The 42,860-nt window shown below is 38.8% G+C and carries 44 protein-coding genes and 5 pseudogenes; 13 read left to right on the forward strand and 36 right to left on the reverse strand.

Features of this window, described 5'->3' with window-relative positions; all coding sequences use genetic code 11:
• Positions 1 to 276, forward strand: a pseudogene (istB, locus tag L634_RS0114735) (IS21-like element IS643 family helper ATPase IstB); the annotation flags it as partial.
• Here istB and L634_RS34940 read toward each other — a convergent pair.
• The 13 genes and pseudogenes from L634_RS34940 to L634_RS31185 all read right to left on the reverse strand — a co-directional run bounded on the left by L634_RS34940 (position 203) and on the right by L634_RS31185 (position 10,296).
• Complete coding sequence (locus tag L634_RS34940; protein WP_084028911.1) at positions 203 to 523, reverse strand: YitT family protein; 321 nt, start codon at positions 521 to 523, stop codon at positions 203 to 205. The pseudogene istB and the gene L634_RS34940 overlap by 74 nt on opposite strands.
• A gap of 458 nt (positions 524 to 981) precedes the next feature.
• Positions 982 to 1,185, reverse strand: a pseudogene (locus L634_RS32755) (nitroreductase family protein); the annotation flags it as partial.
• Between the two features lie 241 nt (positions 1,186 to 1,426).
• A complete protein-coding gene (gene wrbA, locus L634_RS0114745) occupies positions 1,427 to 2,038 on the reverse strand; it encodes an NAD(P)H:quinone oxidoreductase (protein WP_026583111.1) in 612 nt (203 codons plus the stop codon).
• A gap of 285 nt (positions 2,039 to 2,323) precedes the next feature.
• The gene (locus tag L634_RS0114750; protein WP_026583112.1) at positions 2,324 to 2,743 is read right to left on the reverse strand and encodes a DoxX family protein; all 420 of its coding nucleotides are present in this window, start codon (positions 2,741 to 2,743) and stop codon (positions 2,324 to 2,326) included.
• A 42-nt stretch (positions 2,744 to 2,785) separates the two neighbouring features.
• A pseudogene (locus L634_RS31180) lies at positions 2,786 to 3,392 on the reverse strand (alpha/beta hydrolase).
• Positions 3,393 to 3,402: 10 nt separating this feature from the next.
• Positions 3,403 to 4,338: a ring-cleaving dioxygenase gene (locus L634_RS0114760; protein WP_034262734.1), complete on the reverse strand. Its 936-nt coding sequence runs from the start codon at positions 4,336 to 4,338 to the stop codon at positions 3,403 to 3,405.
• A 31-nt stretch (positions 4,339 to 4,369) separates the two neighbouring features.
• The gene (locus L634_RS0114765) at positions 4,370 to 4,978 is read right to left on the reverse strand and encodes a flavin reductase family protein (RefSeq protein ID WP_026583114.1); all 609 of its coding nucleotides are present in this window, start codon (positions 4,976 to 4,978) and stop codon (positions 4,370 to 4,372) included.
• A gap of 23 nt (positions 4,979 to 5,001) precedes the next feature.
• A complete protein-coding gene (locus L634_RS0114770; protein ID WP_026583115.1) occupies positions 5,002 to 5,940 on the reverse strand; it encodes a ring-cleaving dioxygenase in 939 nt (312 codons plus the stop codon).
• Between the two features lie 319 nt (positions 5,941 to 6,259).
• Entirely contained in the window at positions 6,260 to 6,658 is a 399-nt protein-coding gene (locus L634_RS0114780; protein ID WP_026583116.1) for a DoxX family protein, read from the reverse strand.
• 57 nt (positions 6,659 to 6,715) lie between these two features.
• Complete coding sequence (locus tag L634_RS0114785; protein ID WP_026583117.1) at positions 6,716 to 7,132, reverse strand: MarR family winged helix-turn-helix transcriptional regulator; 417 nt, start codon at positions 7,130 to 7,132, stop codon at positions 6,716 to 6,718.
• 150 nt (positions 7,133 to 7,282) lie between these two features.
• A complete protein-coding gene (locus L634_RS0114795; RefSeq protein WP_026583118.1) occupies positions 7,283 to 7,519 on the reverse strand; it encodes a DUF896 domain-containing protein in 237 nt (78 codons plus the stop codon).
• A gap of 267 nt (positions 7,520 to 7,786) precedes the next feature.
• Positions 7,787 to 9,388, reverse strand: coding sequence for an ABC transporter permease (locus L634_RS0114800; protein WP_026583119.1), 1,602 nt, complete (start codon positions 9,386 to 9,388; stop codon positions 7,787 to 7,789).
• Positions 9,388 to 10,296: pseudogene (locus L634_RS31185) on the reverse strand (ABC transporter ATP-binding protein). The gene L634_RS0114800 and the pseudogene L634_RS31185 overlap by 1 nt, the downstream one beginning before the upstream one ends.
• 153 nt (positions 10,297 to 10,449) lie before the next feature.
• Here L634_RS31185 and L634_RS31190 point away from each other — a divergent pair.
• Positions 10,450 to 11,052 (forward strand): TetR/AcrR family transcriptional regulator, encoded by a 603-nt coding sequence (locus tag L634_RS31190; RefSeq protein ID WP_051428339.1) that lies wholly within the window; start codon positions 10,450 to 10,452, stop codon positions 11,050 to 11,052.
• Between the two features lie 235 nt (positions 11,053 to 11,287).
• Here the strand turns inward: L634_RS31190 and L634_RS0114815 are convergent, their stop codons facing one another.
• From L634_RS0114815 to spxA, 3 genes are all read right to left on the reverse strand, one after another.
• A complete protein-coding gene (locus L634_RS0114815; RefSeq protein WP_026583120.1) occupies positions 11,288 to 11,623 on the reverse strand; it encodes an IDEAL domain-containing protein in 336 nt (111 codons plus the stop codon).
• 88 nt (positions 11,624 to 11,711) lie between these two features.
• A complete protein-coding gene (locus tag L634_RS0114820) occupies positions 11,712 to 12,137 on the reverse strand; it encodes an RrF2 family transcriptional regulator (protein ID WP_026583121.1) in 426 nt (141 codons plus the stop codon).
• A gap of 114 nt (positions 12,138 to 12,251) precedes the next feature.
• On the reverse strand, positions 12,252 to 12,647 hold the full coding sequence (gene spxA, locus L634_RS0114825) for a transcriptional regulator SpxA (RefSeq protein WP_026583122.1): 396 nt from the start codon (positions 12,645 to 12,647) through the stop codon (positions 12,252 to 12,254).
• Between the two features lie 465 nt (positions 12,648 to 13,112).
• Between spxA and L634_RS0114830 the strand changes: the two genes are divergently transcribed.
• Positions 13,113 to 14,543 carry an aminotransferase-like domain-containing protein gene (locus L634_RS0114830; protein WP_026583123.1) on the forward strand — a complete coding sequence of 477 codons (1,431 nt, stop codon included), beginning with the start codon at positions 13,113 to 13,115 and terminating at the stop codon, positions 14,541 to 14,543.
• Between the two features lie 85 nt (positions 14,544 to 14,628).
• Here the strand turns inward: L634_RS0114830 and L634_RS0114835 are convergent, their stop codons facing one another.
• Together L634_RS0114835 and L634_RS0114845 are read right to left on the reverse strand one after the other, a co-directional pair.
• On the reverse strand, positions 14,629 to 15,072 hold the full coding sequence (locus L634_RS0114835; protein ID WP_026583124.1) for a YfmQ family protein: 444 nt from the start codon (positions 15,070 to 15,072) through the stop codon (positions 14,629 to 14,631).
• A gap of 624 nt (positions 15,073 to 15,696) precedes the next feature.
• The gene (locus L634_RS0114845; protein WP_026583125.1) at positions 15,697 to 16,317 is read right to left on the reverse strand and encodes a YitT family protein; all 621 of its coding nucleotides are present in this window, start codon (positions 16,315 to 16,317) and stop codon (positions 15,697 to 15,699) included.
• Positions 16,318 to 16,608: 291 nt separating this feature from the next.
• On the opposite strand from L634_RS0114845, the gene L634_RS0114850 reads away from it, so the two are divergent.
• On the forward strand, positions 16,609 to 17,268 hold the full coding sequence (locus L634_RS0114850) for a 2OG-Fe(II) oxygenase (RefSeq protein WP_084028912.1): 660 nt from the start codon (positions 16,609 to 16,611) through the stop codon (positions 17,266 to 17,268).
• A gap of 42 nt (positions 17,269 to 17,310) precedes the next feature.
• On the opposite strand, the gene L634_RS34665 is transcribed toward L634_RS0114850, so the two are convergent.
• On the reverse strand, positions 17,311 to 17,442 hold the full coding sequence (locus tag L634_RS34665) for a hypothetical protein (RefSeq protein WP_269521550.1): 132 nt from the start codon (positions 17,440 to 17,442) through the stop codon (positions 17,311 to 17,313).
• A gap of 182 nt (positions 17,443 to 17,624) precedes the next feature.
• Here L634_RS34665 and rpsN point away from each other — a divergent pair, with 182 nt between their 5' ends.
• Positions 17,625 to 17,831, forward strand: coding sequence for a hypothetical protein (gene rpsN, locus L634_RS0114860; protein ID WP_026583127.1), 207 nt, complete (start codon positions 17,625 to 17,627; stop codon positions 17,829 to 17,831).
• A gap of 302 nt (positions 17,832 to 18,133) precedes the next feature.
• On the opposite strand, the gene L634_RS0114865 is transcribed toward rpsN, so the two are convergent.
• The 8 genes from L634_RS0114865 to L634_RS0114895 form a co-directional block, all read right to left on the reverse strand.
• Positions 18,134 to 18,313: a DUF2187 family protein gene (locus L634_RS0114865; protein WP_026583128.1), complete on the reverse strand. Its 180-nt coding sequence runs from the start codon at positions 18,311 to 18,313 to the stop codon at positions 18,134 to 18,136.
• A gap of 421 nt (positions 18,314 to 18,734) precedes the next feature.
• Positions 18,735 to 20,222 (reverse strand): flavin monoamine oxidase family protein, encoded by a 1,488-nt coding sequence (locus tag L634_RS0114870; protein ID WP_026583129.1) that lies wholly within the window; start codon positions 20,220 to 20,222, stop codon positions 18,735 to 18,737.
• Between the two features lie 88 nt (positions 20,223 to 20,310).
• Positions 20,311 to 20,436 (reverse strand): hypothetical protein, encoded by a 126-nt coding sequence (locus L634_RS34670; RefSeq protein WP_269521551.1) that lies wholly within the window; start codon positions 20,434 to 20,436, stop codon positions 20,311 to 20,313.
• A 493-nt stretch (positions 20,437 to 20,929) separates the two neighbouring features.
• Entirely contained in the window at positions 20,930 to 21,130 is a 201-nt protein-coding gene (locus L634_RS34350) for a hypothetical protein (protein ID WP_232233772.1), read from the reverse strand.
• Positions 21,131 to 21,748: 618 nt separating this feature from the next.
• Entirely contained in the window at positions 21,749 to 22,726 is a 978-nt protein-coding gene (locus L634_RS0114880; RefSeq protein ID WP_026583130.1) for a carbohydrate kinase family protein, read from the reverse strand.
• 10 nt (positions 22,727 to 22,736) lie between these two features.
• Positions 22,737 to 24,227, reverse strand: coding sequence for a glycoside hydrolase family 32 protein (locus L634_RS0114885; protein WP_026583131.1), 1,491 nt, complete (start codon positions 24,225 to 24,227; stop codon positions 22,737 to 22,739).
• Between the two features lie 54 nt (positions 24,228 to 24,281).
• A complete protein-coding gene (locus tag L634_RS0114890) occupies positions 24,282 to 25,718 on the reverse strand; it encodes a PTS transporter subunit EIIC (protein ID WP_051428340.1) in 1,437 nt (478 codons plus the stop codon).
• Between the two features lie 242 nt (positions 25,719 to 25,960).
• Positions 25,961 to 26,950: a LacI family DNA-binding transcriptional regulator gene (locus L634_RS0114895; protein WP_026583133.1), complete on the reverse strand. Its 990-nt coding sequence runs from the start codon at positions 26,948 to 26,950 to the stop codon at positions 25,961 to 25,963.
• Between the two features lie 806 nt (positions 26,951 to 27,756).
• Between L634_RS0114895 and L634_RS0114900 the strand changes: the two genes are divergently transcribed.
• On the forward strand, positions 27,757 to 28,836 hold the full coding sequence (locus L634_RS0114900) for an inorganic phosphate transporter (RefSeq protein ID WP_026583134.1): 1,080 nt from the start codon (positions 27,757 to 27,759) through the stop codon (positions 28,834 to 28,836).
• A gap of 193 nt (positions 28,837 to 29,029) precedes the next feature.
• Here L634_RS0114900 and L634_RS0114905 read toward each other — a convergent pair whose 3' ends face one another.
• Positions 29,030 to 29,791: an SDR family oxidoreductase gene (locus L634_RS0114905; protein ID WP_026583135.1), complete on the reverse strand. Its 762-nt coding sequence runs from the start codon at positions 29,789 to 29,791 to the stop codon at positions 29,030 to 29,032.
• A gap of 178 nt (positions 29,792 to 29,969) precedes the next feature.
• Here L634_RS0114905 and L634_RS0114910 point away from each other — a divergent pair, with 178 nt between their 5' ends.
• Entirely contained in the window at positions 29,970 to 30,587 is a 618-nt protein-coding gene (locus L634_RS0114910) for a TetR/AcrR family transcriptional regulator (RefSeq protein WP_026583136.1), read from the forward strand.
• Positions 30,588 to 30,779: 192 nt separating this feature from the next.
• Entirely contained in the window at positions 30,780 to 31,733 is a 954-nt protein-coding gene (locus tag L634_RS0114915) for an alpha/beta hydrolase (RefSeq protein WP_026583137.1), read from the forward strand.
• A gap of 420 nt (positions 31,734 to 32,153) precedes the next feature.
• Here L634_RS0114915 and L634_RS0114925 read toward each other — a convergent pair whose 3' ends face one another.
• On the reverse strand, positions 32,154 to 33,590 hold the full coding sequence (locus tag L634_RS0114925; protein WP_026583138.1) for a glycoside hydrolase family 1 protein: 1,437 nt from the start codon (positions 33,588 to 33,590) through the stop codon (positions 32,154 to 32,156).
• Between the two features lie 386 nt (positions 33,591 to 33,976).
• Between L634_RS0114925 and L634_RS0114930 the strand changes: the two genes are divergently transcribed.
• Together L634_RS0114930 and L634_RS0114935 are read left to right on the forward strand one after the other, a co-directional pair.
• A complete protein-coding gene (locus L634_RS0114930; protein WP_026583139.1) occupies positions 33,977 to 34,717 on the forward strand; it encodes a MurR/RpiR family transcriptional regulator in 741 nt (246 codons plus the stop codon).
• Positions 34,718 to 35,312: 595 nt separating this feature from the next.
• Positions 35,313 to 36,548: a Bcr/CflA family efflux MFS transporter gene (locus L634_RS0114935; protein ID WP_026583140.1), complete on the forward strand. Its 1,236-nt coding sequence runs from the start codon at positions 35,313 to 35,315 to the stop codon at positions 36,546 to 36,548.
• A 22-nt stretch (positions 36,549 to 36,570) separates the two neighbouring features.
• Here the strand turns inward: L634_RS0114935 and L634_RS0114940 are convergent, their stop codons facing one another.
• The 5 genes from L634_RS0114940 to L634_RS0114970 all read right to left on the reverse strand — a co-directional run bounded on the left by L634_RS0114940 (position 36,571) and on the right by L634_RS0114970 (position 40,189).
• Entirely contained in the window at positions 36,571 to 36,915 is a 345-nt protein-coding gene (locus tag L634_RS0114940; protein WP_026583141.1) for a hypothetical protein, read from the reverse strand.
• A gap of 120 nt (positions 36,916 to 37,035) precedes the next feature.
• Positions 37,036 to 37,602, reverse strand: a complete 567-nt coding sequence (locus L634_RS0114945) for a GNAT family N-acetyltransferase (RefSeq protein WP_026583142.1) — start codon at positions 37,600 to 37,602, stop codon at positions 37,036 to 37,038.
• Positions 37,603 to 38,111: 509 nt separating this feature from the next.
• Positions 38,112 to 38,621, reverse strand: coding sequence for a hypothetical protein (locus L634_RS0114960; RefSeq protein ID WP_026583143.1), 510 nt, complete (start codon positions 38,619 to 38,621; stop codon positions 38,112 to 38,114).
• Positions 38,618 to 39,091, reverse strand: coding sequence for a hypothetical protein (locus L634_RS0114965; protein WP_026583144.1), 474 nt, complete (start codon positions 39,089 to 39,091; stop codon positions 38,618 to 38,620). Before L634_RS0114965 ends, L634_RS0114960 begins: the two co-directional genes overlap by 4 nt.
• A 135-nt stretch (positions 39,092 to 39,226) precedes the next feature.
• Complete coding sequence (locus L634_RS0114970; protein ID WP_026583145.1) at positions 39,227 to 40,189, reverse strand: LacI family DNA-binding transcriptional regulator; 963 nt, start codon at positions 40,187 to 40,189, stop codon at positions 39,227 to 39,229.
• An 88-nt stretch (positions 40,190 to 40,277) separates the two neighbouring features.
• Here L634_RS0114970 and L634_RS33440 point away from each other — a divergent pair, with 88 nt between their 5' ends.
• A complete protein-coding gene (locus L634_RS33440) occupies positions 40,278 to 40,454 on the forward strand; it encodes a hypothetical protein (RefSeq protein WP_157452409.1) in 177 nt (58 codons plus the stop codon).
• A 138-nt stretch (positions 40,455 to 40,592) separates the two neighbouring features.
• Positions 40,593 to 40,835 (forward strand): DUF2164 domain-containing protein, encoded by a 243-nt coding sequence (locus L634_RS0114980; protein ID WP_026583146.1) that lies wholly within the window; start codon positions 40,593 to 40,595, stop codon positions 40,833 to 40,835.
• 195 nt (positions 40,836 to 41,030) lie between these two features.
• Here the strand turns inward: L634_RS0114980 and L634_RS0114985 are convergent, their stop codons facing one another.
• Positions 41,031 to 41,474, reverse strand: coding sequence for an ArsI/CadI family heavy metal resistance metalloenzyme (locus L634_RS0114985; RefSeq protein WP_026583147.1), 444 nt, complete (start codon positions 41,472 to 41,474; stop codon positions 41,031 to 41,033).
• A gap of 488 nt (positions 41,475 to 41,962) precedes the next feature.
• On the opposite strand from L634_RS0114985, the gene L634_RS0114995 reads away from it, so the two are divergent.
• Entirely contained in the window at positions 41,963 to 42,148 is a 186-nt protein-coding gene (locus L634_RS0114995) for a hypothetical protein (protein WP_026583148.1), read from the forward strand.
• A 422-nt stretch (positions 42,149 to 42,570) separates the two neighbouring features.
• Here the strand turns inward: L634_RS0114995 and L634_RS34355 are convergent.
• Positions 42,571 to 42,860 (reverse strand): annotated as a pseudogene (locus tag L634_RS34355) (hypothetical protein); the annotation flags it as partial.

The following is a 42,860-nucleotide window of genomic DNA, read 5'->3' on the forward strand; positions in this document are numbered from 1 at the left end:
GACCTTGTGATTATCGATGATTTAATGTATATGGCCATGGACCAGAGAGAAGCAAACTTATTCTTTCACTTGATTAATCATTTGTACGAACGAAGTTCGATCATCCTGACTTCAAATAAAAGTCCAGATGAGTGGGGTAATTTAATTGGGGACCAAGGGATTACAACAGCTATTTTAGATCGCTTACTTCATCGTGTGGAAGTCATCCATGGAGGTGAAAACGAGGAAAGTCATCGCATGAAAAACCGGAAAAGCATTTTTTCAGCAGAAGTGTAAAAAGGAAACGAGCAAAAAGTGTAAAATTCAACTTGACGTCTACAACAAATGCCCCTACTAAAGCGTACAATGCTTTTTCAGGTGAAAAAATGAGTGCTCCTGCAATCATAACAGTTGCATCCATAAACATAATCGATGTACTGTATTTTACTGATTTTATCTTTTGTAAAATCTGAGCAATTAAGGTGAAGCCACCAGTATTCCCACCAGCTCGAAAAACTACCCCTAAGCCAATTCCTACTCCCAATCCGGTGTTTCCTGGATAAAATGGGCCCGGTTTATTTTCCCATTACTGTTGATTTGGGTTATCCTGGGTGCAATTTTCCTTGTAATCGGTGTGTTGATGAATTGGGGACCTTTTTAAAATTGAAATACAGTATTCGCTTGATTTAAGTCAACAAGATCTATCTCGATTTAAATTTAGCTAGAAGTTCTTGGGCAATTATAAATAAAGCCAGTTGATCTAGTGTTCTTTTATACTTTTAAAGAACACATTTTTTGAATTAGTATTTATGAAAAGCACAGGTATTGTAAGAAAGTTAGACGACATTGGCAGGATCGTTATTCCTATGTAAATCACTAAAAAACATCCGTTCGAAACGAACGGATGTTTTTATGCAATAAAAGGACTTGTCTTTAAATCAGTAAGAGTAATTCAATTATTGTTATTAGAAAGCGCAGGGTAGCTCTTCACCCCCACTTAAATTATTTATAAGACTTCACACGATCTTCAAGTGGTTGGAATTCTTTTTCGCCCGGTTGAGCAGTTGGATTTCCGAATGACATTTGCGCGATCAATTTCCAGTTGGCTGGGATATCCCATTCCCTTTTCACTTCTTCATCAATTAGTTTATAGTGCTGCAATGAGGCACCTAATCCTTCAGCCTCTAAACCGGCCCATACTACTAACTACCTGTTCCTCCTAGAGGTTCATTTTATCTCTAGTTAAAATATCTCGAATTAAGATTAATTATCTGCAAAAAAGATTTAATGTCAATTAGTTAACTTTAACTTATAAAACAATCAGTTCGTTTGATTGATTGGATGATTTTTTTCCGAATCCATCATGATCCGAAAGGTCAGGAATATTCTCTTTTGTTAACTAATTATTAAAGAGCGAATCAAAATTTTTGATTCGCTCACAAATTTTTTATTGATTTGCTTTCTTTACCCACTCAGCAACTGTTACTGTACGTTTCGCTTGATGTTTTACAGCTGCTTGAACATCTTCAATCATTTTTCCATCTTGTCCAACCGTAACACTTGTTCCATATGGGTTACCTCCGGCTCCAAAAATAACCGGATCTGTATAGCCTGGAGTGGCGATAATCGCGCCCCAATGCATCATGGAAGTATATAGGGATAAGAGTGTGGCTTCCTGTCCGCCATGCGGGTTCTGTGCAGATGTCATGGCACTTACGACTTTGTTGACGGTTTTACCAGTCGCCCATAATCCGCCTTGGATATCTAGGAATTGCTTCATTTGTGAAGGCATGTTCCCAAATCGGGTAGGAACGCTAAAGATAATTGCGTCTGCCCATTCAATATCATCTCCTGTTGCTACTGGTACGTCTTTTGTTGCTTCTACAGTTGATTTCCACACTTCATTTCTCTCGATGATGGATTCTGGTGCTAATTCTTCTACCTTTAATACTTTTACTTCAGCACCCGCTTCTTTTGCTCCTTCTTCTGCCCATTTTGCCAGCTGATAGTTTGTTCCACCCATGCTGTAAAAAATGACTGCCAAATTAACATTTTCCATTCTTTTTGTCTCCTTTATAGATGAATTTCCAAATAATTTGGATAGAAAACCCATTTTCATATACCTCTTTTCTTTTGGCTTTATTCTAATAAATTGCTGCTTACTTATAAATTCAGCCCGTTGATTTTCGCGGAGAGAATGAGAGCACCCTCGGTTAAGCCTGTGGGACTCCCACTTCCCTCTCTTCTGAGCAGGAGTCAATAGCCCTCCGCTGCAATCAACTCAGGGGGTTAAACTTAGTTAACCGTTAAAATCAACAAACTTTACGAAAACAGCTTTTTTTAATTATGCAGCTTTTGAAACTTGTGAATCATTTTTAAAAATCAATGGGTCAACAGATAAAAATTTACTTCCATTGATTGCAAGATAAATGGCCATTGCTAAAAAGGCCAGATCCAGCTCGTAACCTGCCATTTGGCCATTTCCTAACAAGCCAGCTGCCATTTTTACCTTTAATGTCGCTCCAATCATGATAATGCCAATTAATGCGGACACAATTCTTGTTCCCAATCCAATAATCAAAGCAATGCCGCCAACTAATTCAATTCCAGCTACGGCAAAGGCCATAAATCCTGGCAAGCCAATACTTTCAAACCATCCAACAATATTCTCTATTCCACCTTGGAATTTTACTAAACCGTGAATAAAAAATATAATACCTAAGGTTAAACGTAAAACAAGTGCTCCTAACTCTGCTTTAAACATAATAAACTTAATCCCCCAAAAATATTCTTTAATTTGATTAAACTATAATTTTCCATACCAATTGGCAGCAGCTTCGACCTCTGTAGCGGTAAGTTGATGCCCCCTATTTTCCCAATGGAGTTCAACGTTTGCATTAGCCTTTTCCAGCATAGACTGTAATTCCATCGATTCCATAGGCGAACAGATTGGATCATTTTTTCCTGCTGCAATGAAAACAGATTTTCCAGTCAAATTTGGAAGTTCAATTCCTTTTCTTGGCACCATTGGATGATGAAGAATGGCCGCCTTCAATGCATCTTGATAATGGAACAATAAACTGGCTGCTATATTCGCACCATTTGAGTACCCGATGGCAATAATATGATCTCTGTCAAATCCATACTTTTCAGCGGATTCATCAAGGAATTCATTCAATTCTTTTGTACGGAATAGTAGATCTTCCTCATCAAACACACCTTCAGCTAATCTGCGAAAGAAACGGGGCATGCCATTTTCAAGAACATTTCCCCTGACACTTAAAATGGAAGGCTTCATCGTCGATTCTTCCTGCAAGGGGCAGCAAATCTAATTCATTGCCTCCAGTTCCGTGCAGCAGTAACAATGTTGGTTTTGATGGGTTTTTCCCTTTTTGAAATATGTGCTTCATCATTTACCTCCTTTTATTTAGGGACCTCTACAGCAGGTAAGGTCTCTTCCAATTCTTCCCTCTTTGATTCCAGCCAAGAAGGTAACATAAGCCTGCTGCCAAGTTCCTTTAGTGGCTCGTCAACCGTAAATCCTGGAGGGTCTGTCGCGATTTCGAATAAAATGCCGCCTTCTTCATGAAAGTAAAGTGCTTTGAAGTAATTTCGATCCAGAATTTCAGTTGGATAATAGCCCTTCTCCTGAAGAAGGTTTCTCCACCTTATATGGTCCTCTTCATCTTTCGCTCTCCAGGCAATATGATGAACTGTACCAGCCCCCATCAATCCTCGAACAGAGGGGGTAAGTTTTATATCGATTGTATTTCCAAGTTCGGCTTCTGATTTAAATCTTAAGAATCCTTCTTCTTGGCCGAGGCATTCCAGCCCTAATACATTCTCAAGTACTTCAGCCGTTTTATTTGGCTTTGAAGAAATCAGGGTTGCTCCTCCAAATCCTTTAATGGCAACCTCTGGATGAATGTCTTTCAAAGTCCATGTATTCAAAGGCCCCTTAGACCGCTCTACCAGTTCGATTTCAAGACCGTCTGGATCCTGGAATTGCAAGTAGGTTTCACCGTAGCGGACTGTTTGTATAAACTTAACTCCAAATTTACTCAAACGATTTTTCCAAAAATCAATTGATTGATCAGGGATCACATAACTGGTCACCCCGACCTGACCCGTTCCAATCCGCCCTTTTAACTGATTCTCCCATGGGAAGAAGGTCATAACAGTCCCGGGATCACCATTTTCATTTCCGAAATAAAGATGATAGACTTCCGGCCGGTCAAAATTAATTGTTTTTTTTACTAGCCTAAGTCCCAGTACCCCTGCATAAAAGTCGATATTTCGCTGGGCGTCGTTTACCATGGCCGTAATGTGATGGATACCTGAAGTGATTTGCAAATTCATCCCCTCCACTTCTTTAAGAGTGACTTAGATTCTACTTGGGTCTTTCAATAGAAAACATTTCGCCAATCTTTGCATAATGGATGCCCGCCAAACGGCTCACTGCAGCGAGCCCCCTTGGATCAATTCTTCCCTTTTCATAGATGTTTTCATCAATATGAAATTGAACAACTTTTCCAATGATAAGATCACAGCCAGGAGTATCCGTGCCCCCTAACGATAGCGCATGTTCCAAGGTACACTCCAGTCGGATTTTCGCCTCCATCACTCCGGGCACGGAAATTTTCGTACTTTTAGCCAAAGTTAATTTTGCTAATTCTATTTCACTTTGATCAGGAGGCAGAGCTGCTGCTGTCATATTTATTTTTTCTACATTCTCCTCATCGACAATATGAACAACAAATTCCTCTGTACTGATAATATTTCTGGCGGTATCCTTCTGTGTTCCTTCATTTCTTTGAATTGCCAAGGATATCATCGGGGGATTTGATGTCACGATATTGAAATAACTGAATGGAGCCCCATTCAAAACACCGTCTTTTGAGATAGTTGTTACAAAAGCAATGGGCCTTGGTATAATGCTTCCTATTAAAAATTTGTAATTTTCTCTTTCACTATTGTCGATTGGGTCAATTGAAAGCATAGCGGGCATCACCTCTTTTAAATTCAATCCATTTCTCTGACTGTAATCGGAAGCAGAACATTTTCTATCTTATCCCTTTGTGGCTCATATTGTTCAGGCAGCATTAATCTCCCGCCCATCGTTTCCTGGGATTCATCATGGGCAAACCCTGGAGGATCTGTAGCAATTTCAAATAAAATTTCTCCATGTTCCCTAAAATAGATAGCATTAAAGTAGTTTCGGTCTTGAACTGGTGTAACCCCATATCCATTATCTGCAACATATTTTTGCCAATCCAATTGATCTTGATCATCAATAGCCCTCCAGGCAATATGATGGACGGTTCCAACACCCATTCGCCCCCGTCCAATTGGGGTTAATTTAAGATCGATGATATTTCCAATATCGGCAGAAGAACGGTAACGGATAAAATCTCCTTCCTGACCTGCAACTTCAAGTCCCATAATATTTTCCAGCAGATCAGCAGTCTTTGCTGGCTGAGTTGATAAGAGAGTTGCTCCACCGAATCCTTTTATAGCTGTTTCAGGAGTAACCTCTCCGAAAGTCCAGGTATTTACTTCCCCTTCTTCTCTTTCAACAATCTCCAAATGAAGTCCATGAGGATCATCAAATTCCAAATATTGCTCTCCGAAACGTTCCATTTTCGTATAAGGAACTTTAAATTTTTCAAGCCTTTCTTCCCAAAACTTCATGGCACCTGTCGGAACGACATACGAAGTAACTCCTACCTGGCCATCGCCAATAACCCCTTGACGGGCACCTGCCCAAGGAAAGAAAGTAATGATTGTTCCTGGCTTGCCGCCCTCATTACCAAAGTAAAGGTGATAAGTGCCTGGGTCATCAAAGTTGACTGTTTGTTTGACTAAGCGTAATCCTAAAACTCCTGCATAAAAATCTACATTTTCTTGAGGATGACCTACAATTGCAGTTATATGATGAATCCCCATTGTTTTTTTACCCATTTTTTCCACACTCCTTTTATAATTTGATTGATTATTTTCTGTAACCCCATTGACGTACTAATGAAAGCCATGTCATTTCTGTTTGCCATTTTTACTTTTCCCCTGGACATCTTCATTACACTTAATACTTATAGTGAAAATTTTAAAGCCATTAGTTCTTTAGAGGTTAGACCAATCACGAGAATTCGGGCCCTCAGCTTTTGGTTCTTTTTTATAGGCTCTGTTAAATTTGCCTGTTGATTTAAACTTAGTTAGCCACCAGGAAGGCAACAAACTTTACGAAATAGATTAATTTAAAGAAGTTTTAATTCGAGATAAATTAGAATAAAAAGAAATCTATTGCATATCGACCTGGACCGGTTAAAGCAATACCAAGTGCTGCAGCGATTAAAGTTAAGTTATATTCATACCCATTAGATGTTGCCCATAAACCATTTGGACCATGCACCTTTACGATTGCCATTACCATTGTTCCTGCAATCATTAATGCTGCGAGTGGTGTTAAAAGTCCTACAGCAAACAATATTCCCCCGATTAGTTCCGCTAATCCTGCGAAAAGGGCCATAGTCACGCCCGGCTTCATCCCAATAGATTCAAACCAGCCTCCGGTTCCTTTTAATCCATGACCTCCGAACCAGCCAAACAATTTTTGAGCACCGTGGCCAATGAATAATACCCCAATTACCAGTCTTATAATTAATAAACCTAAATCCAACATTTTTTAATCCTCCTACATTTATTTATCTCGAATTCGAGATATTATACAAAAAAATTTTTAGCTTCTTACCTTATCCAAAAGTGTAACCAATAACTCTGTTTCCTCAGTGTTTAAAGAACTAAACATGTCATCAACTATCTCCTGATGTTCTGGCATTATTTTCCCCATCAATTCATTACCTGCATCTGTTAAACTGACGTGTATAACTCTGCGGTCATCCGGACATGCACTTCTTTCTAAAAAACCTTTCTGTTCTAATTTATCTATAACATATGTCATCGATCCACTGGAAATCAGGACTTTCTGGCTTATTTGATGAATGTTTTGTTTCCCTTTATAATAAAGAACTTCCAGAACAGAAAACTCTGTAATACTAAGGTTATATTTTATCATCTCCAGCTTTATTCTCTCGTGTATAGCCTTGGAGGTTTGCATTAACATTAAAAAAGGAGCATTTGTACATTTTCTGTTCATTTCCTTCACCTCCTCCGAATTTACCTTTAATTAAAATATCTTAAATTCAAGATAAATAATAAAACATGATTACTTCTTTGTCAATAGCTTTTTTTCTCTCTTTTGAGTTTGGTTTTGTACCTGCTTCCTGATTGCTTAGATTAACATTATTCACCATATTTGTTTCATTCTATTCTTTGCTTGGGCTTTCTTTAATTTATTTGGAGTTACATCATCTCCTTTAGGATCAACGATGGTTGTGTTTAATAGCAACTCTTCCATAGATCCGCGAAATTCTTGAATGTATTTTGTGCGCAAATTGGCTATTTCAGCATTTTCATTTTGAGTTAATCCCTCGGTCCTTCTTTTAAGTGCAAGTTCATTTATTCTTTTTAAAATTTCATGCATTAGACTTACTCCTTTCCAGTAAATAATTCGCAAGATTATATCTCGAATTTAATTATCTTGAATTAAAGATAATATACTTTATTAGATTTGTCAACACACTACTTAGAATGTATATCAATGTTAGTCAATCCCCGTACTACTTTATATGTGTCTCACAATATTTTTAATACCCTTGATATAAAAAGAAAATAGCGTGTTATAAAATACACGCCATTTCTGATATCATTTAAGCCACCGATATCAAGCCTTTTGCCTCAATAAGCTTTATTAATTTTCTATATCTCTTTTTTTAAAGCCTAAAACCCCTAATAGAATCAGTGCTGTAGCGGTAATTCCCAATACGATTAACGGCATAATCGAAAATTCCTCTACAGGGGCCTGTGGAACATGACCATAAGGCGAAAGGTTGCCGATCCATTCAGAGAATTGAAATAAACCGCCGAAATACAAGACAACAAACGAATAAAAAATGTAAAGCCAGACTAAGGCTGACAGCTTTGGCAAATACCCAATAAGAAAGACAGCTGAACCAATCATGACGAGCATCGCAGGGTAATACGAAAGTGCTGCTCCATAAATCATGCCAAATGACAATCCTTCCTCAATTGCGGCCGTTCCGGCAGACCATAGACCAACTGCAGCAAAAGAAATCATGAAAAACCCGTTGATCACTGCAATAACTAAGTAACTGCCTAATAATTGAGTTCGTGAGACGGCCCTTCCCAGGAGGTGAGTGATTCGCTCTTTTTTCTCCTCTCCGCGCAGCTTGTTCATGGACATAACAGGAGGAACCGTTGCCAATAATGAGATGACAATCATCAGCATCGGAATAAATTGCTCCGTCAATGTCAGTCCCTCTTCGGGACGAAGAAGCTGTTTTATCATTTCGTTATTAGAAAAAAAGGACTCCAAATCTCCTAAAATGGAACCATAAGATGCTCCCAACACATACATACCAATCGCCCATGCAATGGTTCCAGTCTTTTGCAGCCTCATTGCAAGACCTAAAGGACTTTGGAGAAAACTAGATGCATATCTTCTCCCAGGCTTTGATGGAAGGAACCCGCTTTCTAAGTCACGAATCGCATTTAGATAATTGGCTAAAGCATAAAGGAGAACAGAAACTGCAATCATAAGTACAATCGGCAGCCAATTATTCGCAGAATAAGCCTCTGCCTTTGTCACCCACCCAAAAGGAGAAAGCCAAGAAAGAGATTCATCTGTAGTATCTGTAATGGCCCGAAAGAGGTAAGAGATCAGCAATACAGCAATGGAATAGCCAACTGTTCCACGGGAAGTTTCCGTTAGCTGTGCAAAGACTGCTGTGACACCCGCAAAAAATAGACCCGCTGCACCTAATGCTGCACCATAAAGAAGCGATCCCTCCAGATTCATGCTCTCTAACCCAAGAGCATAGAGTCCAAAGCCATTTATTAATGCTAAAGCAGCACATGTACCAATAATCACAATTAAGGTTGAATTTAAATAGGAAAGCCGCCCGGTTGGCAAGGACCTAATCAATTCCAGACGTCCTTCTTCCTCATCTCCTCTTGTGTGCCGGCTGACGAGCAAAATACTCATTAGCCCCACAACAGCTGCAGTCATTAGCAGCATTTGATGGGCAGTCATTGCTCCGAGGGTATAATGATCTAAATCACCAGGTCCAACCATGGCTGTCATTGCCGGATTGGCCATAGTTTGAGCCATCACATCACGTTCCTGCTGAGAACCATACATTTCACTAAATGCTATAGGAACAGCAAGTGTAAAAAAAGTCAGGCCCAATACCCATAGAGGAATTCGAATTCGATCAAGCCTTAGAATAAATAAAGAAAGGTTGGCCGCATTGGCCATTAATTTGCCAGCCATCATTTCTTACCTCCCGCTCCTGTATCCTCTGATCCTTCATAATGGCGCATAAATAAATCTTCTAATGTTGGCGGCGAACTTTCAAACTTTAAGATTCCAAATTGGCTGATATGTTTAATTACATCATCTATTTGCTCTGAATCCACTTGGAATGAAAGTCCCTGTTCATTTTTGTGGAGATCATAAATGCCTTTTAATTCATTTAGCCCTGCAACTGGCTGTTTCGTATCAACGAGCATTTGCGTCCGTGTTAAATGGCGCAGCTCGTTTAATGTTCCAGTTTCCATAATGATTCCTTGGCGGATAATGCTGACCCGGTCACACAGCTTTTCTACCTCAGACAAAATATGACTGGAAAGCAATACACTTTTCCCTTGTTTCTTGACCTCCATCACACATTCCTAAAATACTTTTTCCATTAACGGATCAAGGCCGGATGTAGGTTCATCCAATATATATAGGTCCGCATCAGATGAAAAAGCAGCAGCTAAGGCAACCTTTTGCCGGTTTCCTTTGGAATAGGTTCTGCATTTCTTGGTTGGATCCAAATCAAATTTATGAATGAGCTCCTCCCGTTTGGCTTTGTTTTTTGTTCCATTAAGCTTTAAAAATAAATCGATTACCTCACCGCCAGTTAAGTTGGGCCATAAATTAACATCACCGGGAACATAGGCCACATTCTTGTGGATCTCCACAGCATCACTCCAGGCATTTTTTTCAAAAATCTTGACCTCTCCGCCTGTCGCCTTCAAAATCCCCAGCAATACTTTTATAGTAGTTGATTTACCGGCGCCGTTTGGGCCAATAAACCCTAAGACTTCCCCTTTCGATACTTCCAGATTAATCCCTTTCAAAATTTGAGCTTTCCCAAACTTTTTCGTTAAATTCTTTACCTGTATCACTGACACGCCTTTCCCCTCCTAAAAATGAATTTAATGAATGATTTTTATATATTTTATTCATAATATAAACCTATGCCATCTTTCCGTCAATATGTTTTGAATAAATGCATTTGAATTTATTCAAAACATATTTTATGATTTAAAATAGAGGTGAGTTTATTGGACGGGTATCAGCGACGTACAGAGAAGAAAAAAGAACAAATTCAAAATGCAGCAATGGAGCTATTTAAAGACCTTGGCATTGAAAAAGTAAGCCTTGCTGAAATTGCCAGAAAAGCCAAAGTATCTCCTGTTACCATATATAATCATTTTGGGACGAAAGATGAATTAGTAAAGAACGTCATTCATACTTTTCTTCTTAGGGAATGGGATAGCAGATTAGAAACAGTCCAGCGTGATGATTTATCATTTCCTGAAAAGGTTGAGAAGCTCATCCTGGATACGGCAAATGTTAGCGGCATAAATTCTGATTTCCTTAATAAATTGCTTGAGGGAAATCCTGAGCTGGAGGAGCTTATCCAGGATTTCTATAAAGAGCGAATGAAATACATTATTTCTTTTTTCGAAGAAGGAAAACAGAAAGGATATATTGATTCCGATATCTCAACAGAATCGATTATTGTTTATCTTAATTTAATTCAAAATGCAGCAAAGGATTTCCATTTTTATAATGAAAGAAGCAAAAATTCAAAATTAGGAGAAGATTTATCTAAACTCTTTTTTTATGGGTTTTTAAAAAAGCCAAGCAGCGGGGATCAATAAATTTGAAAGATTGCCTGCACCTCTTATTAGAAGTGCTAAGAATAAAGTCTTATTAACAAAAAAACCGGCCTTTCAATGTGGAAAAGGTCGGTTGTATATATGATTATAAATACTTTTGTCAATTCTGGTGTAAAATGGGATAAATTCATTGCTTGCAATTTTCAGTGTGCTTCCGGTAAGTCGCATTGATTAGTAAATTTCAGCCACTTATTTCATATCAGCATAAGAACTTTAATTAGTATGCATCATTTACGAGTTCCCTCATTGAGTTTAATTTAGAAGTCAGCTCCAAAAACCATTCCTCATCCCCTGTAGATAGTGCCAGATCAATTAGAAAATGAATCTGCTCCTTATTTGCCACTTTGGCAGCAGGCATTTTTTTAATCTGTTTGCTTAGCACAACCATGGATTTGCCTTCAATGGATTTATTATCACTTGAAATTACTTTTGCTTTTACTATGCCTTTTGAATTATCAAGGGTTTCAATATAGCCGATTATGAGTTCGCCATTCCGGGATTTCCCCTTGATCCAATCACCTATTTGCAGAATGTAATCATTGTTAGAGCTCATATTTTTCACCCTTCCTAATTAATTTTATTTTATTACTGGTATAGCATAACTGTAACATGTTTTATTGCATTTTTATTTTAATGGAAAGCTACGCCTTCCTGCATTTATCTTTATTGATATGATCGACAATATCTTTAATGGTATAGTGCTTTAAATATTCACCCAGATGTTCTTCAGCACCCAGGAAAATGTCAAAAAGGACTCTTTGCATATTCGCCCCTACAAGGCAAGCTTCATTTGAATCAGGGCACTTCGGCTGCAATGCACCTTCAGAGGTGATCTTATAGATATCCCAAAGATTTACATCACTTAGATCCCGGGCAAAAATAAATCCGCCGCCCATGCCTTCTTTTGATTTGATAAATCCATTTCTTTTTAACAAACTCAGGACTTTACGAATGCGGACTGGATGTACCCCTGCACTTTCTGATATAGCATCGCTTGTAGACATGCGGTCCAGCTGGAGCGCGAGATAAGTTAAACTGTGAATGGCAAGAGTAAAGTCACTGTTCATGGCCAGCCTCCTAGAAGTACTTTTCGCTTTAATAAACCTTTTTCAACGTACTGTAATACTAAATGTTACAGATTGGGATGTCAAGAATATAGAACTTTGAACAAACAGTAAATCCTAATTGGCCGCTTTTTGCCCTTCATTATAAGAGAATGTACGAAGCTTTCGTGGAAGGAAACTGCGAATTTCATCCTCATTATAGCCAACCTGCAATCTCTTTTCATCCTGGACAATTGGCCTCCGAAGCATTTGCGGGTTTTCCATTATTATTTTATACAATTCCTTAAGCGGCAATGTTTCAATATCTATATTTAACGCTTTAAAGGCTTTTGACTTTGTTGAAATAATCTCCTCTGTACCCGTTTCCGTCAGGCGGAGAATAGATTTAATTTCCTCGACTGTAAGCGGGTCTGTTACGATGTTTCTTTCAATATAATCAATTTGATGTTCTTCCAGCCAAGCCCTTGCTTTTCGGCAGGAGCCGCAGCTTGAAGTTAAATACAAAGTTACCATTTTTAACACTCCTTTGTTTTATCCATAATTCGTAACTGTGAAAATAAAAATTACAGTTGAGTTATTGTTTATACTTAATGTTCCTTTTTGTTTATTACTAACCGTACTGTAATATTAATCATTACAGTTGAAGAAGTCAACAAAAATTTTTATTAACTATCTGTTTTCTTATAAATAGGCTGTTTTCGTAGGGTTTGAGCTTTTCGGGTGGAAAACTAAGTTAAATCACTAGGCAAAATTTAAAAGATAACACAACAATCTATGAGAAAGGAGCCTGTAAATAGGATAAAAAATAGAGCTTAGTTTATCATTAACAAGCGGTTTGGCCCTATTTCCCCCTATTTTTATAAAAAAATTAAAAAATCCAATGAACATATGCCAACAGAAAAATCACTAAAATAGATTATTTCATGAAAATGCTATAATAATTAAGAAGGCCAAATTTTATCATAGAGGATGTTTCAATTGAATTGGAGACCTGACAGAAAATCGAAAATACCGATTTATAAGCAGCTTGCCATGTATATTGAAAATGGGATTGCGGATGGCACTTTTCCCCCTGACAAACCGCTTCCATCCGAGAGAGGATTGGCAAAGCAATATGAAATAAACCGAAGTACGGCTGTTGCAGCGTATGATGAACTGGAGTCCAATGGAATCATCAATCGCAATCGGGGAAGCGGGACAACGATTAGCAAAGATATTTGGGGGATGGCTAAAAAACGGATCCCCAGCTGGAACCGTTATATTGAAGCGGGTTCCTTTTTGCCCAATTTGCCTGTTACACAAAGAATACATAAAGAACTGGCTGAGGCGAACCTAATCAATTTAGCCAGCGGGGAATTGTCACAGGATCTATTTCCAATGGATTCCCTTAGAGAAATAACATCAAACAGATCCTTTATTGGCCCTTTGGGATATGATCATCCCCAAGGAAATGAAATCCTTAGAAAAACCCTTGCTGACCATGTAAAAAAATTCAGAGCCATTGAGACTGACTCTTCATCTATCTTAATTACATCCGGTGCACAGCAAGCATTGCACCTTGTGGTTCAATGTCTGCTAAAACCTGGAGATGCCGTTGCCATTGAAGATCCTTCCTACCACTACAGCCTGCCGATATTTAAATCAGCTGGCATCAAAACCTATTTTCTAAAAACAGGCAAGGATGGACTGGACCCAAACGAAATTACGGCACTATATAAAAAACATCGAATTAAAATGGTCTTTTTAAATCCAATATTTCAAAATCCAACAGGTACACTATTGCCAGAGGACCAGCGCCATAAAATACTTGAATTGTCTTCTGAGTATGGCATCCCGGTCGTGGAAGACGATCCATACAGCTTAACAGCCTTCTCGGGTGAAAGTATGAGAACCCTTAAGTCGCTTGATCGGAACGGAAATGTTCTATATATTAGCTCGCTTACAAAAATTGTTGCATCAGGCCTGAGGATCGGCTGGATCATCGGTCCAAGATCAGTTATTGAAAGATTATCAGACGCTAAGCAGCAGATCGATTTTGGCCATGGCAGTTATTCACAATGGGTTGCCAATGATTTTTTAGAATCCAGGAATTTTGAATCACATATCAAGCATCTGGTTAAGCAATTGGAAAGCCGAAGAAATCAAATCATAGCCAGTCTTCAAACCTTTCTAAAAGATCAATTGGAATATCATGTTCCTCAAGGCGGCATACACCTCTGGTGCAAAATCAAAAAAGAGCATAATGAAATTCAATTACTCGAAGAATCCATAAAAAGAGGAGTCATTTACGTTCCAGGCACCACTTTGGGTTCTGAAACGGGATTTGTCCGGTTTACTTATGCCAGGGAAAATGAAGAAAACATTCACGAAGGAATGAAACGATTTGCTGATGCCCATTCTTATGTATAAAAAACGCATGGATTTATAAAAAATCCATGCGTTGTTCAATTCCGGCATTATTATGTTTTATGTCTGCTCCAAATGTCTTCCCGTACTATTGTGCCTGCAATGCAAAAGGGCTTTCCTGGAGCTTCTCGGAAATCAGACTATATGCAACTACTTTTTTCCTGTACTGTTTGACTACATCAATGCGGTCGCTGTAACTGTATAGAAGCAGCCTTACATTTCTTTTCCCCTCATTAACATTGATTATAATGGGTGTGCCACTATTCTCGGGTTGTAAATAGTTTTGTTCGCTCCCGGGATGAATATAATGTTTCTTGATAAATATTCCTTCGTTAAAATAATTTACAACATTGATTTTTTCATTGCCTTCTAGTCGTTTCCCCCCTAATGTAACAGTTACTTCATTCTCATTGAGCTTTGTATGAGTTTCAAATTTTCTAAGCAGCCAATTAACAGTTCCAGTTGGCAGACAAGTTACGACTATTTTTAGTATGCTGACAAGTATAATCGGAATCAAAACTGCCCATGTCATCTCTCGGCATCTCCTTTCTCTTTGTCCCTGCAGCTTCAGGATCCGGGCTTTTTAAGTCCGCCAAATATAGATTCCAAGGGAAGCTATAGCTATGAATATTATGACTACATATATTAAGGTTAAATTTGTTGTATTTTTTTGGTCGAACTTCCATAATTTTCATCTGATTTTCCTGTCAGAAGTAAAGTTGAAATTACGGCAAAAATTAAGATTAATACAACTAAGCCCAGTAGAATTTTCATGCAGCACCTCTTTAAAACTTACTAATAGTTTTTTTATAACTAAATAATAACGTACCTTAAATGATTAATGACCATCCAATTTGGTATGAATTTGCCCATCCACTTTGACTGTTTATTTCTTAGTTATATTTAAAGGGGTTTTTTTCTGCTTTTGAATCCCGCCCGTTGATTTAACATAGTTTGCCACCCGAAAAGCAACAAACTTTACGAAAACAGCCTAATCTAATAAGTAATATTTTTAATACACTAAAAAACGATAAAAAAGGAATTGCCTCTTTTATCGTTTTAAGATAATCCTTGATAGGAAACTGATTGTATTCATTCATGGTAAATCTCTTAAATCTTTTCTATAGAATTAACCTAATAGCTGTGAATATTTGAATCATTCCTTCATTAATATAAAATCAATTGTTTTATAGGCGACAAAAAACGTTGCCAGCGAATAGGCTCCTTCCCTAACGCCAAATAAGAAAACGGAGGTTGTAAAAATAATAAAATTAAAAAGCATAATGCATTGCCCGATTGTTAAAGGCGATCGTTCACTGAACAAAATGGCCAGCACTTCTGTTCCATCCAAACAGGCTCCAAAGCGTATAATCAGCCCAACCCCTGTTCCTAAAAGAAGACCGCCTAAGACAATGACAAGAATAGGATTATTCGTCAACTCTTCCAGCGGTGCCAAAATGTATGTTCCAGCCGCCAAGACTGAACTGGCATAAAAACTGAATAACAGAAAACGGACACCCATGTAAATCGATCCAACTAATAAAAACGGGATATTCAAACATAATAGGAGCAGTCCAACGTCAATATGAGCAAAATGGGAAAGCATAATGCTCACGCCAACGATACCGCCGTCTATGACATGATTTTTCACCAAAAATAATTGCAATGAAATGGCCACAAGCCAAGCTCCGCAAAAAATAAATAAGCCTCGGATATATAATGAGGTTTTTCGAAAACTTCCTTGATTTATATAGTAATGAACCCTTTCCCTATACACATGACATCCCCTTCTGTTTAGACATACCTCCTATGTAAAGAAATATATTCCGGTGAAATGATAAAATGTCCGGGTATATTGTCAGAATTCAAATTAAAAACCTGTAAAGACCCTAATGCCTTTAAAAAAAGATAGAAATACTTCATTCCTCAGTGTAAAATATATTCAGTTAGAGTATCTAACCTAAACATCGATTTTGAATTACAGGAGGAAACAAAAAACTTACCTAATAAATACTGCTTTCAGCTGTTGAATATCTTAAATTTTCAGAAAACTAAATAAAAGAGGTCGATGAAATTGGCAATGGATGCTGCAGAATTAAAGATTAAAGAACAAACGATTTTTGATCATACTGGAAATAAAATCGTTACAGAAGATCGAGAGATTAAAATAATTGCTAAGTTAGAAGAACCATTGATTGTCATATTAGGTAATGTTTTAAGCGATGAAGAATGTGATGAGCTGATTAGGTTATCCAAAGACCGGCTTCACCGTTCCAAAATTGGAAACTCGCGTGAAGTGGACGAACTCAGAACCAGCAGCAGTACGTTTTTTAATGAAGGCGAAAATGAAGTTGTGGCAAAAATCGAAAAAAGAATCTCGCGCATTATGAATATACCTGCAGAACATGGTGAAGGCCTGCAAATTTTAAATTACAAAATTGGCCAGGAATATAAAGCACATTTTGATTTCTTTTCACCTTCAAGCAGGGCTGCCAGCAATCCAAGAATCAGCACCCTTGTCATGTATCTGAATGATGTGGAGCAAGGCGGAGAAACATATTTTCCAAAACTTAATTTCTCTGTATCTCCTCAAAAAGGGATGGCTGTTTATTTTGAATATTTTTATAATGACCAAAACCTTAACGACTTAACACTGCACGGGGGAGCCCCTGTCATCATTGGGGACAAATGGGCAGCCACACAGTGGATGAGAAGAAAAAGAATATAGAAAAAAACACTTGGGCTTGTGCCCAAGTGTTTTTATATGTTTTTAAAACCATAATCTTTTATGATAATCATATTCTGAGGTATCGAAATTTTCTTCCCCTTCTCTTTTTGGGGCACACTCTTCACAAGGTTCTTCTGTTTGGCTATGTTCACATTGTTGCACTAAAAGTTCCATTGTCCGCATCCCCTTTCCTAACTCTTAATTCTATTATAATGTAAGCGGTTTCAAAAATCTCTTGTTTATTATTGGAAATCGATTTGTGCTTCCATTTCCAATAGTCTACTATCTACATATTAATAATAATTAGTATATATTAGCGTGTTCTCCTGGCATTGTCGAAAAAGGAGGTTTAAGAAATGGCTAAAAATTCCATGATTGCAAAGCAGCGCACTTCTAAATTTAAAGTGCAAGAATATACCAGCTGCGAAAAATGCAGACGTCTACATTCAGTCTGTCGCCAATTAAAACTTTGCCGAATTTGCTTCAGACAACTTTTCTGCAAAGACATATTCCGGCGTGTAAAAAAAAGCAAGCTGGTAATAAACTTAGACTCCATCTTTTGAAGGCTTTTTTGTATGTAAACTCTTTTGGTCATTCATTTAACAATTCTGAATCCCCATTTATCCTGCCAAAAGGCAATTGACTGAAGGGGATAAATTATGGATTAGAGCTTAATATAGACCATGATTTACATTCCCCGCCAGTAGTTAATGCCCAAAAGAAAAAGGGAGTAATTTAGTTAAGCAATGTTTTGCCCAGCATTTTCACACTGATAAATTGGCAAATAAATACTTTGAAATCCAATATGACTCTCCCCAACAGGTGGCGTAGCAGTAAGGATCCTGAGGGGGCATAAACCTTAATCCTATTGCAAGACTGCATAGTTGGAGTGCTTCACAACTGTTCTAAGCGTTTCATATTTTAATATCCTCGCGGTTTCTACCGAGATTTCCACGATTACGCTATGATCCCTTACTGCCTCCACGATTCCTTCAAACTGTTCATTTCTTCTTATGAAAGAAATACGATCACCTATCCTTGCCATCAAAATCACTCCCTTCATAATAGCTTTTAGTATGCTCGATAAAGTGGAGTTTAAACAAAAAATAGTTATATGGGGGATGATAAAAATATCAGATCATTTTAGAATTGATCAGGCTCATACAGATTATTTTAATAACCTTTGTCTTTTATATATGATTACAGGATCAGGTCGAAGGCGCTATAAGGAATTTAAATAACTTGACAGTTGATCGTGGAGGGCAAAATGGCTAGGTTCTGATTTAGCACGCTGAAGGCAAATTTTAATCAGAATAGCTCTGGCATATATGCAGGTGTAAATATTCATATGAAAGCCAGACTACTATTTAAATTCCCTCCGAAAAAATACTATAACTTTATTTCATATTCATAAAATCGTGGAATTTCCAAGAGCATCACTTTAGAGCGCATCTTAACTGGCTGTTTTACCAGCCAAAGTAAGTTCTTGGCAGGTCTGTTACCTCATGGGCCACCCTAATACCGGATTGAATGGCGCCTTCGATCCACGCTGGCGCTGTAGAAGTGTGTTCCCCTGCGAAATGAACCCTTCCTTCTGGTGCACTGATATAAGGAAAAAGCTCTGTTTCTTGATTAGGCTTAAACATAGAGAAAGCTCCGCCAGAAAACGGGTATTGTGACCAGCTATGGGAAGCTCCAGTTAAGAAATGCTCATAAACCTGCTTGCCATGAATGGCAGCCAAATTATCAAGAGCATTCCGAATCCGGTCCCCTTCCTTCAAGTTATCCCAGGATAGAGTATCATCCTCCCATGTATAACTGGCCAAGATGATCCCCGAACCTGTTGAGCCGATCAGATGGCTCGGGTAAGCAGCAAACCGGATGGGCAAATCGGTCATTAATTTACCGCCTCGGATTCCCTCGTGCTCCCAAAATCTTTGCTTAAATTGAAGGCCAATTTTGCTTGATGGCACATAATGAATTTCCCGGATCGCTTTCCATTTATAATGGGAAAAGGAATGGCGCGGGTCAATTTCTACAAAGTGAAGCATGGAAAATGGAATGGTAATAATCGCAAGATCACCTGTAATCGTTAATGTCATTTGGCTTAACGTATGCCTCGAATGAATCGTCACTTGATTAGCGTTTTGGACGATCTTGGTCATTTGATATCCAAAATGAAGGTTTTCCTTTAACTGGGGCAGAAAAGCATTTGGCAGCTTATCGTTGCCGCCTTCAATTTCGTAAAATTGAATATCCGGGTTGAATAGCGGCAAAAGCTCCCTAAGTATCGCGGGAAACGAAAGCTCCGGAAACCCCTCCAGGCCAAGAAGAACCTGTATACTTTCAATCGCACCGGAGGACAGGCTGGGCCCTACAGGATTGTACCGGAGAAAAAAGCTCATCGGAAACCGGTCAAACTCTCTGATGACAATCTTCCAGTTTTCCTGTGGGTTCTGATTTATGAAATCAGTTACCGGTTTAATGGCCATTGTTAGCAGTTCCTCTGCCGTTTTCCCTTTTTCATGCGGGGCAACAGGATAGTTTAACATATCCGGATTTCGCTCATACGCCTGCCAGCTTGTTTTTACACCGTTAGCATATATCACATCAGTGGGAGCGGTATTCACAAACGGATTCACCTTTAAATGAAATTTTTTAATATATTCCATCACTAATTTATGAATATGCGGAATGCGCATCGCCCCAACATCGAGGTACAACCCATCCATAAAAGGCTCCCTAAGTGTAAAGATCCTGCCTCCAACCCTTTGCGTTGCTTCCAAAACAGTCACATCATGCCCCGCTTCCTTTAGCAGGGATGCAGCCACCAGCCCAGACATACCAGCGCCAACGACAATAATCTTTTTTTGAACTGTAGAAATCCCAAGACCATTTCTGATGGTCGAAAGCATTTGCTCGGTCGTTAACTGGGGATTTCGATAATAGGACATGCTCATTCTCCTTCCTGGTGGAAGTCCCTGGATATTCCTTATAACTAACATACGTCGGGATGAGCGTCCTATATGATTGTATTTTTAATTAAAGAGGCACATTTTTGAATTTTAGAAAAGGATTCAGATTGATGCTATTTGAACGATTAACCCAGATATCATTCTCCTCACTCCTGCTTTGGTAGTTTATTGTATCGATTAACAACCAATTCACTCGTCTTTCTCCTATTTTGGTAGATAATCGAACGGATTAACGACTATTCCTCTCGCCTCTCTCCTTTTTGGTAGATAACAAGACTATTAACTCCCACTTCACTTCTATATTAAGATCTACTCCGGCTGTGCAACTGGAAACCCTCAAAATCAATAAAGAACGTTTTTAAATATTTTTGCGACAAATTGTATTGTGAAAATAATCACAAAATGTCGATAGCACCCCCATGGCTTATGTGCTTAATGCCTGGAATGTGTATATTGAATTATTAGCAGGGGCTGTTATAGGGGCTGTTATTTCATTTCCAAAGGTTCTGCGGTGGAAATTTTCATAGAGAAGCTTCGAAAAGCAGTTGGACATCAGGTATTGTAATTTTGTTTATTGCATTGTCTGCGTATATGATCTTTAAACTATTTAATGTCAGAATAAAAAAAGAATAGTTAAAACAATGACGCTCATTCCTAAAAATGAGCGTCATTGTTTTAAATATTTATTATTTCTCAAGAATCTCTTTTATTTTTTTCAAATCTTTATTGTTTGCTTTTTCCATCATTTTGGACATAACAGGGGTAAAGACTTTTGAAAATCCTGAAGGAATTCCCTTGTTCCTTAAGGTCATTCTCGTTTGGTTCTCACTAATTGCTTCCCAGGTATATATGGTTTCCATTGGGAAAGGTCCATTTGCTGTTTTCATTACAAGCTTTTCACCAGGAGTATAATCCATGATTTCGTAGACATAAGCAAGCTCCCGACCGAGGAAATGTGCTTTAAAGGCAATTTGGGATCCAAGAGCTAATGGCTTTGGCGTTAACCATTTCTGACTTAATATTTACATACCAATCAGGAGCATTGTCAGGATTTGCTGCATACTCCGCTACCTTATGGCACGGGGCTGCGATTATTATTTCTGTAAAAACATCGACCATTTAGTTACCTTCCGTTCCTATCTTTTCTTATTATATTACCACACCGGCAATTTTCCAAAAGGTCTTTTCTCATAGATTGGTGTTTTTCACTTATAAATTTTGCCCGTTGATTTCAGCACTGGGCACTTAAGCTTTCCCGTCGGGAGGAATGAGAGCCTATTCGGCTTCGCCTGTGGGGTCTCCCGCTTCCCTCTCTTCGGAACAGGAGATTGGAAAAGCATCTTTAGATAAACACCTCGTCGTAAGAAAATGTGAATGCATTTTCGAGTATTCAAGTGCCCTCCGCTAACAATCAAATCAGTATTTTAAACTTAGTTTACCACCAAAAAACAACAAATTTTACGAAAACAGCTTTTCTAAAAAAGGTACCAAATGATATTATACCTTCAAATATGCTGTTCCTGGATCAGGCCGATTACTTGTTCCTTCTCAGGCAATGCAGAAATGGCACCCTTTCCTGTAGCTGTTAAGGCTCCGCTCGCATTGGCAAATTTCAGGATTTCACCGTTCTGCTCTTTTAAGACCTTCTGTAAACTGTCCGGTGCTGCCTTTGCTTCCAGCAGTTTAAACAAAAATCCTCCGATAAAAGCATCTCCAGCACCAGTGGTATCTTGAACATCGACAGTGTATCCAGAGGATTTCCATTTATTATCCTTTAGATAAAGGTCAGCTCCAGCGGCACCTTTGGTAAACACGACAGCCTGGACATCTCCAGCAAATAAAGAAGCAATTGCCTCTTCTATGTCACTAATCCCAGTAATAAACTCCAATTCTTCATCCGATACCTTCACAAGATGGGCATAAGGAAGAAACTCCAAAATGGCATTTCTGCAATCTTCAGGCTGATCCCATAGCGGAAGCCTTACATTCGGGTCAAAACTAATGAGACCGCCCTTTTCCTTCATTAGTTCAATCGCCCTTTTATGTGCCAGTTTCATCGGGCTCTCCACTAGATCGACAGAGCAGAAATGCAGAATGTCCCCTTCACTGAACCAATCTGAATTTATTTCCTCTTCCCTAAAAAGCAAATCGGCAGACGGCTTTCGATAAAAAGAAAAATCCCTCTCGCCATCTTCTTTTAGCGAAACAAAGGCTAATCCTGTATTAGCTTCCTTTGTGCGGAGAATTTTGTCTGTCTTCACACCTGCTTGCTGAAGCTGCTCAATAAGGAAATCGCCAAATGCATCAATTCCCAGTTTTGTAATCATGGATGCATCGTGCCCAAACTTTGCAACGGCCGCTGCAACATTCGCCGGGGCGCCTCCTGGAGCGCGCTCAAATGTTACAACATCCTTTAATGCCTCTCCCTTCTGCTGAGGGATAAAGTCTATTAAAACTTCACCAATCGAGTATAGTTTTGTCATCTTCTCACCCTTAACGTATAATTCCTTGCTTTAAAGCATGCTTTGTATAAATGCAGTTTGCTTTCCCATTACTAAAAACTTTCACACCTTTTGAATCCTTTTTAGGGAATACTCTTGCCGTAAATACAACTTCTCCATCATTGATAAACAATTCAGCAATACTATGATCCACAAATACTTGAACTTTAACACAGCTTTCAATTCTCAGATCGGAACTTCTCATAAATCCATATTCCCCGCCAAAAGCTGACTCAAATTTTTCCCGATCCAATCTCACTGTTTGCTTTTCACGGTCAAACTCCAGTACAAGTCCTTCTGTGTCGGATGCAAACAATTCAATGCCAAACCTGGTGGCTTCAACTGCGTCAAATTCAAACTCGAGCTCATGCTGCCCGATTCCTTGATCCATACACTTGGTTCCACTTTCAATTGTGATTGTTTTTGAATGCGAATCTCTCCGCAGCTGCTTTAAGGCACCAGAAGGTCTTTGAACAAGCTTGCCATCTATAATCTTAAGTTCGCGCGGAATAGATAGGCAATGGGCCCATTCTTCTTGATCACTCGGATAATTGATTTCCCCCATTCCAGCCCACGCAAATAAAAGGCGCTCATTGTTTTTTCCTGCAAAGGTTTGCGGTGCATAGAAATCAAAGCCCTTTTCTAGCTCCTGATAATGCTCAACCTCATAATGCAATGTGTCAATATCCAGCTTTCCGGTTACATAGATAACATTATACAGATTATGGTAATCATGTCCTTGTGCCTTTAAACCTTGCGGGGAGAAGACCATAACATCTTTTCCGTTCAATTCAAAGTAATCAGGGCATTCGAGCATGTACACGGACTCCGGAAAATCTATTTGGAGATTCAGCTCGCCTTTGAAAGTCCAATCTAAAGCATTCTCAGATTCATAGATAATAATGGCTCCCGATAGATCAGCTCTTTGCGCCCCCAAAAGCATATAATAGCGACCATTTTTTTCAAAAACCTTCGGGTCACGGACATGTCCTGTATACCCATTTGGAACACCGTTGATAATCGGGTTATTTTCATACTTTTGAATTTTCCCATCCTTATCCATTATAGCAAGGCATTGGTTTGCAGACCTATCCATTGCACTATATTTAATATTTCCTGTGTAATACAAGTATAGCTTTCCAGCGACTTCAAGAGAGGCACCGGAATACGCTCCATGAGATTCATAATCCTCTACAGGAACCAAAGCAACCGGGAGACGCTTCCAATTGACAAGATCCACCGATTTCACATGCGCCCAGTGTTTCATCCCGTGCATCGCACTGAACGGATACCATTGGTAAAATATATGGAATTCGCCATTAAAGTACGCAAGTCCGTTCGGATCGTTGAGCAGACCAAACTGCGGGTGTATATGAAAAGCAGGCTTCCAATAAGATTTCTCAGATTTTTCCCTAAGCATTTCTAATTCATTTTCTTCCGCTTCATAAATTGTTCTATATTTAGGTTCTCTGTATCTCTCCATTTTGAATCCTCTCCAGTAAAAATAGAAAAGAAAGGAAGTTCCCCTCCCCTTCTATTAATCTAAGTTTGGTTTTTTTATCTTGAAATAAGAAACTGTTAAAATAGCTCCAACAGCCAATGCCAGCACATTGGCAAGAATATAATGAAGATGACCGCTGCCTTGTGCCGCAACAATGGCAAAGCCAGGGATGGCTGTTGCTCCAAAGCCAAGCGCTTTAATTCCTGTCAGATAAACATAAGCTCCGCCAATTCCACCGCCAATGCAGCCCATAATCAGCGGGAATCGATATTTAACATTAACACCGAAAAGTGCCGGTTCTGAGATTCCGAATAAAGTAGAACCAAATGCTGAAATACCAATTTGTTTTGCTTTATCATTTTTCCAAAGGGCAAGTGTGTAGCCCAATACAGCCCCACCCTGTCCCATTAATGCAGCTGACATTAGCGGCATAATAAAGTTAAAGCCTGTGTCGGCAATCAGCTGGGCTTCCACAGCCCCAATGACATGGTGAAGGCCTGTAATAACGATTACCTGCTGAATGGCTGCAAACAGCATGAAACCAACAATCCCCAGGTTATCAACTGACCACATCAAGCCTGCTGTAATGCCATCTGATAACAGCCGCCCAAATGGGCCAATAGCAGAGAATAATAGGAAACCTGAAACGACTATCGTTAAAAAAGGTGCAAGGAAAAGCTTGATGATATCTGGAACTTTTCTGCTGAAAAACTGGTCAAGCTTTGCTACCACAAGACCCATCAAGAGCGCAATAATAATGCCGCCCTGGAAAGCAACAAGTGAAACCTTCAGCCCAAACAAGCTGATGACTTCCGGCTCAACTGTTCCATTTCCAACTAGATAGGCATTTGCAAGATCGGGATGAAGCATAATCGCACCTAATACTAAACCAAGAACCGGATTACCGCCGAATCGCTTTGTTGCTGAAAACACAACCAGCAATGGCAAAATGGTAAAGATGCCCGTGGACATTATGGATATAAATCGGTTAAATCCTGCAATGGCAGGATACATTTCAACAACAGATTGCTCACCGAAAATTCCCTGCTGGCTAAGAAGACCAGTCACACCCATTAACAGCGCTGCAGCCAGCAAACCTGGAATAATTTCAACAAACACGTCAGATAAAGCTTTAATTCCTTTTTGGAAGGGATTTTGCTTTTGCGCAGATTGCTGTTTCACATCTCCCAGTGACATTTCAGTAATGCCGGCTTCATCTGTGAAAACGGCATAGACATCATTAACCGTTCCCGCTCCGAAAATAATTTGCAGCTGGTCCCCCGCTGCGAACGAGCCTTTTACATGATCAAGCTGGCCAATCGCCTTTGTGTCGGCCAGTGAATGATCTTTAAGAACTAAACGGAGCCTTGTCGCACAATGGGCCGCGCCTTGAAGATTTTCTTTGCCGCCTATTAATCTCATTAACTCTTTAACAGCAGGCAGGTATTTGGACTTTATATTTGAATTAGCCATTTCTCTAATTCCTCCCTTTTTGATCTACTTCGGAACCGGTTCCGTTTAAGGGTTTAAAACAATAGCAAACCCTTGCCCTTTCCTAGTAATATAGAATTCTTCTTTTTTGGAACCGGTTCCATTTCATTTGGAAAAAATAACCGATCGTCCCGTCAATTTTGAGTATGGATGACGGGAACCGGTTCCCAAGCTTATTTTATAATACCGTTTTCATTTACACAACCCTTTTTTTGAAAACGGTATCAGCTTTTCACACATTTCACGCTTTCGCCTTTAACAAATTCAAATCCAGTGATTTGCAGTTCTGGGACTTCTTCGCCATTCGTCATTTTAATAATTGTCTGGGCTGCCATCTTCCCTGATGTTTCATTTTTGAATCGAATGGTTGTCAGAGCAGGATGGATGACTTCGGAAATATTGTATCCGCCAAAGCCTGCCAGTGAAAAATCGTCTGGGACTTTTTTGCCCAGTTTCGAGATGGTCTTCATCGCCCCGAATGCAATCGTATCTGTCGCGCAAATAATGGCTGTTGGCGTAAAGCTCTCGAGCATAACCTTCGTAATTCTGGCTGCATCATGCAAATCAAATTCAGATGTATAGGTTTTAATATTTGTCACGCCCGCTTCCCTCAGTCCATCCAGGATCCCCTGCTTCCGCCGCAGTCCGACAGCAATATCACTTTCCGTTACTCCAATATACGCAACCGACTGGTGCCCATTTTTGGCAATATATTGTCCCATTTTATAGCCAGCGTGATAATCATCATTAATAATACAGCTGCACTGATCCACTTCCTGGGCAACAATCAAAACGGGAATCTGAATCGAGTTAATTGTCTCAATATGTTTTTCCGTCACGCCCGTCGCAATCAGAATAATGCCATCAACCTTCTGTCGCGAAAGGCTAATCAGGCTTTCGATTTCACGTTCAACATACTTGCTCGTGCTAATAATAAGCGTCGTATAATCACGCTTGCGAAGCTCCTCATCAATTGCCATTAATACCGTAGATGTCACATAGGAATCAAGCGTCGGGGCGATAACCCCAATGAAATTCGTCCTTTTCGCTTTCAGGCTCTGGGCAAAGGAATTTGGCTCGTACTTTGTTTCCTCTATCACCTTTCGGATCTTTTCTTTAGTCTTTTCACTAACATTTCCGCCATTTAAATATCTGGAAACCGTACTTTTTGCAACACCTGCCAGCTCGGCAATATCTTTAATGGTTGTATTCATGCACCTTTCACCTTTTTCACTGTAAGCTAGAATGCTTTCATTATATATTATCGTCCGGGATGTTAAAAGAAGGCAGGCAAGTTGACGATATATTGAAGAAGTTGATGATATATTTTGATAGTTGACGATATATTAAAGAAGTTGATGATAAAATCATGCAAGTTGACGATATAGAGCCCCTCTCGATCATTCCGCCCCCCAAAAGTATATAAACTGACCCCAAATTTTGCATAAATAAGGTTTCCGCCGTTTAAAAAGAGTAAAATGCTGCAACAAATAGCTAAAACCACAAACAAATTTACTTATTTCCATAAATTTGATCAGCAGGCAATACGATTTCCTTCCAAACCCAACATTTTATCCTGAATTTGCTGTGGTGGAACTCTTTAATAATCGCCCTATTTTATCTACTGCAGGTTTTGTATCTGAATTCCTATTAAATAAACATAATCAAGTACTCCATCACTTGATGCTTTTCCTGTCCAAAACCGACTGCTGAAGTTTATGACTGAAAACCGTCTAGAATGAAAAATTGTAATCAAAATTGTCCTGGCTGCCATATACAGTTATTATCCCCACATCACATTTTCACCCTATTGAAATACGTTCTGTTTGATTTGATTTTTACTCTAAAATCACTCTTATATCACAATCTGCATCCCCAAAATTTTTCTTAATCATCTTCCTAAAACACTTGTGTATTTCAAATGAAAACCTTATAATCTAAAATAATAAAATCACATTGGATTACTTGGAATTAAATGCGTGAATTTTCTAACTCAAACTATTGAAATGAGGTTTTTACTTTGTTAACCTACATCGCAATCGCTGTTGCCCTTTTCTTTGCTATGAACATAGGAGCAAGCGGAACAGCTGCTTCCATGGGTGCACCATATGGAGCCGGGGCCATAAAAAATAAGCGGCTGGCACTTCTGTTAGTTGCAGTCTCTGCTTTTTTAGGTGCTTTTTTAGGCGGGGGCGAAGTAGTTAAAACCATTGGGAAAGGCATTATTCCTACTGGTATTTTGGATGCCCAAATTGTTGTCATCATATTATTGGGAGCTACCTTGACACTTTTTATAGCAAATTTGATCGGAATTCCTTTATCAACAAGTGAGGTAACAGTAGGATCGATTATAGGAGTTGGAGCTGCCTTCCAGGCAATCTACACAGATACATTATTTATCATCATTGCTTTTTGGATGATCGTCCCAGTCACGTCCTTCCTGATTACCTTTGGATTAGGCTACTTGATTCATTACTCAGAAAACAGATGGCCGGGACTCACCGGGAACGGCACATGGACAAAATGGCTCTCGCTGCTGCTTGTAATAGGGGGCTGCCTTGAGGCTTTTTCTGCAGGAATGAATAACGTAGCCAATGCCATTGGTCCTCTCGTGGGAGCAGGCATGATTTCATCAAATAGTGGACTTTTACTGGGTGCCCTATTTGTCTCTTTAGGTGCTTTATTCCTGGGAAGCAGAGTATTAGAAACAAACGGCAAAAAAATAACCAGCCTTTCATTATTGCAAGGAAGCGCTGTTTCATTTACAGGAGGAACATTGGTTATTATCGCTTCCATCTTTGGGCTTCCCATCCCTCTTACCCAGGTAACAACCTGCGGAATACTGGGGGTGGGAGCTGCAAAAGACGGATTCTCTATATTAAAGAAAAACGTGATCAAACGGATTGCTTTAGTTTGGGTGATCTCACCTTTGGCTTCACTCATTGTCTCATATCTATTAATCAATTTATTTAGCAAATTCGATATCTACAACGTCTTAATAGTTACAAGCGCACTGATTGTAGCGGTCGGGAGCATTGTTTTATCCAGAATTGAGAGAAATGAGAAAAGAAGTTACTATGATGCTGGCGGAGGGATTTAACTGGAACAGAAAAATGGGTCTGCTTTAAAATGTACAGACCCATAAACGACATTTCTTTGATTCATTTTATTCCCTTTTGTCCTTCATTCCCATTATGAAGGACATTTGTTTCTCTCTTTTATTCCCTTTTGTCCTTCATCCCATTCACGAAAGACATTTCATACCTCAATATTTATATCCCTGGATAAAAATTTTAGAATGCCGCAGTCCATCCGCCATCTGCGACGATGACTGTTCCGTTTACAAAGCTTGATTCATCAGATGCTAAAAATAATGCAACCTGGGCAATTTCTTCCGGCTGTCCTATTCTTGGCATGACACCTTGAACTGCCTTCGTGCGTCCGAAGCCGAATTCATTTATGTTTTTCATGGACGATCCAATATTGGTTTCTACGCCGCCGGGAGCAATGGCGTTACAGCGGATTCCGCTTTTTGCGTACATATAGCCAGTATTTTTGGTAAGCCCAACTACTGCATGTTTTGATGCCCCATAAGCTGCCCCAGCATGAGCGCCATTTAATCCTCCAGTAGAAGCCGTATTAATGATTACACCTTTTCCTTTTTCTAAAAAGATCGGTATGGCTTTGCGCATGGCACGCATAACACCTTTTGTATTGATATCAAATATTAAATCCCATCGATCATCCTGAATGTCACCGACCGGTTCAAACCCATCCATAATCCCAGCGTTATTGACTAAAATATCTAAAGTGCCAAATTCATTTACAGCTGCATCGATCATATTTTCAATGTCTTCTTGTTTGGCAACATTAGCCTTAACAGCTTTGGCAGATCCGCCATTCTCAATAATCATTTTTGCAACCGTCTCTGCCCCTTCAAGGTTTAGATCAGCTACAATGACTTTTGCACCTTCTCTGGCATACAATTCTGCGATCGCTTTTCCCATTCCTGATGCTGCACCTGTTACAACTGCTACCTGATCTTGAAGCTTCATTATTATAATTCCTCCAGTTATGAGATTTTTCAACACTTGTTGATTATCTTTAACATCTTTATAATATTTTAATAAAACGAACCATTCAATCAGCAAATAAGGAGGAATTTGTCGGCTAACAAACAATTCCGCTTCTGTTTGTTTATTAATTCTGTTTATTCAACATAGGAGGCATTTTATGTTTAAAAACAATTCTGATATTGACAGAAGAATTACAAAATCAAAGCAAGCCTTAAGGGCAGCACTTCTATCATTAATGCAGTCGAAGGAATTTAAAAAAATTACAATTACAGACATAGTACAGGCCGCAAACTTAAATAGAGGCACTTTTTATAAGCATTATGAATACAAAGAGGACATACTGGATGAAATAATTGATGATGTTATATCAGATTTAATCGCCTCCTACCGTGAACCTTATCAAAACACGGAAGTTTTTGAGGTAAAGTCCCTAACCTCTTCTGCCATTAAAATCTTTGAACATATAAGCAACAATAGGGAATTTTATACCTTAATCCTAAAATCAAATACATTATCCGGCTTACAGCAGAAGCTTTGCAATGTTTTAAAGGGGTTAACTTTAGAAGACCTAAAGGGTGATTTACCCAATCCGAAGATCAATCGGGAACTGCAAGTCAGCTTTTATGTGCATGCCCTTTTCGGCATGATTACCGAGTGGATCAATGAAGGATTTAAATACAGTTCAGATTATATGGCGGAACAATTATTGGAAATAATAAAAAGTAAGCAAACGGATTCAGTATACACATTTACATATTCGGAAAGAAACGAGTGAATTAAGAGAAACGATTTTGAAGAAAAATGCCACCTTCCCGTCCACAAGAGGCCACTTATTAACTTTGTGCTGCAATCATTTTCTAAGCAGTTCTAACCAAAATTCAAAAATGGGTAAACCCTCTTTCTTTAATCATAATTTAATGGAATATAGATACACTAAGCCTAGATATTTCACGGAAGGATAACAGCTATGACCGAAAATATGACTGAAAAAAAAGACATACAAAAGATTCTCAATAGACTAGCTGATTCAGACCAAAAAATCAATTTCAAAAACCCTGTTCATTTATCCCCTGACTTACAAGAATACCTGAACTATTACGGGTTTCAGTTGAAAAATATCGATTATCATTTCGGAAAAATTGATATTAATGGGACACCAATCATGGTCCAAATGTTTTCACCAAAAACATGCATCGGTACCGTTGTATTATTGCATGGGTATTTGGATCATGTAGGAATTTTAAAAAATATTATTCAGCATCTAAACCGCCAGAAATACAGGGTCATCAGTTATGATTTACAAGGACATGGACTCTCGGGAGGGGAAAAAGCTTCTGTTAAAAGTTTTTCCGATTATGTATTGACGCTTGAAGAGTTGATGAACCAAACGAAGAAGGAAATTTCCGGTCCCATTTATGGGATTGGACATAGTACAGGCGGGGCCATTTTGATCAATTATATTTTAAAGCAGCCAGAAGCACAGTTTAATAAAATTATTCTTATTGCTCCCTTGGTTAGATCGAAACATTGGCTTTTGTCAAAAATCGGCTATTATCTAATTGAGCCAATTCCCTTCATGAAGGAGGTTCACAGGAAATTCCGCGTAAACTCCTCAGATAAACAATTTCTCAGCTTTATTAAAAATGATCCGCTGCAGCCAAAAGCCATTCCAATTGAATGGTTAAATTCACTTATCAGCTGGAACGAGGAAATTCAAACCTATAACGCATGTGATACAGAGACTCTGTTGATACAAGGAACAAACGACCGGACTGTTGAGTGGAAGTATAATCTGAATTTTATTAAGGAAAAATTCAATCATTTACATATTAAACTAATTAAAAACGGCAGACACCAATTGTTTAATGAAAAACCTCCTATTCGTGACCAAGTGTTCAAGGAGATTGAGCGTTTTTTGTAAAGGCTTTTTTCGTAAAGTTTGTTGCTATTTGAAGTCGAACTTAGTTTATCTAAATGAGTTGATTGCAGCGGAGGGCACTTGACTCCTCGAAAATGCCCCTCATTTCCTTACGACGAGGTGTATATTCGAGGATGCTTTCCCAATATCCAGCGGGAAAAGAGGCTCGTATCGCTCCCCGCGGAAAGCAAGTGCGCAGCGGAAACAACGGGCAAAATTTATAGGCAAAACAACAATCTATGAAAAAAAAGCCTTTGTACTATTAGAAAAGAACCTTTGTAAAAAATGTACTGTAATTAAATGCTAATTGAAGCCAAGCCCCTGGGCTCCCTGAAAGCCTGTGCACAGGTAAAATCAATACACAAGCTTAACAAAGCCACACTGAAAAAGAGCTGCCATAGCAGCTCTCAACAAGTCTCATTTCTATAACTTTTCCCCGTTTGCTGCTATCACGTCTTTATACCAGAAGAAAGACTTCTTCTTTTTTCGTTCCAATGTTCCGCTGCCATCGTCATGTTTATCAACATAGATATAGCCATAGCGTTTGGAGAACTCGCCTGTCGACATGCTGACCATATCAATACAGCCCCAGCTTGTATAACCCATTAATTCGACACCATCTTCTATGGCTTCGCCCATTGCTTTAATATGCTCACGAAGATAGTCAATACGATAATCATCATGGATTGTGCCGTCTTCTTCAACTTTGTCATAGGCCCCTAGCCCATTTTCTACAACAAATAGCGGTTTCTGATAGCGGTCATATAGTTTGTTTAGGCTTATGCGCAGCCCTTCAGGGTCGATTTCCCAACCCCAGTCGCTGGTTTCCAGGAACGGATTTCTAATCCCGCCAATAATATTCCCTTCTGCCGAATCCGCATCTGTCTTCAGTTTTCTCTCAGTACGGGACATGTAATAACTGAATCCGATATAATCTGCAGTTCCTTCTTTCAGCAATTCCAAATCGCCTTCTTCAATGTCCAATTCAATATCATGTTCTTTGAAGTATCTCTGAATGAAAGCTGGATACTCCCCGCGAACTTGAACATCTCCACAAAAATAATTGAAAAGCTGTTCTTCCTGAAGGGCATACATCACATTTTCAGGATTGCTATCAAAAGAATATACAGGTGCAAAGAGGATCATACAGCCAATTTTCGAATCAGGAATGATCTCATGACATGCTTTCACTGCCATGGCACTCGCGACAAATTGATGATGGTAGGCCTGGAAAGTTGGCTTATATTTGTCCTCTTCACTTTGATAGGAAAAACCAAGCCCTTGAATCGGCATTACTAAGCCGCTATTGATTTCATTAAAAGTCATCCAGTACTTTACTTTATCTTTATAGCGATTGAAAATCGCCTTTACATATCTCTCAAAGAAGGTGACTACTTGACGGCTTCTCCATCCGCCATATTCCCTTACCAAATGAAGAGGCATTTCATAATGTGAAATGGTTACGACTGGTTCAATGCCATGCTTGAGCAATTCGTCGAACACGCGATCGTAAAAGGCAAGCCCTTCTTCATTTGCCTCTAACTCATCTCCTTTTGGAAAAATACGGGTCCAGGCAATCGACATGCGGAATGCCTTGAAACCCATTTCCGCAAACAATGCAATATCTTCTTTATATCGATGATAAAAATCAATCGCTTCATGGTTTGGATAATAGTACTGATCATCGTGGATTTCAAAATCAAAACCTGGATTCATTAAAATGTGATATCGCTCTTTTCCGCCGGGAAGAACATCGGCAATGTTCAGTCCTTTATTCCCTTCATTAAAGCCGCCTTCTATTTGATTGGCTGCCGTCGCCCCTCCCCATAAAAAACCTTGGGGGAAATTGTATTTCTTCATTTTTATACCTCCAAACATTATTACTCTCTTTACTATTTCTTCATTTATAAAAATTTATCTATTGCTCTTCAAAACAAAAGGAAAAAGTATACAAATTATAATAACTTTATGAATCCGAATAGTAAATGAGTGCGGCGTATCTGGTTTTTAATAACGCAAAAAGGAATTTGTTACATATATGTAACGCTATGTTACTGCGGGAGCTTGTGTTAAACTTTGGATAGTCAATTTATATGGTATGTTGGCCTGCGTGTTAATTACCGATACAGACACTTGCTTTTCGCCGGCGTCCGGGATCCCCCTTGGCATTTGCAGGCTGTCAGATAACAGACGGCTATTACTAAATTTGAATTATCACAGCTTTTACTAAAGGAGTACCTGGATCTATGTTTACAAATGAAGTAATCGCTTCTTTTAATGAATTAGAAACATCCCTATACAATTACATTTGCCAAAACAGTGAGAAAGTGCCTTATATGAGGATTCGAGAGCTTGCAGATGAAACTCATGTCTCTACCGCAACCATATTGCGCTTTTGCAGGAAACTTAACTGTGAGGGCTTTTCTGAATTTAAAGTAAAGCTCAAAATGAGTTTACAGGAGAATAAGAAGACGGCTATAAAAAGTTCACACCAATCCATCGAAGAATTTTTTGAGCGAACCCTGAAAGGGGATTTAGAAGAAAAAATCAGGGAGGCGGCAAGTCTCGTTAAGGAAGCAGATAACGTTATTTTTATTGGGATTGGAAGCTCTGGGATCCTTGCAGAATACGGAGCAAGATATTTCTCCAGTTTAGGTGCGTTTTCACTGTATATTAAAGATCCCCACTTTCCGATTCATTCCAATCTGCGCAATAATAGCATAACGATTGCTCTATCTGTCTCAGGAGAAAATCATTTTACAGTTACCCATCTTAACCAGCTTAAACAAGAAGGCAGTAAAATCATCAGCATTACAAATCGTAAACTTTCAACCGTTGCTAAAATCTCTGATTTAAACATTGCTTATTACGTAACAGAGGAGTTTTTTGAGGGATCCAATATTACGACCCAAGTTCCTGTTGTTTATATTTTGGAAGCTATGGCTCGGGAAATCCATAAGCTTAATCAAAAAGAGGATTTCAGATAGAAGGAAAAGGATTGTCGACGAAATTAAATTAAACGTGGGCAGAAGGGTTTAATTTAAAGCTGGTTCAAATTTATTATGATCTTAATTGATGGCTCTTTTCTCATAAACTGTTGTCTTTACTTATAAATTCTGCCCGTTGATTTCAGCACGGGGCACTCAAGCTGTCAGCGGGGAGGAATGAGAGCCTCCTTCGCCCTTCGCCTGTGGGGTCTCCCACTCCCTCTCTTCTGGGCAGGACATTGAATAATCTTCCCTGACCTGGCACCGCACGCAGGAAATGCGGTAGCATTTTCGACGATCAAGTGCCCGGTACAATCAACTCAGTTGGTTAACCTTAGTTAGCCGTCCGAAAAGTAACAAACTTTAAGAAAAAAGCTTAATTGAAAAAAGAATTATGCCTATGGTTAAAGATTTATTAACTATAGCTTTTCTCTTATAAAATGTTATTCACATACGGGGTTTGGTCTTTATTCAATCAAAAGCCCTTTAATTTATCCTATCCAGTATTCTGCGCTGGACATCCTTACTCCCCTGGCGTATACTAGTCGTATTTATGTAAAAGTTTAACAGTTTTATAGAAAGAAAGGTGTTTAACATGCTTCATAATCCAACAGGAAAAGAGCGCCTTGCCCTGGCTTTTCTCCTCAGTATGCTTGGAATTCTGGGACCGTTTAATATTGATATGTATTTGCCGAGCTTTCCGGATATTTCCAAGGACTTGAGTGCGCGTGCATCACTTGTTCAGCTCAGTTTAACCGCCTGTTTAATCGGGCTAGCCGCTGGGCAGGTAATCGTCGGGCCGCTTAGTGATGCCCATGGAAGAAGAAAGCCGCTTTTGATTGGGATCTCCCTTTTTGCCATATCCTCTTTGTTATGTGCACTTGCACCAAATATCACGACCTTTATCGCGGCCCGCTTTCTGCAGGGCTTAACGGCTTCAGCCGGTATCGTTCTCTCCCGGGCAGTTGTACGGGATGTATTCAGCGGGAAAGAGCTGACGAAATTTTTTGCACTGTTGATGGTCATTAATGCCACAGCTCCGATGATCGCCCCCATGACTGGCGGAGCGCTTCTGCTGCTTCCATTCGCCAGCTGGGAAACCATATTCTATTTTCTATCTTTGCTCGGGGTATTTATTACAATCGTGATTTACTTCCGCTTAAAAGAAACGCTTCCTCCGGAAAAGCGTATCCCAAGTTCAATTGGGAATTCAATTACGAGTATGGGAGGCTTATTCAAGGACCGTTCGTTCATTGGCTACGCTTTGATTGTCGGGTTCATCCATGGCGGAAGCTTTGCTTATGTATCCGGAACTCCATTCGTTTATCAGGGGATCTATGGGGTTTCACCGCAGGTATTCAGTATTCTGTTTGGCATAAATGGATTGGCTATTATTACTGGAAGTTTCTTAATTGGCCGGTTAGCGGGAATGATCCCGGAAAGAAAGCTGCTTCAAACAGCCGTCTGCATTGCTGTGAGTGCCACTTCTTTACTGCTGATCATGACCATTATTAAAGGGCCGCTGTTTATGCTTGTCATCCCCATTTTTATATACATGACCTCAATGGGAATGATCATTACAAGCTCCTTTACACTTGCTATGAAAAATCAGGGTCATCGTGCGGGAAGCGCAAGCGCCGTAATTGGAATGCTGCCTTTAGTGCTTGGATCTGCTGTCTCCCCTCTTGTCAGCATTGATGAAACGACTGCCGTTCCAATGGGGACTATTCTTTTTGTCACTTCCTTCATCGGCTTCATTGCCTTTTTTACACTGACAAAGGAAAAGGCCAAAAAAAGCCGGTCCACCTTGAATTTGCATGCGGAGGGGTGAATCCCCTCCGTGATTTTCTGTGTTATTTCTGAATTTCCTCTATTATGGAGGCTCCCGTGGCAGTGTCATTATCAAGCCATTGCCAATTTTCATAAAGCCTGATTCTGCCATCTGACAACACTTCAGGAACAGAATGGCATTTTCCGCCTCTAATTTCATTATTATTATTCACATGGTTATATCTAAACTCTAAGCTGCTGTCCTCATGTACAATCCCGATGAGAAAACCTTGTTTGATTTCTCCCCCGCTATAAGTGGCTGAAATGATATTTTCCTCTTGTTTGTATTTAAAAATAGTCTTGGATGACACTTCCCCGTTCTCTGTATTTTCCACTGAAACGAATATGCGGCCGTTATAATTCACCATTTTTGCCATCTCCTTATACGTTTTCTGCTGCAAGTTTTCATAGCTTTTTATTGCCAATCATAAGTATGAAGCGGATAAAGCTTGGATAACTCCTTTCAGTGCCCCCTTTTATCCTTGCTCCTATTTTTCTTGAACTCTAGCATTTAACAGATCTCCTTTTAAAATGGAATACATATACAAGTCATCAAATTTTCCGCACGTATATTCATAATGCCGCAGCAATCCTTCCCTTTTAAAGCCCTGTCTTTCAACCAGCTTTTGGGAAGGTACATTTTCAGGTTCAATCAGGGCCTCTATTCTTTCAAGCTTTAGATGCTCAAAACCATATTTGATAACTTTCTCCAGGGCTTCGCTGGCAATTCCTTTTCCCCAATGCTCTTTGCTTAACTCATATCCAATTTCACTTCGGTAATGCTTAGGAATTCTATTGAGGAATCCGCAGCTTCCTATGATTTTTCCGGAATCTTTGAGCGCGATTCCCCATCTAATTCCTGTGCCTTGTTCACGTATGGATTTATACCACTCCAGTTCTTCCAATACATCTTCTGCTGACTGGAAAGGGCCCATCCCCATATGTTTAACCACTTCTGGGTCGGATAAATAGACAAACATATCTTTAACATCATCTTTTGTTGCTTCTCGTAAAATAAGCCTTTCCGTTTCCATTTCCGGAAATTCAGATGGCATAGAGTTCACTCCTCTGCGAATTCATTAGCTTTATAAATACTTTTTAACCACTATATCAAATAGTTGGCAAAAAATCCTCTAATATGGTAAAAAATTCAAACTTCACTAACTCCATGTTAACTCTATTATTAGGTATATGACTTACTGTAAACATTACCCTCGAATGATTCATAGAATAGCTTTATCTTCTCAGCAAAGAATCCCCGCGTAACTATAGGATATTTTTTCAATTTCTAGTTTTATATTACCATCACAGGGAATAAGCTAGAATAACTAAACAGAATCTTTGGGAGGTGGATGAAGTGAATTATCTCTGCTACAAAGCGATGGAAGCATTTAAGAAGATGCTGAACGCCAGAAAGCAGCTGAACTTCAAAAATTAAAATTAGATAACCAAAAATCCAAATAAAATTTTAAAAAAATGCTTCCGTCATCCAAGTGGATGGCTTTTTTTATGTTCTTGCCAATCAAAAAAATAGCGGCCAAGAATGGATTGGCCGCCTTCTGTATTATTCTGCTGTTTGCAGTTTCTCTTTGGCTTTTAATAGCTGCAAATAAATTCCTGTTAAGGTTTGGGTGACCAAAAAGATCGGAAATGAATAAGCCAGCCGGTAACCTTTTTGCAGAGTGATAATTCCTGCCCTCATTAATATCCAGTGCATTGCCACTGCGGCTAAAGCCCAAACCAGCATGTAGATAATAAATGTTCTCTTGCTGATTTTCAGCCTTTCATAATAATAGAAAAAGAAATAGCCAAAAGGCGCAAATAATAAGTAGTAAACAACATCAGTTACTTCGTAATTATTTAAATCATTTACCCTATAAAAATCACTCTGTCCTCCGCCTATTGTGAAGTCAAATAATGTCCCAATAGATACTCCCCAGAGCAAACTCAGTATTCTTATTTGAGGAGCCAGCCGATCAGGCTTTTTAAGTAAAAGAAAATAAACCAGATAAGCAGCTGCAACCAAAATTAAAAGGATAATTTCATTTTTATCGAAACTCTCCCATAATTTCATGATTCCCTCACCTCTTTTGTTTTGAGGCTTCTAAAGTATTTCAGGGAGTAGCAGGCTACAAAATGCAGCAAAAATAAGTAAATGACATGATACATAATATTCCATTTTTTAAATTCTAAAATTCCAAAATAGAGGGCGATAGAAATAGCAATGACTAAAAAAAGGATGGACAAAACGGTTTTTAACAGTTTTGATCCGATGCTATCTGTTTTCTGATAAAGATTCATCGTGATCACCACAACTAAAGGAAGTGTAATGCTTCTCTGGATTAAGAAACCTGTATAATCCAGTGTCTTATCGGAAATCACAGCCAACTTCAGTTCTTCGTAAACAATCCATGTATAATTAATATTAATGAGCATGGATAACAAATAAACGAAGGTATTTTCCATAAACGTTAGTTTTTTATTCATTACTGTATAAAATATGATAATAAACCATGCAAGAGAGACCAACAGAACGAAACCCAAAACATCATCCCCATATTTTTTTGTTATTATTTATCCTCTTCATGACATTTATTCTCAATTTTTGGGGATGAAGTACAATTGAGAGAATAAAAAACGGCAGATAACTGCCGGGGGTGGAAAAAATATACTACTGGACTATACAGTTTGCCTTTTAATCAATGTAACTGAAAATTCCTCATGGGAAGTTCTTTCTCTCTCTAATGCTTGAAGAAGCAGTTTCCTCCCCATTTCAACAAGAGGGATTTCAAGTGTAGTAATGTGCATAATTTTTGCAATCGGCTGGTTATCGAATCCCATTAAAGCAAGGTCATCTGGAATTTTGATCCCTTTTTCCCTGCAAAAAGTAAAAATTCCCGCTGCCACAATATCACTCGTTACCAACAGGGCAGTCGGCGGATCAGGCATATTTATTAAACGCTGAACTACCTGAACTCCATCTTCAAAATTTAAACAGTCATAAAAAATGTAATCAGGCTCGAAAGATACATTTATTTTACTGATAAAATCCTTGTAAGCCCTTCTCCTTTGCCGGCTATTAGATCCAGATTTTCTTCCTAGGCAATAGCCAATTTTGTGATGTCCCTTTTTATGAAGAAACTCCAGGGCGCGGGAGAAACTTTTATAATGATCGATAAAGGCTGAAGAAACATTTCGGCCCCTCGCATCCTCACAAAGAACAATAGGGCCATATTCCAAATACTCATTTATGATCTCCCAATCACAGATTCTTGAACAAATGATTAACGCATCAATTTGCTTATGCTGAAGCATTTTTAACGCTTCAATTTCTCTGCCTTCCTCATAATTTGTCTGGAACAGGACCAGCTTATAGTTCTTCTTAACCGCTTCATTTGCGATCCCCTCCACTAACAAGCCAAAATAAGGATGGTTTGTATATGGAACCGCTACACCAATCAGCAGGGTTTCCCCTTTACTTAAATGAACAGCATTAATATTTCGCTGATAATTGCATTCCTCTATCGCCCGATAAACCGCTTCCTTTTTTTCTTCACTCACATACGGGTGATTATTCAAAACCCTGGATACGGTTGTTACCGAAACACCGGCCTTTTTTGCGATATCCTTAATATTTGCCATTAGCCTCACCTAATTTTTAACTTTTCACTTGCTCTGAAATGCGTTTCATACATTAAACTTTCATTAACACAAAGAGGAGGTATCTAAAATGGTTATACTATGGGGGATTCTTAACTTGCTTATTCTATGCAGTTCTATACTGATCTTATCATCCATTCCCATTTCCTTGTATCCCAAAAAGAGCCTTGAAAACAATAAAGCACATACAAAAGATTACTACAGTCTATTATTTGATGTATATGGAGAAAACACCAATAACAAATAATTTGTTCAATTCAGACCGTTCAGCAGGAGTTCTTGCAAACTCCTGCTTGTACATATTATTTCTAAAAATAACAGCCTATTATTTTATGAAGCATCCGTTGTATAGTAACATGTGTTAATACAGGGAGGATTGATACATATGTTTATCAGACTGACAAAGGAACAGCACCAAATGATGATTTCGGACATTCAAACCTTTTTTTCTCAAGAAAGAGACGAAGAAATATCAGAATTTAGCGCTGAGAGAGTATTGGATTTTGTGAAGGAGTCACTTGCACCGCATTTCTATAATGCTGCTATTTCAGACGTAAAACATGTCGTTGAGCAGCAATATGCGTCCATGGAAGATGAAATTTTAACTCTGGAACGCCCAATAAAATAATTCCGATAAAAACGCCTATCAATCATTCCGCAGTATTCTGCTATGGAATGATTGATTATTTATCTCTACCACAAATATGTAAGCCGCTTCCCCACTTGGCCACTTTCCGACTAGCTTATTATCTCCTTTTTGCTTTCTGCATCAATAGAGGATAAATATGAAAAAAACCGCTGAATTGACTCAGCGGTCTATCAGCTAAGAGCAGCAAGATGAATTTTTTATTTCGACTTTGATTGGCTGTGTTGTGCAGCATGAGGACTGGACTGCCATAGACTCCACATCAGCCTTAGTATAGAAGAACTCCCATTCATTTCCGTCCGGGTCTGTTACCCAAAACTTATCCTGGGTTGCATAACAGCAGGTGACATCCATCTCTTCCCTTGCAAAAAAGCCGAGTTTTTCTAATCTCTCTTTATGCTGGAGAACTTCCTCCTTATTCTCTACTTGAAAACCAAAATGGCCAACCTGATTACCGGATACGTGATCTTTCACATTCAGCGTAAAGTTAAGGCCAGGGTCTTCTATTAAAAATTTTGCATAATCTTCTTTTATTTTTACGGGTTCTGTATTAAATACCTTCGAATAAAATTCTATAGATTGCTTTAAATCTGTTACATTAATTCCTACATGTACTTTCATTGAAATCTCTCCTTCTTAATCTTTTTTACGAGCAAATAATTAGCAGCAGGATGCCTTAGCTTGTGAAGTTATGCAGCAGGAATCATCGTGTGCTGAAACATTTAATCTCAATTCCGCAGCAGTCAGAAAGCTTTCCTTGTTTGCAAGAAAACCTTAAAAAAAGTTCATTCATAACAGCTCCCTTATTAATAAGTATTTATAAATCAATTTTTTTTGATTTATAGTGCAAGTATATTAGCAATAATTTCTAAATGCAACTTATTTATCAAAAAAAATTGATAAAATCAATCAACTTTTTTTGATTTTAACGATTGACATATGAAAAATTTGGATATATGATGGTTTCATCAAGATAATTTGATTTAGAAAAACATTATGATTTTGGCCGATTATTTAAGAATGGTGTTTATCTTAAAGCTTCTAAAATATCGTTTAGCTGTTTCGGTTATTTAAATCAATTTTTTTTGATTAATAAGGAGGAAATGAGAATGGATTATTACAATTATGAGATGATCATCAAAACGAAGCAGCAGGAAATTGAAAGGCTGTCAAAAGAAGCTTGGAAATACTCATATGTAGGGCAAGATTCCTTTATATCCAGGATGGTCAGAAAATTAACTGCCGCGAGCAGGGTAAACAAGAAAAATCAATGCGTTTGCATTTGCGATTGCTAGGAGGATTAAAAAATAATCATAATCACTATATTTACTGCTGTATAATAATTAAAACAAGGGTGTCCTATTGATAGATTCCCTTGATCTATTCAAATAACTTAATATAACAGCTAATAATAATGATTTCTCCATATCTATCATATTTCTAAATCCCAGGTTCTCATTTATGTGTTTACCGCTGGAACTTGACCATAACCTAGCCCGATGTGCACCTTTTTCTTTTAGCCAATCACAAACTTCACTGACAAGCTGATGCGCCAGCCCATTTTACGATACTGTTTTAAAGTATAAACGGAGATTAACCAGCCAAAAAGAGTTTGTTCACGGCTTAAGGGGAAATGGATATTCCATTCTGAATAGCCCACCGGCAATCTAAAGCAGCGCTGAAATTTAGTATGGCATTTACAAAAAATATAGCTCTGTTAAATTTGCCTGTTGATTTCAGCACGAGGCACTCGCTTTCCGCGGGCGGTCCGACGCTCCTCGGTGCATTCGCACCTGCGGGGTCTCCCGCTGACACGCTTCTCCCGCAGGACATTGAATAAGCTTCCTCGAATGAACACCGCACGAAGAAAATGCGATAGCATTTTCGAGGATCTCGTACCTTCCGCTCCAATCAACAAGGTGTAATAATCAACAATAAGCTTTAACACAGCCAAAAATATAAATAGATGGTTCTTCTTTAAAACCATAAAAAGAAGCCGCCAAAACG

The organism is Bacillus sp. J33 (assembly GCF_000518885.1).
In the GTDB taxonomy this organism is placed as follows: Bacteria; Bacillota; Bacilli; order Bacillales; family Cytobacillaceae; genus Cytobacillus.

Bases quoted from the DNA above. Each gene is read 5' to 3' on its own strand.
- L634_RS0114750 (WP_026583112.1), bottom strand. From the start codon at position 2,743: ATGTTTAAAGCAGAGTTAGGAGCACTTGTTTTACGTTTAACCTTAGGT.
- L634_RS0114850 (WP_084028912.1), top strand. From the start codon at position 16,609: ATGAAATTGGCAATGGATGCTGCAGAATTAAAGATTAAAGAACAAACG.
- L634_RS0114870 (WP_026583129.1), bottom strand. From the start codon at position 20,222: ATGTCCTATTATCGAAATCCCCAGTTAACGACCGAGCAAATGCTTTCG.
- L634_RS0114935 (WP_026583140.1), top strand. From the start codon at position 35,313: ATGCTTCATAATCCAACAGGAAAAGAGCGCCTTGCCCTGGCTTTTCTC.
- L634_RS0114985 (WP_026583147.1), bottom strand. From the start codon at position 41,474: ATGAAAGTACATGTAGGAATTAATGTAACAGATTTAAAGCAATCTATA.
- L634_RS0114770 (WP_026583115.1), bottom strand. From the start codon at position 5,940: ATGGGTAAAAAAACAATGGGGATTCATCATATAACTGCAATTGTAGGT.
- L634_RS0114835 (WP_026583124.1), bottom strand. From the start codon at position 15,072: ATGACATGGGCAGTTTTGATTCCGATTATACTTGTCAGCATACTAAAA.
- L634_RS0114880 (WP_026583130.1), bottom strand. From the start codon at position 22,726: ATGACAAAACTATACTCGATTGGTGAAGTTTTAATAGACTTTATCCCT.
- L634_RS0114970 (WP_026583145.1), bottom strand. From the start codon at position 40,189: ATGGCAAATATTAAGGATATCGCAAAAAAGGCCGGTGTTTCGGTAACA.
- L634_RS0114820 (WP_026583121.1), bottom strand. From the start codon at position 12,137: ATGAACAGTGACTTTACTCTTGCCATTCACAGTTTAACTTATCTCGCG.
- L634_RS0114945 (WP_026583142.1), bottom strand. From the start codon at position 37,602: ATGCCATCTGAATTTCCGGAAATGGAAACGGAAAGGCTTATTTTACGA.
- L634_RS0114915 (WP_026583137.1), top strand. From the start codon at position 30,780: ATGACCGAAAATATGACTGAAAAAAAAGACATACAAAAGATTCTCAAT.
- L634_RS34350 (WP_232233772.1), bottom strand. From the start codon at position 21,130: ATGAAAACAGCAAATGGACCTTTCCCAATGGAAACCATATATACCTGG.
- spxA (WP_026583122.1), bottom strand. From the start codon at position 12,647: ATGGTAACTTTGTATTTAACTTCAAGCTGCGGCTCCTGCCGAAAAGCA.
- L634_RS0114765 (WP_026583114.1), bottom strand. From the start codon at position 4,978: ATGCTTTCAATTGACCCAATCGACAATAGTGAAAGAGAAAATTACAAA.
- rpsN (WP_026583127.1), top strand. From the start codon at position 17,625: ATGGCTAAAAATTCCATGATTGCAAAGCAGCGCACTTCTAAATTTAAA.
- L634_RS0114925 (WP_026583138.1), bottom strand. From the start codon at position 33,590: ATGAAGAAATACAATTTCCCCCAAGGTTTTTTATGGGGAGGGGCGACG.
- L634_RS0114800 (WP_026583119.1), bottom strand. From the start codon at position 9,388: ATGGCTGGCAAATTAATGGCCAATGCGGCCAACCTTTCTTTATTTATT.
- L634_RS0114910 (WP_026583136.1), top strand. From the start codon at position 29,970: ATGTTTAAAAACAATTCTGATATTGACAGAAGAATTACAAAATCAAAG.
- L634_RS0114815 (WP_026583120.1), bottom strand. From the start codon at position 11,623: ATGAGCTCTAACAATGATTACATTCTGCAAATAGGTGATTGGATCAAG.
- L634_RS0114890 (WP_051428340.1), bottom strand. From the start codon at position 25,718: ATGGCTAATTCAAATATAAAGTCCAAATACCTGCCTGCTGTTAAAGAG.
- L634_RS33440 (WP_157452409.1), top strand. From the start codon at position 40,278: ATGGTTATACTATGGGGGATTCTTAACTTGCTTATTCTATGCAGTTCT.
- L634_RS0114780 (WP_026583116.1), bottom strand. From the start codon at position 6,658: ATGTTGGATTTAGGTTTATTAATTATAAGACTGGTAATTGGGGTATTA.
- L634_RS0114930 (WP_026583139.1), top strand. From the start codon at position 33,977: ATGTTTACAAATGAAGTAATCGCTTCTTTTAATGAATTAGAAACATCC.
- L634_RS0114865 (WP_026583128.1), bottom strand. From the start codon at position 18,313: ATGGCAAGGATAGGTGATCGTATTTCTTTCATAAGAAGAAATGAACAG.
- L634_RS0114785 (WP_026583117.1), bottom strand. From the start codon at position 7,132: ATGAACAGAAAATGTACAAATGCTCCTTTTTTAATGTTAATGCAAACC.
- L634_RS0114940 (WP_026583141.1), bottom strand. From the start codon at position 36,915: ATGGTGAATTATAACGGCCGCATATTCGTTTCAGTGGAAAATACAGAG.
- L634_RS0114895 (WP_026583133.1), bottom strand. From the start codon at position 26,950: ATGAATACAACCATTAAAGATATTGCCGAGCTGGCAGGTGTTGCAAAA.
- L634_RS34665 (WP_269521550.1), bottom strand. From the start codon at position 17,442: ATGGAACTTTTAGTGCAACAATGTGAACATAGCCAAACAGAAGAACCT.
- L634_RS0114980 (WP_026583146.1), top strand. From the start codon at position 40,593: ATGTTTATCAGACTGACAAAGGAACAGCACCAAATGATGATTTCGGAC.
- L634_RS0114795 (WP_026583118.1), bottom strand. From the start codon at position 7,519: ATGCATGAAATTTTAAAAAGAATAAATGAACTTGCACTTAAAAGAAGG.
- L634_RS0114905 (WP_026583135.1), bottom strand. From the start codon at position 29,791: ATGAAGCTTCAAGATCAGGTAGCAGTTGTAACAGGTGCAGCATCAGGA.
- L634_RS0114885 (WP_026583131.1), bottom strand. From the start codon at position 24,227: ATGGAGAGATACAGAGAACCTAAATATAGAACAATTTATGAAGCGGAA.
- L634_RS0114995 (WP_026583148.1), top strand. From the start codon at position 41,963: ATGGATTATTACAATTATGAGATGATCATCAAAACGAAGCAGCAGGAA.
- L634_RS0114760 (WP_034262734.1), bottom strand. From the start codon at position 4,338: ATGAATTTGCAAATCACTTCAGGTATCCATCACATTACGGCCATGGTA.
- L634_RS0114960 (WP_026583143.1), bottom strand. From the start codon at position 38,621: ATGAAATTATGGGAGAGTTTCGATAAAAATGAAATTATCCTTTTAATT.
- wrbA (WP_026583111.1), bottom strand. From the start codon at position 2,038: ATGGAAAATGTTAATTTGGCAGTCATTTTTTACAGCATGGGTGGAACA.